This is a genomic window from Serinicoccus hydrothermalis, from assembly GCF_001685415.1.
Classification (GTDB): Bacteria; Actinomycetota; Actinomycetes; order Actinomycetales; family Dermatophilaceae; genus Ornithinicoccus; species Ornithinicoccus hydrothermalis.
Map to the genome: position 1 here is coordinate 1,419,105 of NZ_CP014989.1, position 56,086 is coordinate 1,475,190.

50 protein-coding genes and 1 tRNA gene (2 of these 51 only partly in view) are annotated in these 56,086 nt (G+C 73.5%); 24 read left to right on the plus strand and 27 right to left on the minus strand.

Features of this window, described 5'->3' with window-relative positions; translation table 11 throughout:
- The 3 genes in view from tsaE to SGUI_RS06520 are tightly spaced (each overlapping or abutting the next) and all read right to left on the minus strand, a layout consistent with a single transcriptional unit that may run on beyond the window.
- Positions 1-99: the 5' portion of a tRNA (adenosine(37)-N6)-threonylcarbamoyltransferase complex ATPase subunit type 1 TsaE gene (tsaE, locus tag SGUI_RS06510; protein WP_066637807.1), read on the minus strand. It extends 399 nt beyond the left edge of the window; 99 of the gene's 498 nt are visible here — the first part of the coding sequence; its start codon is at positions 97-99; its stop codon lies off the left edge, out of view.
- Positions 96-1,262, minus strand: a complete 1,167-nt coding sequence (gene alr / locus SGUI_RS06515) for an alanine racemase (protein ID WP_066637809.1) — start codon at positions 1,260-1,262, stop codon at positions 96-98. The genes tsaE and alr overlap by 4 nt, the downstream gene beginning before the upstream one ends.
- Complete coding sequence (locus tag SGUI_RS06520; protein WP_083190540.1) at positions 1,259-2,434, minus strand: 3-isopropylmalate dehydrogenase; 1,176 nt, start codon at positions 2,432-2,434, stop codon at positions 1,259-1,261. Before SGUI_RS06520 ends, alr begins: the two co-directional genes overlap by 4 nt.
- A 43-nt stretch (positions 2,435-2,477) precedes the next feature.
- Between SGUI_RS06520 and leuC the strand changes: the two genes are divergently transcribed.
- The 4 genes from leuC (at position 2,478) to leuA (ending at position 7,620) form a co-directional block, all read left to right on the plus strand.
- A complete protein-coding gene (gene leuC, locus SGUI_RS06525; RefSeq protein ID WP_066637813.1) occupies positions 2,478-3,914 on the plus strand; it encodes a 3-isopropylmalate dehydratase large subunit in 1,437 nt (478 codons plus the stop codon).
- Positions 3,914-4,513, plus strand: coding sequence for a 3-isopropylmalate dehydratase small subunit (gene leuD, locus SGUI_RS06530; protein ID WP_066637815.1), 600 nt, complete (start codon positions 3,914-3,916; stop codon positions 4,511-4,513). The genes leuC and leuD overlap by 1 nt, the downstream gene beginning before the upstream one ends.
- 211 nt (positions 4,514-4,724) lie before the next feature.
- Complete coding sequence (locus tag SGUI_RS06535) at positions 4,725-5,741, plus strand: TerC/Alx family metal homeostasis membrane protein (protein WP_237141467.1); 1,017 nt, start codon at positions 4,725-4,727, stop codon at positions 5,739-5,741.
- 196 nt (positions 5,742-5,937) lie between these two features.
- Positions 5,938-7,620, plus strand: coding sequence for a 2-isopropylmalate synthase (gene leuA, locus SGUI_RS06540; RefSeq protein WP_066642942.1), 1,683 nt, complete (start codon positions 5,938-5,940; stop codon positions 7,618-7,620).
- Between the two features lie 158 nt (positions 7,621-7,778).
- On the opposite strand, the gene SGUI_RS06545 is transcribed toward leuA, so the two are convergent.
- The 3 genes from SGUI_RS06545 to SGUI_RS06555 are packed head-to-tail and all read right to left on the minus strand — an operon-like array spanning position 7,779 to position 9,010.
- Entirely contained in the window at positions 7,779-8,237 is a 459-nt protein-coding gene (locus SGUI_RS06545) for a VOC family protein (RefSeq protein WP_066637818.1), read from the minus strand.
- A gap of 9 nt (positions 8,238-8,246) precedes the next feature.
- Positions 8,247-8,528, minus strand: a complete 282-nt coding sequence (locus tag SGUI_RS06550; RefSeq protein ID WP_066637821.1) for a hypothetical protein — start codon at positions 8,526-8,528, stop codon at positions 8,247-8,249.
- The gene (locus tag SGUI_RS06555; RefSeq protein WP_237141468.1) at positions 8,525-9,010 is read right to left on the minus strand and encodes a superoxide dismutase; all 486 of its coding nucleotides are present in this window, start codon (positions 9,008-9,010) and stop codon (positions 8,525-8,527) included. Before SGUI_RS06555 ends, SGUI_RS06550 begins: the two co-directional genes overlap by 4 nt.
- Before the next feature lie 7 nt (positions 9,011-9,017).
- Here SGUI_RS06555 and SGUI_RS06560 point away from each other — a divergent pair, with 7 nt between their 5' ends.
- Positions 9,018-9,455 (plus strand): Fur family transcriptional regulator, encoded by a 438-nt coding sequence (locus SGUI_RS06560; RefSeq protein WP_083190542.1) that lies wholly within the window; start codon positions 9,018-9,020, stop codon positions 9,453-9,455.
- Here the strand turns inward: SGUI_RS06560 and SGUI_RS06565 are convergent.
- The 3 genes from SGUI_RS06565 to glmS are packed head-to-tail and all read right to left on the minus strand — an operon-like array spanning position 9,452 to position 13,220.
- Positions 9,452-10,945, minus strand: coding sequence for a bifunctional ADP-dependent NAD(P)H-hydrate dehydratase/NAD(P)H-hydrate epimerase (locus SGUI_RS06565; protein ID WP_066637823.1), 1,494 nt, complete (start codon positions 10,943-10,945; stop codon positions 9,452-9,454). The two genes, SGUI_RS06560 and SGUI_RS06565, sit on opposite strands and share 4 nt — an antisense overlap.
- A gap of 1 nt (position 10,946) precedes the next feature.
- On the minus strand, positions 10,947-11,324 hold the full coding sequence (locus tag SGUI_RS06570) for a holo-ACP synthase (RefSeq protein WP_066637825.1): 378 nt from the start codon (positions 11,322-11,324) through the stop codon (positions 10,947-10,949).
- Positions 11,325-11,360: 36 nt separating this feature from the next.
- Positions 11,361-13,220, minus strand: a complete 1,860-nt coding sequence (gene glmS / locus SGUI_RS06575; protein WP_066637827.1) for a glutamine--fructose-6-phosphate transaminase (isomerizing) — start codon at positions 13,218-13,220, stop codon at positions 11,361-11,363.
- Between the two features lie 98 nt (positions 13,221-13,318).
- Between glmS and coaA the strand changes: the two genes are divergently transcribed.
- The 3 genes from coaA to SGUI_RS06590 all read left to right on the plus strand — a co-directional run bounded on the left by coaA (position 13,319) and on the right by SGUI_RS06590 (position 16,697).
- Complete coding sequence (coaA, locus tag SGUI_RS06580; protein WP_066642948.1) at positions 13,319-14,275, plus strand: type I pantothenate kinase; 957 nt, start codon at positions 13,319-13,321, stop codon at positions 14,273-14,275.
- 7 nt (positions 14,276-14,282) lie between these two features.
- A complete protein-coding gene (locus SGUI_RS06585) occupies positions 14,283-15,515 on the plus strand; it encodes an MFS transporter (RefSeq protein WP_066637829.1) in 1,233 nt (410 codons plus the stop codon).
- A 108-nt stretch (positions 15,516-15,623) separates the two neighbouring features.
- The gene (locus tag SGUI_RS06590) at positions 15,624-16,697 is read left to right on the plus strand and encodes a cell wall-binding repeat-containing protein (protein WP_066637830.1); all 1,074 of its coding nucleotides are present in this window, start codon (positions 15,624-15,626) and stop codon (positions 16,695-16,697) included.
- Positions 16,698-16,721: 24 nt separating this feature from the next.
- Here the strand turns inward: SGUI_RS06590 and SGUI_RS06595 are convergent, their stop codons facing one another.
- From SGUI_RS06595 to SGUI_RS06610, 4 genes are all read right to left on the minus strand, one after another.
- Positions 16,722-17,531 (minus strand): DUF1206 domain-containing protein, encoded by an 810-nt coding sequence (locus SGUI_RS06595; protein WP_237141469.1) that lies wholly within the window; start codon positions 17,529-17,531, stop codon positions 16,722-16,724.
- 71 nt (positions 17,532-17,602) lie between these two features.
- A complete protein-coding gene (locus tag SGUI_RS17640) occupies positions 17,603-18,544 on the minus strand; it encodes an aggregation-promoting factor C-terminal-like domain-containing protein (protein WP_191090956.1) in 942 nt (313 codons plus the stop codon).
- Positions 18,545-18,792: 248 nt separating this feature from the next.
- The gene (locus SGUI_RS06605) at positions 18,793-20,166 is read right to left on the minus strand and encodes a PhoH family protein (protein ID WP_237141470.1); all 1,374 of its coding nucleotides are present in this window, start codon (positions 20,164-20,166) and stop codon (positions 18,793-18,795) included.
- 218 nt (positions 20,167-20,384) lie between these two features.
- Positions 20,385-21,149 carry an isoprenyl transferase gene (locus tag SGUI_RS06610; protein ID WP_066637838.1) on the minus strand — a complete coding sequence of 255 codons (765 nt, stop codon included), beginning with the start codon at positions 21,147-21,149 and terminating at the stop codon, positions 20,385-20,387.
- Between the two features lie 120 nt (positions 21,150-21,269).
- On the opposite strand from SGUI_RS06610, the gene trhA reads away from it, so the two are divergent.
- Positions 21,270-21,974, plus strand: coding sequence for a PAQR family membrane homeostasis protein TrhA (gene trhA, locus SGUI_RS06615; RefSeq protein ID WP_066637841.1), 705 nt, complete (start codon positions 21,270-21,272; stop codon positions 21,972-21,974).
- A gap of 6 nt (positions 21,975-21,980) precedes the next feature.
- Here trhA and SGUI_RS06620 read toward each other — a convergent pair whose 3' ends face one another.
- Together SGUI_RS06620 and mca are read right to left on the minus strand one after the other, a co-directional pair.
- A complete protein-coding gene (locus SGUI_RS06620; RefSeq protein WP_066637843.1) occupies positions 21,981-22,202 on the minus strand; it encodes a hypothetical protein in 222 nt (73 codons plus the stop codon).
- Positions 22,199-23,260, minus strand: coding sequence for a mycothiol conjugate amidase Mca (gene mca, locus SGUI_RS06625; RefSeq protein WP_066637845.1), 1,062 nt, complete (start codon positions 23,258-23,260; stop codon positions 22,199-22,201). Before mca ends, SGUI_RS06620 begins: the two co-directional genes overlap by 4 nt.
- A 127-nt stretch (positions 23,261-23,387) precedes the next feature.
- On the opposite strand from mca, the gene SGUI_RS06630 reads away from it, so the two are divergent.
- Positions 23,388-23,849, plus strand: coding sequence for a DUF4307 domain-containing protein (locus SGUI_RS06630; protein ID WP_083190543.1), 462 nt, complete (start codon positions 23,388-23,390; stop codon positions 23,847-23,849).
- 34 nt (positions 23,850-23,883) lie between these two features.
- Here SGUI_RS06630 and greA read toward each other — a convergent pair whose 3' ends face one another.
- On the minus strand, positions 23,884-24,375 hold the full coding sequence (greA, locus tag SGUI_RS06635) for a transcription elongation factor GreA (protein ID WP_066637846.1): 492 nt from the start codon (positions 24,373-24,375) through the stop codon (positions 23,884-23,886).
- Between the two features lie 234 nt (positions 24,376-24,609).
- Between greA and msrA the strand changes: the two genes are divergently transcribed.
- The 3 genes from msrA (at position 24,610) to SGUI_RS06650 (ending at position 27,131) form a co-directional block, all read left to right on the plus strand.
- Positions 24,610-25,281, plus strand: coding sequence for a peptide-methionine (S)-S-oxide reductase MsrA (gene msrA / locus SGUI_RS06640; RefSeq protein WP_066637849.1), 672 nt, complete (start codon positions 24,610-24,612; stop codon positions 25,279-25,281).
- A gap of 90 nt (positions 25,282-25,371) precedes the next feature.
- Positions 25,372-26,229 (plus strand): CDP-alcohol phosphatidyltransferase family protein, encoded by an 858-nt coding sequence (locus tag SGUI_RS06645; RefSeq protein WP_066637852.1) that lies wholly within the window; start codon positions 25,372-25,374, stop codon positions 26,227-26,229.
- Entirely contained in the window at positions 26,226-27,131 is a 906-nt protein-coding gene (locus tag SGUI_RS06650; RefSeq protein ID WP_066637855.1) for a glycosyltransferase family 2 protein, read from the plus strand. The genes SGUI_RS06645 and SGUI_RS06650 overlap by 4 nt, the downstream gene beginning before the upstream one ends.
- Here SGUI_RS06650 and SGUI_RS06655 read toward each other — a convergent pair.
- Both SGUI_RS06655 and SGUI_RS06660 read right to left on the minus strand, forming a co-directional pair.
- Positions 27,128-29,560, minus strand: coding sequence for a glycosyltransferase family protein (locus SGUI_RS06655; RefSeq protein WP_157621760.1), 2,433 nt, complete (start codon positions 29,558-29,560; stop codon positions 27,128-27,130). The genes SGUI_RS06650 and SGUI_RS06655 overlap by 4 nt on opposite strands.
- Positions 29,547-31,283, minus strand: coding sequence for a glycosyltransferase (locus SGUI_RS06660; protein ID WP_066637868.1), 1,737 nt, complete (start codon positions 31,281-31,283; stop codon positions 29,547-29,549). Before SGUI_RS06660 ends, SGUI_RS06655 begins: the two co-directional genes overlap by 14 nt.
- Positions 31,284-31,333: 50 nt before the next feature.
- Between SGUI_RS06660 and SGUI_RS06665 the strand changes: the two genes are divergently transcribed.
- Entirely contained in the window at positions 31,334-32,410 is a 1,077-nt protein-coding gene (locus tag SGUI_RS06665) for an acyltransferase family protein (protein ID WP_191090957.1), read from the plus strand.
- Between the two features lie 20 nt (positions 32,411-32,430).
- Here SGUI_RS06665 and SGUI_RS06670 read toward each other — a convergent pair whose 3' ends face one another.
- Positions 32,431-34,122 carry a glycosyltransferase gene (locus SGUI_RS06670; protein ID WP_191090958.1) on the minus strand — a complete coding sequence of 564 codons (1,692 nt, stop codon included), beginning with the start codon at positions 34,120-34,122 and terminating at the stop codon, positions 32,431-32,433.
- Positions 34,123-34,167: 45 nt separating this feature from the next.
- Here SGUI_RS06670 and SGUI_RS06675 point away from each other — a divergent pair, with 45 nt between their 5' ends.
- Complete coding sequence (locus SGUI_RS06675; RefSeq protein WP_066637877.1) at positions 34,168-35,502, plus strand: Gfo/Idh/MocA family oxidoreductase; 1,335 nt, start codon at positions 34,168-34,170, stop codon at positions 35,500-35,502.
- Positions 35,502-38,201, plus strand: coding sequence for a CDP-glycerol glycerophosphotransferase family protein (locus SGUI_RS06680; RefSeq protein WP_066637880.1), 2,700 nt, complete (start codon positions 35,502-35,504; stop codon positions 38,199-38,201). Before SGUI_RS06675 ends, SGUI_RS06680 begins: the two co-directional genes overlap by 1 nt.
- Positions 38,202-38,229: 28 nt before the next feature.
- Here SGUI_RS06680 and SGUI_RS06685 read toward each other — a convergent pair whose 3' ends face one another.
- Both SGUI_RS06685 and SGUI_RS06690 read right to left on the minus strand, forming a co-directional pair.
- On the minus strand, positions 38,230-38,535 hold the full coding sequence (locus SGUI_RS06685; protein ID WP_066637883.1) for a hypothetical protein: 306 nt from the start codon (positions 38,533-38,535) through the stop codon (positions 38,230-38,232).
- 192 nt (positions 38,536-38,727) lie between these two features.
- A complete protein-coding gene (locus SGUI_RS06690; RefSeq protein WP_066637886.1) occupies positions 38,728-39,609 on the minus strand; it encodes a hypothetical protein in 882 nt (293 codons plus the stop codon).
- Between the two features lie 159 nt (positions 39,610-39,768).
- On the opposite strand from SGUI_RS06690, the gene SGUI_RS06695 reads away from it, so the two are divergent.
- From SGUI_RS06695 to SGUI_RS06715, 5 genes are all read left to right on the plus strand, one after another.
- Positions 39,769-40,791, plus strand: coding sequence for a 3-oxoacyl-ACP synthase III (locus SGUI_RS06695; protein WP_191090959.1), 1,023 nt, complete (start codon positions 39,769-39,771; stop codon positions 40,789-40,791).
- A 22-nt stretch (positions 40,792-40,813) separates the two neighbouring features.
- Complete coding sequence (locus SGUI_RS06700) at positions 40,814-43,537, plus strand: alpha/beta fold hydrolase (protein WP_066637890.1); 2,724 nt, start codon at positions 40,814-40,816, stop codon at positions 43,535-43,537.
- Positions 43,537-44,529 carry an NAD-dependent epimerase/dehydratase family protein gene (locus tag SGUI_RS06705; protein WP_066637892.1) on the plus strand — a complete coding sequence of 331 codons (993 nt, stop codon included), beginning with the start codon at positions 43,537-43,539 and terminating at the stop codon, positions 44,527-44,529. Before SGUI_RS06700 ends, SGUI_RS06705 begins: the two co-directional genes overlap by 1 nt.
- 163 nt (positions 44,530-44,692) lie before the next feature.
- On the plus strand, positions 44,693-45,916 hold the full coding sequence (locus SGUI_RS06710) for an acetyl-CoA C-acetyltransferase (protein WP_066637894.1): 1,224 nt from the start codon (positions 44,693-44,695) through the stop codon (positions 45,914-45,916).
- 195 nt (positions 45,917-46,111) lie between these two features.
- Complete coding sequence (locus tag SGUI_RS06715; RefSeq protein WP_066637897.1) at positions 46,112-47,092, plus strand: DUF808 domain-containing protein; 981 nt, start codon at positions 46,112-46,114, stop codon at positions 47,090-47,092.
- 35 nt (positions 47,093-47,127) lie between these two features.
- On the opposite strand, the gene SGUI_RS06720 is transcribed toward SGUI_RS06715, so the two are convergent.
- On the minus strand, positions 47,128-47,400 hold the full coding sequence (locus SGUI_RS06720; RefSeq protein ID WP_157621762.1) for a hypothetical protein: 273 nt from the start codon (positions 47,398-47,400) through the stop codon (positions 47,128-47,130).
- Positions 47,401-47,468: 68 nt separating this feature from the next.
- On the minus strand, positions 47,469-48,353 hold the full coding sequence (locus SGUI_RS06725; RefSeq protein WP_066637902.1) for a Bax inhibitor-1/YccA family protein: 885 nt from the start codon (positions 48,351-48,353) through the stop codon (positions 47,469-47,471).
- A gap of 169 nt (positions 48,354-48,522) precedes the next feature.
- Between SGUI_RS06725 and SGUI_RS06730 the strand changes: the two genes are divergently transcribed.
- The 3 genes from SGUI_RS06730 to SGUI_RS06740 all read left to right on the plus strand — a co-directional run bounded on the left by SGUI_RS06730 (position 48,523) and on the right by SGUI_RS06740 (position 52,006).
- Positions 48,523-51,012, plus strand: a complete 2,490-nt coding sequence (locus tag SGUI_RS06730) for a M14 family zinc carboxypeptidase (protein WP_066637909.1) — start codon at positions 48,523-48,525, stop codon at positions 51,010-51,012.
- A gap of 26 nt (positions 51,013-51,038) precedes the next feature.
- A tRNA-Leu gene (locus SGUI_RS06735) sits at positions 51,039-51,112 on the plus strand.
- A gap of 66 nt (positions 51,113-51,178) precedes the next feature.
- The gene (locus SGUI_RS06740) at positions 51,179-52,006 is read left to right on the plus strand and encodes a uracil-DNA glycosylase (RefSeq protein ID WP_066637913.1); all 828 of its coding nucleotides are present in this window, start codon (positions 51,179-51,181) and stop codon (positions 52,004-52,006) included.
- 448 nt (positions 52,007-52,454) lie between these two features.
- On the opposite strand, the gene SGUI_RS06745 is transcribed toward SGUI_RS06740, so the two are convergent.
- The 4 genes from SGUI_RS06745 to eno all read right to left on the minus strand — a co-directional run.
- Positions 52,455-53,414: a Ppx/GppA phosphatase family protein gene (locus SGUI_RS06745; protein WP_066637915.1), complete on the minus strand. Its 960-nt coding sequence runs from the start codon at positions 53,412-53,414 to the stop codon at positions 52,455-52,457.
- Positions 53,411-54,064, minus strand: a complete 654-nt coding sequence (locus SGUI_RS06750) for a DUF501 domain-containing protein (RefSeq protein ID WP_066637918.1) — start codon at positions 54,062-54,064, stop codon at positions 53,411-53,413. Before SGUI_RS06750 ends, SGUI_RS06745 begins: the two co-directional genes overlap by 4 nt.
- Before the next feature lie 24 nt (positions 54,065-54,088).
- Positions 54,089-54,628 carry an FtsB family cell division protein gene (locus tag SGUI_RS06755; RefSeq protein WP_066637921.1) on the minus strand — a complete coding sequence of 180 codons (540 nt, stop codon included), beginning with the start codon at positions 54,626-54,628 and terminating at the stop codon, positions 54,089-54,091.
- 231 nt (positions 54,629-54,859) lie between these two features.
- Positions 54,860-56,086: the 3' portion of a phosphopyruvate hydratase gene (eno, locus tag SGUI_RS06760; RefSeq protein ID WP_066637924.1), read on the minus strand. The gene runs 54 nt beyond the window's last position; 1,227 of the gene's 1,281 nt are visible here — the last part of the coding sequence; its start codon lies beyond the right edge, outside the window — the gene reads right to left on this strand; it ends in the stop codon at positions 54,860-54,862.

Below are 56,086 nucleotides of genomic sequence, written 5' to 3' on the forward strand. Positions count from 1 at the left end.
CAGGTCGCCCGCGCGGAGCACCGCGCCCAGCTCGCGCCCGAGGTCCCGGGTGTCCTGCGCCGTCGGCAGCGTCCACCGCCGTTCCTGCTCCGGGGTCATCCGGCGATCGCCCCGACGTGCTCCCGCGGCACCCGGGAACCCAGGCGGCTGACGATCTCGTAGCTGATGGTCCCCGCGGCGTCGGCCCACTCCTGCGCGGTGGGCTCCCCCTCGTCCCCCGGACCGAAGAGCACCACCTCCTCGCCGTCGTCGACGTCCAGGTCGCCGACGTCCACGACGAACTGGTCCATGCACACGCGGCCGGAGACGGAGAACCGTTGCCCGCGCACCTGGACCGGACCGGCGCCGGAGGCGTGACGGGGTATGCCGTCGGCATACCCGATCGGGACGTCGAGGACGGTGGTCTCGCGCGAGGGGGCGTAGGCGTGCCCGTAGGAGATCCCCTGGCCGGCGGGCAGCCGCTTGGCGAGCACGGAGCGCGCGACGACCCGCATCGCCGGCCGGAGCCCGAAGTCCTGCGCCGAGACCACCTCGGGCACCGGCGTCAGCCCGTAGACGGCGAGGCCGGGGCGCACCATGTCCCAGGCCGCTTCAGGGGTGGTCAGGGTCGCCGCGGAGTTGCTCAGGTGCCGGACCTCGAGGCGCAGCCCCGCCTCCTCCGCCACGGCGACGGCCCGGGCGAAGGTCTCCTGCTGCCCCCGGACGGTGGGGTGGGAGGGCGCGTCGGCGTGCGCGAAGTGGCTGAAGACCCCGCGCACGCGCAGCACGCCCTCGGCCTGCAGCGCGGCGGCGTGCGCCACGAGGTCGGACCAGTCCGTGTCCGGGCCCGACCGGAGCGGCAGGGCATACGCGCCGTTGCGCCCCAGGCCGGTGTCGGCCTTCAGCTGGACGACGGCCACCCGGTCCTGCTCCCGGGCCGCCGCCGCCAGGGCGTCCAGCGTCCAGCGGGCCGAGGCGGCGACCTCCACACCCTCGCGGACCAACGGCCCCAGGTCCCTCCCCGGCGCGGTGAGCCAGCACAGCAGCGGGGCGTCCACCCCCGCGGCGCGCAGCGCGAGCGCCTCCGTCGGCTGCGCCACCCCGAGCGCCACCGCGCCCCCGGCGAGCGCCGCCCGGGCGCTCGGGACCAGCCCGTGACCATAGGCGTCGGCCTTGACGACGGCCATGACCTCCGCCGAGCCAGCGCGCTCCCGCAGGACCCCCACGTTGTGCGCGATGGCGTCCAGGTCGACGGTCGCCCGGGCGGGGTAGAGGTCGTTCACGCAGTCCTCACCCGGGCCAGCTGGCCCATGAGGCTCCCCGGGACCGGGCTCGTGCTCCCCTCGGCGACCGCTGCGGCGATCCGCGCACCGAGCTCTCCGGTGCTCGCGCCCATCGCCTCCCCGGCCAGCGCCGGCAGCTGCCCCAGCACGGCGGCGGTGGCGCCCTCCACCGTGGCGGCCGCCTCGCCCTCGCCGAGCTCGCCCAGCAGGAGCGCGAGCGAGAGGCAGGCGCCCGCCGGGTTGGCCCAGCCCCGACCGGCGATGTCCGGCGCCGACCCGTGGATGGGCTCGAACATGCTCGTGCCGGTCCCCTCCAGGTTGAGGTTGCCGCTGGCGGCGACCCCCAGGCCGCCCTGCACGACCGCACCCAGGTCGGTGACGATGTCGCCGAAGAGGTTGTCGGTGACGACGACGTCGAAGCGCTCGGGGCTCACCGGCAGGTGCATGCACATCGCGTCGACGTGGACGTAGTCGGTCTCCACGTCGGGGAAGCGCTGCCCGACCTCCTCCATGACGTCGAGCCACAGCGACCCGGCCTCGACCAGCACGTTGGTCTTGTGGCACAGCGTGAGCCGCCCGCGCCGCACGGAGGCCAGCCGGTAGGCGAACTCGACGGCGCGCTCGACGGCATACCAGGTGTTGACCGACTCCTGCACCGCGGTGCGGGCCGGGGTGCCGCGGTGCACGGTGCTGCCCTGCGCGACGTAGGCGCCCTCGGTGTTCTCCCGCACGATGACCAGGTCGCAGCGCTGCGGCTCCAGACCGGCGATCGGGGTCGGGACGCCGGGGTAGAGCCGGACCGGGCGCAGGTTGACCGCCTGCCGCATGGCTCCGCGCAGCGCGAGGATGATGCCCCGCTCGAGGATGCCCGGACGCACCTTCGGGCTGCCGATCGCGCCGAAGAGGATGGCGTCGTGCTCGCGCAGCTGCGCGACGGTGTCCTCGGTGAGCAGCTCGCCGGTCTCGAGGTAGTGCTCGGCGCCCAGGGGGACGACGGTGCGCTCGGTCGTGAAACCGAAGCGCTGCTGCGCGGCGTCGAGGACCTCCAGAGCGGCGTCGGTCACCTCCGGGCCGACACCGTCTCCCGGCAGGACGGCGAGGGAATGGGAGCGGGTGGGCACAGACGACCTCCGTGACGTCACGTCAACGACTGGGATTACAGTTGGGGGCATTGTCTCTCACCCGCCGCCACGGCGACATGGAAGGGGTCGAACCGTGTCCGAACGAAGTGGACTGACCCTGGCCGAGAAGCTCTGGGCGCAGCACGTCGTGCGCTCCGTCGAGGGCGAGCCCGACCTGCTCTACATCGATCTGCACCTCGTGCACGAGGTCACCAGCCCGCAGGCCTTCGACGGTCTCCGCGAGCAGGGACGGCCGGTCCGCCGCCCCGACCTCACGCTCGCCACCGAGGACCACAACGTCCCGACGACGCTCGGCCCGGTGACCGACCTCACCTCCCGGACCCAGCTCGAGGCGCTCAAGGCCAACTGCGCGGAGTTCGGCATCGTGCACCACGAGCGGGGCCGCCTGGGCCAGGGCATCGTGCACGTCATCGGCCCCGAGCTGGGGCTGACCCAGCCCGGCATGACCATCGTCTGCGGCGACAGCCACACCTCGACGCACGGCGCCTTCGGCGCGCTCGCGTTCGGCATCGGCACCTCGGAGGTCGAGCACGTGCTCGCCACGCAGACGCTGCCGCTGCGCCCGTTCCGCACCATGGCGATCACCGTGGAGGGCACGCTGCCCGAGGGGGTGGGCGCCAAGGACATCATCCTGGCGGTCATCAACCGGATCGGCACCGGCGGCGGGCAGGGCTACGTGCTGGAGTACCGCGGCCCCGCCATCGAGGCGCTCTCGATGGAGGGCCGGATGACGATCTGCAACATGTCGATCGAGGCCGGGGCCCGCGCCGGCATGGTGGCGCCGGACCAGACGACCTTCGACTACGTCCAGGGCCGTCCGCACGCCCCGACCGGCGCGGACTGGGACGCCGCGGTGGAGGCGTGGCGCGAGCTGCGCACCGACGACGACGCCGTCTTCGACGCCGAGATCGTCATCGACGGCAGCAGCCTGACGCCCTACGTCACCTGGGGGACCAACCCGGCCCAGTCGGTGCAGCTCGGGCAGGCGGTCCCCGACCCGGCGGACGCCGGTGACGACGACGCCCAGGACGCCGCCCGGCGGGCCCTGGACTACATGGGCCTGGAGGCCGGCACGCCCATGCGGGAGATCGCGGTGGACGCGGTCTTCCTCGGCTCGTGCACCAACGGGCGGATCGAGGACCTGCGCCTCGCCGCCGACGTCCTCCGCGGGCGCGAGGTCGCCCCCGGCGTCCGGATGCTCGTCGTGCCGGGCTCGCACGCCGTGCGGCAGCAGGCCGAGGCCGAGGGCCTGGACCAGGTCTTCACCGGGGCCGGCGCCGAGTGGCGGCTCGCCGGGTGCTCGATGTGCCTGGGCATGAACCCCGACCAGCTCTCCCCCGAGGAGCGCTGCGCCTCGACCTCCAACCGCAACTTCGAGGGGCGGCAGGGAGCGCGCGGACGCACCCACCTGGTCTCCCCGGCGGTCGCCGCGGCCACCGCGGTCCGTGGCACCCTGTCGAGCCCGGCTGACCTCGCCCCCGCCGACGCGACCCAGGAGGTGCTGGTCTGATGGAGCCCTTCACCACGCATACCGGGATCGGCGTGCCGCTGCGGCGCTCCAACGTCGACACCGACCAGATCATCCCCGCCCAGTGGCTCAAGCGGGTCTCCCGCACGGGTTTCGAGGAAGGCCTCTTCTCCCGGTGGCGCGAGGACCCGGGCTTCGTGCTCAACACCGAGCCGTATGCCCGTGGCTCGGTGCTCGTCGCCGGCCCGGACTTCGGCACCGGGTCCAGCCGGGAGCACGCCGTGTGGGCGCTGCAGCAGTACGGCTTCCGGGTGGTGCTCTCCAGCAAGTTCGCCGACATCTTCCGCGGCAACTCCGGCAAGCAGGGCCTGCTCACGGCGCAGCTGGACCAGGGCGACGTCGAGCTCATCTGGAAGCAGCTCGAGGCCGAGCCCGGCACCGAGATCACCGTCGACCTGCCCGGCCGCGGCGTCGTGTGCGGCGACATCACCGCGACCTTCCAGGTGGACGACTACGTCGCGTGGCGCCTGGAGAACGGCCTCGACGACATCTCGCTCACCCTCCAGCACGACGAGGACATCAGCGCCTTCGAGCGGGACCGCCCGACGTGGAAGCCGGGCGTCACCTCGGCCGTCGGCTGAGCCGCCCTCGGCTGAGCCGTCGTCGACCACGCGCGGACCCGGCGCCGTTTTGACACCCCGCCGCCGACGTCCATACCCTTGTCGACATTGAGGGGAGTATTTCCCAAACGTCGCGTCGGTCACTACGCGGGACCCATGTCCCGCTCGGCGCGCGCCCTGGCGTCAGGGTGAAAGAGACCTCGATCCGCATGTCGTGATCGAGAGGACCCCTGTGTCGCCCTTGCCCCTTGCCCCCGCCGAAAGCACCTCGGCCACCAGCGTCGCCGACCCCCTGCTGTGGGTGCTGACGCTCGGCGGCGTGGTGCTCCTGCTGGCCTTCGACATGGTCCTCACCCGGCGGCCGCACGCGGTCTCGATGAAGGAGGCCCTCGCGTGGTCGGCGTTCTACATCGCGCTGCCGCTGCTGTTCGGGCTGTGGATCTGGCAGCAGTTCGGCAGCCAGACCGGGCTGGAGTACTACACCGGCTACCTCGTCGAGAAGTCGTTGTCGGTGGACAACCTCTTCGTCTTCATCCTCATCCTCACCGCCTTCGCCGTGCCCCGCGAGCTGCAGCAGCGGGTGCTGCTCATCGGGATCATCGGCGCGCTGGTGCTCCGCGGCGTCTTCATCGCCCTGGGCGCCGCGCTCATCGCCAACTTCGCGATCACCTTCCTCCTCTTCGGCCTCATCCTGCTGGCGACCGCGTGGAAGGTCCTCAAGGACGCCCGTGACGACAGCCACGTCGAGGTGGCCAACCTGCCGGCCGTGCGCCTCACCCGCCGCTTCTTCGCCGTCACCGACGACTACCGCGGCACCCGCTTCACGGTCCGGGAGGGCGGGCGCCGGGCACTCACCCCCTTCGCGCTGGTGGCCCTGGCGATCCTCGGGACCGACGTCGTCTTCGCCGTCGACTCCGTCCCCGCGGTCTACGGCATCACCGGCGACCCCTACCTCGTCTTCGTCACCAACGCCTTCGCGCTGCTGGGGCTGCGGGCCCTCTACTTCGTCCTCGAGGGCGCCCTGGGTCAGCTGCGCCACCTCGGCTACGGCCTGTCCCTCATCCTCGCCTTCATCGGGGTCAAGCTGGTGCTGCACTGGGCGCACGGCGTCTGGGAGGGCGTCCCCACCGTGCCCACGCTGGCCTCCTTGCTGGTGATCGTCGGCATCCTCGCGATGACCGTGCTCACCAGCCTGGTCGCCGAGCGACGCGACGCCCGGTCCCGGATTGACGCGGCGTCATCGTCATGAGCTAGAGTTCGGGGCGATGACGCACCTGCTCCTCCTCGGTTGCCGCAGCGAGACCTCCTAGGTCCGGCCCTCGCTGCGGAGTCGCTGCTGCCACGGACACCATCCCACCAGCCCCCAGCGAGGAGATCCTCTCGTGAGCGTCATCACCCCCCACGGCACCGCGGTGCACTACCCGAACCCCCAGCAGCCCAGCGGTATGCCGGTGGACCGCTACGCGCCCTTCCCCGCCGTCGACCTGCCGGACCGGACCTGGCCGGGCCGGACCATCACCGAGGCCCCCCGGTGGTGCGCGGTCGACCTGCGCGACGGCAACCAGGCCCTCATCGACCCCATGACCCCGGACCGCAAGCGGCGGATGTTCGAGCTGCTCGTGCGGATGGGCTACAAGGAGATCGAGGTCGGCTTCCCCGCCGCCAGCCAGACCGACTTCGACTTCGTCCGCATGCTCGTCGAGGAGGACCTCATCCCCGACGACGTCGTCATCCAGGTGCTGACCCAGGCGCGCGAGCACCTCATCGAGCGCACCTACGAGGCCATCTCGGGAGCGAAGCAGGCCATCGTCCACCTCTACAACTCGACCTCGACCCTGCAGCGGCGGGTCGTCTTCGGCGCGAGCGAGGACGAGATCGTCGACATCGCGGTCCGCGGCGCCCGCGCGTGCAAGAAGTACGAGGAGCAGCTGCCCCCCGGCACCGAGGTCTTCTACGAGTACTCCCCCGAGTCCTACACCGGCACCGAGCTGGAGTTCGCCGCCCGCATCTGCAACGCGGTGATGGAGGTCTTCGTCCCCACCCCGGAGGCGCCGGTCATCATCAACCTGCCGGCCACGGTGGAGATGGCCACGCCCAACGTGTATGCCGACTCGATCGAGTGGATGGGCCGTCACCTGAACCACCGGGAGCACGTCATCCTGTCGCTGCACCCGCACAACGACCGCGGCACCGGGGTGGCCGCGGCCGAGCTGGGCTACCTCGCCGGGGCGGACCGGATCGAGGGCTGCCTCTTCGGCAACGGCGAGCGCACCGGCAACGTCTGCCTGGTGACCCTGGGCATGAACCTCTTCAGCCAGGGCGTCGACCCGATGATCGACTTCTCCGACATCGACGACATCCGGCGCACCGTCGAGCACTGCAACCAGCTCCCGGTGCCCGAGCGGCACCCCTACGGCGGCGACCTCGTCTTCACCGCCTTCTCCGGCAGCCACCAGGACGCCATCAAGAAGGGGCTGGAGGCGCTGGAGCGGGACGCCTCCGCCGCGGGTTCGGCGGTGGACGACGTCCGGTGGGAGGTGCCCTACCTGCCGGTCGACCCCAAGGACATCGGCCGTACCTACGAGGCCGTCATCCGGGTCAACAGCCAGTCCGGCAAGGGCGGCGTGGCCTACGTCATGAAGACCGAGCGCAAGCTCGACCTGCCCCGTCGCCTGCAGATCGAGTTCAGCCAGGCGGTGCAGCGGCATACCGACACCGCGGGCGGGGAGATGACCCCCACCCAGATCTGGGAGTCGTTCCAGCACGAGTACCTCGAGCAGGGCGGCCCGGTCGTCCTGCAGGACTTCACCAGCTCGCACGTCGAGGGTGACGTCGACGACGTCCGGATGGAGGCCAACCTCACCGTCGACGGCCAGGAGCGGCGGATCACCGGCCGCGGCAACGGCCCGATCTCGGCCTTCGTCGACGGGCTCAACGGGCTCGGCATCGACATCCGGGTGCTGGACTATGCCGAGCACGCCCTCTCCGCGGGCCAGGACGCCCTCGCCGCCGCCTACGTCGAGTGCGCCGTCGGGGGTCAGGTCAGGTGGGGCGTGGGGATCAACTCCTCGACGGTCCGTGCCTCCCTGCACGCCGTCTGCAGCGCCCTCAACCGCCCGCAGACCTGACCCGCTCGAATTCGACCTCTGGTTTGCGCGCCATGGCGCACAAACCAGAGGTCGAATTCCGGTGGTGGCGCCGGATCGCCCCGCCGCGTCCGTCCAGCCTTGTCCGTCCAGCCGGGTCCGTCCAGCCGTGTCAGCTCAGCCGGGTCAGCTCAGCCGCGTCAGCCCCGGCCGTCGCCGAGGACGGTCCGGCCGTCCTCGGTGACCGTCCAGAAGGGGTTGTGCGCGATCTCCCAGACGTGCCCGTCCGGGTCGGTGAAGACGCCCGAGTAGCCGCCCCAAAAGCGGGTGCTGGGGGCGCGCAGCACCTCGGCGCCCGCCGCCTCGGCGTCCTTCATCTGGTCGTCGACGTCCGCGGTCGTGGGCAGGTTGACCCCGAGCACCTTGCCTCCCCAGGCGTCGCCGCTCCCGGGGGTGTCGTCGGTGTCGGAGTCGATGTCGATCCCCGAGTCGACGGCGAGCGCGGCCCGCTCCCAGAGGGCGACGACCATGCCGCCGGCCTGGAAGAAGGCGATGTGCTCGGGCGAGGGCCCGGGCGTCCAGCCCAGGGCCTGGTAGAACGATCGGGCACGCTCGAGGTCGCTCACACCCAGGGTCACGAGGGACAGACGCTGATCCATACGGTCAACCTAGCAAGCAGGTCGGCCCGACCCTCCTCCGGCAACCGCGCTCTCCAGGTCGACCGTGAGGCGACGGACGCACTGCTGGTAGTCCTCCCCGGTCAGGTGGCTGAGCAGCCCGACGTCGACGTCGGCCAGCAGCATCGCGCCGCCGGCGAGGGCCTTCGCGTCGGTCTCCCGGAGCAGCAGGGCGAGATCCTCCTCGGCCTCCTGCCCGCGGCGGCGTGCCGCCAGCAGTCCCGCCACCTGCTGCGCGTCGTGGACCAGGGGAAGGAGGTCGCGCTCGGTCATGGCGTGATGAGGCCCGCCGTGCTCGTGCGCGCCGCGTCGAACCTGCGCTGCACGTCGGCCCAGTCCACGACGTTCCACCAGGCCTGCACGTAGTCCGCCTTGACGTTGCGGTACTGCAGGTAGAAGGCGTGCTCCCACATGTCGAGCATGAGCAGCGGGACCATGCCCATCGCCAGGTTGCCCTGCTGGTCGTAGAGCTGGACCAGGACCAACCGCTGGCCGAGGCTGTCCCACGCCAGGATGGACCACCCCGAGCCCTGGATGGACGTCGCCGTCGCGGTGAACTGCCCGCGGAAGGCGTCGAAGGAGCCGAAGGCGTCGTCGATGGCGGCGGCGATCTCGCCCTCGGGCTTGTCGCCGCCGTCCGGCGAGAGGTTCTGCCAGAAGACCGAGTGGTTGACGTGCCCGCCGAGGTCGAAGGCGAGGTTCTTGGCGAGCAGGCCGAATGACTCGCATCTGGCGACCGGAGGCGTCGGGCACACTGGGGGTATGCGCGAGGAGGAGCTGGTGGACCGGGCCCGCACCATGGTGCGCGGCGGCGGCGGCCGCCTCACCCGGCCGCGCGAGCAGATCCTGCGCACCCTGGCCCGGCTCGGCGGTCACCCGACGGCCGGTCAGATCCATGCGGCGCTGGGCGAGGAGGACGCACCGCACCTCTCGACGACGTACCGGACCCTGGAGAGCCTGTGCGCCGTCGGCGTGCTGAGCCACGTCCACGTCGACCACGGCGAGCCCACCTTCCACTTCTCGGCGGCGGTGTCCGGTCGCCCGCACGTCCATGCGGCGTGCTCCGGCTGCGGCAGCGTCGTCGACCTGCCGACCGAGGTCGTGGCGCCGGTCGCGGACTACCTGCGCGACAACGGCTACGAGCCGCACCTCGGGCATACCGCGCTGTCGGTCACCTGCCCGGAGTGCGCGCGGGACTAGCCGGTCAGCAGCGCGGCGACGGCGGGCCCGACCGCACGGGCGACCGAGAGGGCGCGGACCGGGCCACCGGGGTTGGCCCGGTGCGCCGCGAAGCCGTGCACGAGAGCGGCGAGCGCCCCGGCGTCCCGCGGCTCCACCCCCGCCGCCATGAGGGCCCCGCACAGCCCGGCGAGGACGTCGCCCGAGCCCGCGGTCGCCAGCCAGTGCGGTCCGTCCGCCTGGGTGCGCACCGGCACCCGGGGGTCGGGGTCGGCGATGACGGTCACGGCTCCCTTGAGCAGCACGACGGCACCGGTCGAGCGCGCGGCGCGCCGGGCGTGCCGGACCGGGTCGGCCTCGACGTCCTCGCGCGAGACCTCCTCCTCGCGCAGCTCGCTGAGCAGGCTGGCGAGCTCGCCGGCGTGCGGGGTCAGCAGCGTCGGCGCCTCGCAGCGCAGGTGCCCGGTGCGCTGCCAGTGGCCGAGCAGCTGCAGCGCGCCGGCGTCGACCACGAGCGGGACCTCGCTGGCCAGCGCCTGGCGGAACCACTGGATCTGCCGCCGGTCGGAGGTCTCCCCGTCGGTGACCGGCACGCCCGAGCCCATGACCATCGCCTGGATCCGGCCACGGCCGGGGACCACCTCGGGGCAGGCGGCCAGGACGAGGCCCTCCGGACGCTCCGGCCCGAGGTAGCGCACCATCCCCACCCCGGCCTCGAGCGCCGAGGTCGTGCAGAGCACCGCGGCCCCGGGGAACTCCTCGCTGCCGGCGATGACGCCGAGCACCCCGCGCCGGTACTTGTCGTCGCCCGCCGCGGGGACCGGCCACAGGCCCGCGACGTCTGCGTGCTCCACCCGCTCGACCACCGGCGCGACCCCCACCTCGAGCCCGATGTCGACCAGCGTCACCTCGCCGACCACCGGCGCTGTCGCCGGCAGCAGGTGGACCGGCTTGCGCACCCCGAAGGTCACCGTCTCGTCGGCGACCACGCAGTGCTCCGGGGCGGCGACCCCGTCGGGGTCGGCGCCGCTGGGCAGGTCGACGGCGATGACGTATGCCGTCCCCGGCACCGTCTCGGCGGCGGCCCGCATCATGCCGCTCAGCCCCGGACGCCCCCCGATGCCGAGCATGCCGTCGACGACGACCTCCGCAGCGTCGATCAGATCGCGCACCGCCGCCGGCAGCTCCTCGCCGTCGGGGTCCGTCCCGTGGACGGTCACCCCGGCCGAGCGCGCCGCCTCCTCGCCGCCGGCGTGCAGCTGCGGCGCGAGCGCCACGACCTCCACGTCGTGCTCCCCGGCGAGCACCGCGCCCGCGTGCAGGGCGTCCCCGCCGTTGCTGCCCGGCCCGGCCAGGACCACGACGCGACGGACCTGCCGCTGCCGCGCGCGCTCCGCCACCACGTCGGCGAGCCCCCGCGAGGCGCGGCGCATCAGCTCGCCGTCGGGCGTCTCCTCCAGCAGCCGGGCCTCGGCCTCGCGGACGTCGGACACGGCATACGCCTGGAGCATGTCAGCCTCCTGTGGGGGTCGGGACGGGGTCGGCCTCGGCGATGACCACGGCCGAGGCGACGCCGGCGTCGTGCGAGAGGGAGACGTGCAGCCGGGCGACCCCCAGCTGGTCCGCGCGGGCCCGGACCGTCCCCTGCATGCGCAGGTGCGGCCGGCCGGCCTCGTCGCGCTCGACCCAGGCATCGGTCCAGCGCAGCCCGACGGGGGCACCGAGGGCCTTGGCCAGCGCCTCCTTGGCGGCGAAGCGGGCCGCCATCGACTCCGGCCGCAGGCCCAGCTCCTCGGCCGTGAAGAGCCGCTCACCGAGGCGGGCGTTGGCCTCCATCCGGGCCGCGAAGCGCGCGATGTCCACGACGTCGATCCCGACGCCGACGATCACCGGTCACCGCCGGTCCGCACGCCCACGGCCCGCTGCCTACTCGACGGTGACCGACTTGGCCAGGTTGCGCGGCTGGTCGACGTCGAGCCCCTTGGCGGTCGACAGGTGCAGGGCGAAGACCTGCAGCGGGACGACCGTGAGCAGCGGGGCCAGCAGCGGCGAGGTCCGGGGCACCCGGATCACCTCGTCGGCGAAGGGCACGACGTCCTCGTCGCCCTCCTCGGCGATGACCAGGGTGCGGGCGCCACGCGCCCGGATCTCCTGGATGTTGGAGACGACCTTGCCGTGCAGCCCGTGCTCGCTGTCCGGCGAGGGGACGACGACGAAGACCGGCTGGCCGGGCTCGATGAGGGCGATCGGCCCGTGCTTGAGCTCGCCGGCGGCGAAGCCCTCGGCGTGGATGTAGGCGAGCTCCTTGAGCTTGAGCGCGCCCTCCATGGCGATGGGGTAGCCGACGTGGCGGCCGAGGAAGAGCACCGAGCGGGAGTCGGCCATGAAGTAGGCGATCTCCTCGACCCGGTCCATGGTGCCCAGCAGCTGCTCGATCTTGTCCGGTATGCCCTGCAGCTCGGCCATGATCTCGGCGGCGCTGCGGCCGTAGGACTCGCCCCGCAGCGAGGTGAGGAAGAGCCCGAGCACGTAGGAGGCGGTGATCTGCGCCAGGAAGGCCTTCGTCGAGGCGACGGCGATCTCCGGCCCGGCGTGGGTGTAGAGGACGGCGTCGGACTCCCGCGGGATCGTCGACCCGTGGGTGTTGCAGATCGAGACCGTCTTGGCGCCCAGCTCCTTGGCGTGACGCACCGCCATGAGGGTGTCCATGGTCTCCCCGGACTGCGAGATGGAGACCACGAGCGTGCGGCCGTCGATGACCGGGTCGCGGTAGCGGAACTCGTGGGCGAGCTCGACCTCGACCGGCAGGCGCGTCCACCGCTCGATGGCGTACTTCGCGACCATGCCGGCGTAGGACGCCGTGCCGCAGGCCACGATGACGATCTTGTCCACCGCCCGCAGCTCCTCGACGGGGATGTGCAGCTCGTCCAGGACGAGGTTGCCCTCGGCGTCGGTCCGCCCGAGGAGGGTGTCGGCGACGGCGTGCGGCTGCTCGTGGATCTCCTTCTCCATGAAGGTGTCGTAGCCGCCCTTCTCCGCGGCGGCGGCGTCCCAGGTGACCTCGTAGGCCTTGCCCTCGCTGGGCGAGCCGTCGAAGTTGATCACCGAGCAGGAGTCCGGGGTGATGGTGACGATCTGGTCCTGGCCCAGCTCCAGCGCCTGCCGGGTATGCCCGATGAAGGCCGCGACGTCCGAGCCCAGGTAGTTCTCGCCCTCCCCGAGCCCGACGACCAGCGGGCTGTTGCGGCGGGCCCCGACGACGACGTCCGGCTGGTCGGCGTGGACCGCGAGCAGGGTGAAGGCACCCTCCAGCGTGCCGACGACCTCGCGCATCGCCTCGGTGAGGTCCCCGGAGCCGGCGAAGGCGCGCTCGAGCAGGTGGGCCACGACCTCGGTGTCGGTCTCGGAGCTGAACTCGACCCCGTCGGCCAGCAGCGACTGCTTGAGCGCGTGGAAGTTCTCGATGATGCCGTTGTGGACGAGCGCGAGCTTGCCGCCGGAGCCACCCCGGTGCGGATGGGCGTTGGCGTCGGTCGGACCGCCGTGGGTGGCCCACCGGGTGTGCCCGATCGCGGTGGCCGTCTCCGGGAGCGGGGCCTCGCTCAGGGCCTGGCTGAGGTTGGTCAGCTTGCCGGCCCGCTTGCGGGTCCCGACCCCGCCCTGCTCGACCACGGCCACCCCGGCCGAGTCGTAGCCGCGGTACTCCAGCCGTCCCAGCCCCTCCATGACGACGTCGAGGGCCTTCTCGCTGGTCCGAGGACCGACATATCCGACGATTCCGCACATGGGCGCAAGCCTACGTGGCCCGCACCCCGGGGACGGCATCCGCCGCGGGTCGGCAGGTCCGGCGCACCGCGGCCGGGTTCGTTGGCACAATGCGGGCCATGGGTTCCCAGGGCAGCTCCGGCATACCGTCCCCCTATGTCGAGCTGGACCGCGACGACTGGGCGCGGCTGCGCGAGGAGCACCCGATGCAGCTGGACGCCGCCGACGTCGAGCGGCTGCGCGGCCTCGGGGAGCGGCTCGACCTCGCCGAGGTGGAGCAGGTCTACCTGCCCATCAGCCGCCTGCTGTCCTTCTACGAGCACGCGACCGGCCGCCTGCACCAGGTGACGAGCGACTTCCTGGACGAGGGGCACGAGCGGACCCCCTTCGTCATCGGCGTCGCGGGCTCGGTGGCCGTGGGCAAGTCGACGACGGCCCGCATCCTGCAGGAGCTCATCTCGCGTTGGGAGTCCTCGCCGCAGGTGGACCTCGTCACCACCGACGGCTTCCTCTTCCCCAACGAGGTCCTGGCCCGGCGCAACCTCATGCCGCGCAAGGGCTTCCCGGAGTCCTACGATCGGCGGGCCCTGCTGCGCTTCGTCAGTGAGGTCAAGGCCGGCAAGGCGGAGGTCCGGGCACCGGTCTACAGCCACCTCGTCTACGACATCGTGCCGGACGAGGAGATCGTCGTGCGCCGGCCGGACGTGCTCATCGTCGAGGGTCTCAACGTCCTGCAGCCGCCGCGCGGGCACGAGGGCGGCCGCGCCGGGCTCGCGGTCAGCGACTTCTTCGACTTCTCGGTCTACGTCGACGCGCACGTCGGCGACATCAAGCGGTGGTACGTCGACCGCTTCCTGGAGCTGCGGCGGACGGCCTTCGCCGACCCGGACTCGCACTTCCACCGGTATGCCTCGCTCACCGACGACGCCGCCGTGGACATCGCGGAGAACATCTGGGACACCATCAACGCCCCCAACCTCGTCGACAACATCCTCCCGACCCGCAGCCGGGCCACTCTCGTGCTGCTCAAGGGTGCCGACCACAGCGTCGACCGCGTCCGCCTGCGCCGCCTCTGAGCCTGTCATGGCCCTCCCCAGGAGCTTCCGGCCCTTCTGGGTGGCCAGCACCCTCGGTTGGGTCGCGCTGTCGACGACCACCCTCGGCATCGACGTCCTGGTCATCTCCTCGCTGGGGGCGGACGAGGTCGAGGTGGGCGTGGTGCGGGCCGCCCAGTTCCTGCCCTACCTGCTCGTCGGCCTGCTCGCCGGTGCCCTGGTGGACCGGTGGCGCCGCCGCCCGACGCTCGTCGTCACCCACCTCGGGCGAGGACTGGTCCTGCTGCTCCTCGCCGCCCTGTGGTGGGTGGACGCCCTCACGGTCGGAGGTGTCGTCGCCCTCCTCCTCGTCGGCGGGACCTTCGCGGTCTTCGCCGCGGCCGCCGAGCAGTCGATCCTGCCGGACCTGGTCCCGCGGTCCTCGCTGGTCGACGCGAACGCCCGGCTCGGCCAGTCGGCGACGGTCGCCCAGACGGCGGGGCCGCCCGTCGGAGGAGCACTGGTCGCCGCGGCCGGCGTGTCGTCCGCGCTGGTCCTGGGAGCGGTGGCGAGGGTCGTCGCGGCGCTGCTCCTCAGCCGTCTCCCGGTCCACGAGGCACCGGTCGCGCCGGCCGCGCGCCGCGCGATCGGTGGCGAGATCGTCTCGGGTCTGCGGTTCATCTACGGGCACCGGACGCTGGCCCCCCTCGCGGTCTCGACGCACGTCTGGTTCCTGGCCAACAGCCTCGCCCTGACCGTCCTCGGTCTCTTCGTCCTGCGTGACCTCGACCTCTCGGCGGCGGGCTACGGGCTGGTGCTGGCCGCGGCCGGTGTCGGTGGCTTCGTCGGTGCGCTGCTCGCCCCCGCGGTCGGCCGCCTCCGCGGCGAGGGCGACGTCATGATCGCGTCGCGGTTGCTGTGCGCCCTCGCCTGGGCGGCCGTCGCCCTCACCCCGGACGTCGGGCCCGCCGCGACGGTCGCCGTGCTCTGCGCCACCCAGCTGCTCTACGGCTTCGCCCTGGGCGTCGAGGACCCCAACGAGATGGGCTACTGGCAGGCGCGGACACCCCGGGCCCTGCTCGGGCGGGTCAACGCCTCGCGCCGCTCGGCGAACCGGTCCGTCGCGGTGGTCGGGGCGCTGGCGGGCGGGGTGCTGGCGTCGGTCCTGGACCTGCGTGTGGCGCTGGGCGTCGTCGCCCTCGTCTTCCTCGCGGCGACGCTCGTCCTGGCCCTCTCCCCCGTCCGTGGCGCCCGGGTCGGCGACCCGGACCCGGGCCTCTGACGTCCCACCCCGCGACGGCTCCGAGGTATGCCGTCGGCGGGCGGGCCGCTCGACGAGCGGGCGAGGCCCCGCCCCGCTAGGGTCCGAGCACCCCGAGAGAGGACCCTCATGCTCCGTGCACCCCGCCGCGCCCTGTCCGCCCTGGTCGTCCTCGTGCTGCTGGGCGCGACCCCGGCCCTCGCCGCCGAGGAGGCCCCCGAGGCGGCCGTCGAGGTCGACCGGGTCTCCGGCCACGACCGTTATGCGACCGCGGCGCGCGTCGCCGAGCAGTTCGACCAGGTCTCCGACACCGTCTTCCTGGCCAACGGGGAGGACTGGGCGCAGGGTGCCGACGCCGTCGCGGCGGGCGCCGCCGCCGGGAGCGGCGTCTTCCCCGACCTGGTCGAGGGAGATCCCGGCGAGCCGTCCCCGGTGCTCCTCACCCGGGCGACGGGGCTTCCCGCCGCCACCCGGGCCGCCCTGGAGGAGCGCGCACCGTCCCAGGCGGTGGTCCTGGGAGGGCCGGGGGTGATCCTGCCGGCGGTCGACCAGGAGCTGCTGGAGATGGGCATCACCCCGGTGCGGGCCTTCGGGCGCAGCCGCTACGGCACGGCGGCGGTGCTGTCGACGGCCTTCGGGCCCGGTGTCGAGCAGGTTTACGTCGCCTCCGGCGAGGCGACCTTCGAGGATCCGCCCTACCCGCCGATGATGCCCGACGCGCTCGCCGCCTCCGCGCGGGCCGGCGCCGAGGACGCCCCGGTCCTGCTCACCCGCCGCGACACGCTGCCGCCGGAGACCCGCGCAGCTCTCGAGGCCCTCGAGCCGGCCGCCATCACCATCGTGGGCGGCGAGAACGGCGTGTCCCTGCGGGTGGCCCTCGAGCTCGCCGAGATCGCCCCCACGACGAGGGTCAAGGGCACCACCCGCTACGAGACGGCGGCCGCGCTCTTCGAGGGGTACGACCCCGGCGGCCGGACCTATGTGGCCTCGGGAGAGTTCTTCGCCGACTCCCTCGCGGTGTCCGCCCTCGCAGCCGCCGAGGGGTCCTCGCTGCTGCTCGTGAGGAAGCCGTTCCTGACGTCGGCCACCGAGCGGGCGCTGCTCTCGCTGGACCCGACCGCCGTGCGGGTGATCGGTGGCCCGGGCGTGATCCTGGAGGCCGTCCTCGACGACATCAGGCGGCTGCTCGACGGGGACAGGTGAGGCTGTCCGCAGGTATGCCGGGCTTCAGTCCATCCGGGCATACCGGGCGCGGGCGAAGCTGTAGAGGCCGTAGAGCCCCAGCCCGACCGCCACGACGAGCAGCAGGACGGTGCCGAAGGGCTGGCCCGCGAGGGTCTTGAGGGCGCCGTCCATGCCCTGCGCCTCGTCCGGGTCGGCCTGCCAGGCCGCGAGACCGAAGAGGCCCCCGACGACGACCAGCGCCACCCCCTTGGCGGCATAGCCGACCATGCCGGCGAGGGTGATCCCGGTGCCGAGGGTCCCACCGCCGGTGGCGGAGAGGTCCTCGAGGAACTTCTTCGTGAGCCCCTTGTAGACGTGGTAGACGCCGACCGCGACGACGCCGATGCCCACCGCGCCGACGAGAAGGCGGCCTCCCGGCACCTCCATGAGCCGCTGGGTCAGGTCGGTGCTCGACTCCTCGCCCCCGGTGCTGCCGCCGCCGGTCGCGAAGCGGACCGAGATCACGCCGAGCGCGGCATACAGGATCCCCTTGCCGGCCGCCTTGACCCGGTCACCGGCCTCGCCACCGCCGAAGACCCCGTCGAGCAGCTGGAAGACGGCGAGCGCGAGGAAACCCACCACGCAGGCCCACAGCAGGACCGGGCCGCCGGGCGCCTCGCGGACGGTCGCGATGGCGCCGCTGGTGTCCGCCTCACCGCCGCCGCCGAGCGCGACGCGACCGGCGATCCAGCCCAGCACCAGGTGGATGAGGCCGCTCGCGGCGAAGCCGACGCGGGCGAGCGTCTCCAGCCACGGCTTGTCGGCCAGACGTCGTGCCCGGCGCGCACCCGCGTCCACCATGTCCTCGCTCACGCCGGAGAGCATGACAAACCCCCGGTCGCGGCGCGACCGGGGGCGGCGTCAGGTATGCCGGGAGGTGCGGCTCAGTACCAGTTCACGGCCTGGGAGTGGGCCCACGCGGCGCACGGCGAGCCGTAGCGGCCGGAGATGTAGCCCAGGCCCCACTCGATCTGGGTGGCCGGGTTGGTCTGCCAGTCGGCGCCGGCCGAGGCCATCTTGCTGCCGGGCAGCGACTGCGGGATGCCGTAGGCGCCCGAGCTGGCGTTCATCGCCGTGTGGTTCCAGCCCGACTCCTTCTGCCACAGCGAGTCCAGGCAGCTCCACTGGTCCATCCCCCAGCCGTAGCTGCCGAGCATGGACTGGGCGATCCCGCGGGCGTCACCGCTGTAGACCGGGGCGGGCTCCGGCTCGGGCTGCGGCTGCGCGGCGGGCTCCGGCTCGGGCTGGGCGGCGGCCCGCTGCTGGTCGCGGGAGGCGGCCTGCTCCTGCTCGGCGGCGCGCTCCGCGGCGGCGGCCTCGGCCGCCTCGGCCTCGCGAGCGGCCTGCTCGGCGGCCTCCGCCTGACGGGCGGCCTCGGCGGCCTCGGCCTCACGGGCGGCCTTCTCGGCGGCCTCGCGGGCGGCCTTCTCGGCCTCGGCCCGGCGCTCCTCGGCGTTGGCCTTCTTCACGGCGTCGGCGGCGTCGCGGACCGTGGACAGGCTCTCGTCGCGGATGCCGGTCGAGACACCGAGGGCGGAGGCCTGGTCCTCGCGCACCTCGCGCATCTGCGCGAACATGCCGGTGGACTCCTCCGCGGCCGCGTCGCTGAGCGCGGCGACCGCGTCGGCGGCGACGGTCGGGGAGAACTGGCCGACCGAGGCGCGCAGGGCCTCGTTGGAGGCGTCCGCCTGGGACGTGCCGCCTCCGGCGGTGGCGGCGTAGGTCGCCAGGCCCAGCGAGCCGGCCGCGATGGAGGCAGTCACCGCGATCGCGGCAGGGCTCATCCGGCGGCCGCGGGTGTGGCGGGCCTTCTGGTCATCGGTCATGGGGGCAGGGCTCATCGGCAGGTCTTCCTCACTCGGATGGCTCGCCGCAGGTGCTCAAGGATGCCGGGCCCTCGTCGGGACATTCGCAGGGGACGTTCGGGCCGCGCGGCGTTACCAAAATGTGATGTAACCCCACCACCGTGCCGGGCAGGACGGGTCCGCGTCAAACCCTACGGGGCAGACGTGGCGAAGGTCACACCGACGTGGGACGCGTGTGACTCCTGGGACCTTACCGCAGGTCACTCTCGTCACAGCAGCGCGTCTGTCCCCTCCAGCATCTCGGTCACCAGGGCAGCGATCGGGCTGCGCTCGCTCCGGTGCAGCGTCACGTGCGCGAAGAGCGGGTGACCCTTGAGCGCCTCGATCACCGCGGCGACGCCGTCGTGGCGCCCGACGCGCAGGTTGTCCCGCTGCGCCACGTCGTGCGTGAGCACCACTCGGGAGCTCTGCCCGATGCGGGACAGCACCGTGAGCAGCACGTTGCGCTCCAGGCTCTGCGCCTCGTCCACGATGACGAAGGCGTCGTGCAGCGAGCGACCGCGGATGTGCGTGAGGGGCAGCACCTCGAGCATGTCCCGGTCCAGGATCTCCTCGACGACCTCCTTGGACACCACGGCGCCCAGGGTGTCGAAGACGGCCTGCGCCCACGGCCCCATCTTGTCGTTCTCGCTGCCCGGCAGGTAGCCCAGCTCCTGGCCGCCCACGGCATACAGCGGGCGAAAGACGATGACCTTGCGGTGCTGCCGGCGCTCCATCACCGCCTCCAGGCCGGCGCACAGGGCCAGCGCGCTCTTGCCCGTCCCGGCGCGCCCGCCGAGGCTGATGATGCCGACGTCCGGGTCCAGCAGCAGGTCCAGGGCGATGCGCTGCTCCGCCGAGCGGCCGTGCAGGCCGAAGGCGTCCCGGTCGCCGCGCACCAGCCGCACGGTGCGGTCCGGGGCGACCCGCCCCAGCGCGCTCCCCGAGGCGCCGAGGATGGTCAGCCCGGTGTGGGTGCGCAGCTCGGCCGCCCCCGGGTGCTCCAACCGGCCGGTGTCGTAGAGCTGGCGCATCTGCTCGTCGTCGACCTCGATCTCGGCCATGCCGGTCCAGCCGCTGTCGGGGGCCAGCTCGGCGCGGTACTCCTGCGCGTCCAGACCGACCGCCGAGGCCTTGACCCGCATCGGCAGGTCCTTGCTCACCACCGTGACGTCGTGACCCTCCGCGGCCAGGTTGGCCGCCACCGCGAGGATCCTGGTGTCGTTGTCGCCGAGCCGGAAGCCCGCCGGCAGCGCGGCGGGGTCGGTGTGGTTGAGCTCGACCCGCAGGTCGCCGCCCGCCTCCCCCACCGGCACGGGCTCGCTGAGGGTGCCGTGCTTCACCCGCAGGTCGTCCAGCATCCGCAGCGCCTGCCGGGCGAAGTAGCCCAGCTCGGGGTGGTGCCGCTTGCCCTCCAGCTCGGTGATGACGACGACCGGGAGGACCACCTCGTGCTCGGCGAAGCGCAGCAGCGCACGGGGGTCGGACAGCAGCACCGAGGTGTCCAGCACGTAGGTCTTGCGGCCGGTCTCCGGCAGCGCGTCGAAGGGGGTGACGTCCTCGTCCAGCAGGTCGGTGGTCGACAGGGGGCGGTTCATGCTCATGCTGACTCCCAGGGGGACGCGCACCGGTGGGCTGCGCGTCGCAGGCGGTGGGTGGTCCGGGACCGGGTCACGCCACGACGTGGACCGGTACCGGCCCTCCGCCAGAGCCAGAGCTCCATGTGGTGGGCCTCCCGAGAGGCGGGACGGGGCTGCCCCGCGTCTGCCTCGACGGTATGCCGGGGGCCGGGTCCCGCAGCGGCGGCGGGGCGGCGTGTCGCTCAGCTGCCGAAGCGGCGCTCCCGCTCGGCGTAGGCGCGCAGGGCGCGCAGGAAGTCCACCTTGCGGAAGTCCGGCCAGAAGGCCTCGCAGAAGTAGAACTCGCTGTGCGCGCTCTGCCAGAGCAGGAAGCCCCCGAGCCGCTGCTCGCCCGAGGTGCGGATGACGAGGTCGGGGTCGGGCAGGCCCCGGGTGTAGAGGTGCTCGGCGATGTCCTCCACGGTCACGGTGCTCGCCACCTCCTCCAGGGTGGCGCCCGAGGCGGCGGCGCCGCGCAGCAGCGAGCGCACGGCGTCGGCGATCTCGCGCCGCCCGCCGTAGCCGATCGCCACGTTGACGACCATGGCGTCGACCTCGTCGGTGAGGGCGGCGGCCTCGGTGAGCCGGGCGGCGGTGGCCTCGGGGAGCAGGTCCAGCGCACCGACGACCCGGACCCGCCACCGCCCGGTAGCGGCGAGCTGCTGCACCACCCCCTCGATGATCTCCAGCAGCGGCTCCAGCTCGCCGGCGGACCGGTTGAGGTTGTCGGTCGACAGCAGCCAGAGGGTCACGACCTCGACCCGCGCCTCCTCGCACCAGCCGAGGAAGGGGGCGATGTTGTCCGCACCCGCGCGGTGGCCGTCCGCGGTCTGGGCCCCCCGCCGGCGGGCCCAGCGGCGGTTGCCGTCGAGCATGACCCCGATGTGCCGCGGGAGCCGCTCGGTGGGCAGGTGCCGGCGCAACGATGAGTTGTAGGCCCGGTAGACCAGATCCCTCGGCGTCGGCATGGCCTCAACCTACCGGCCGCCCCTGCGTGGGGGCTGCGACCCCGGCCGGGCCCGCCGAGGACGGGTCCGCAGCCTACCTACGGTTTCGTAACCTACGGTTGCGTAGGTTAGCCTGCAGGTATGCCTGGCAGCACCGGAACGAGCGACGCGACCACCTCCCTGGGCTCCCTCGTCGACCACGTGAAGCCGCACCTGAGGGGCTGGCTCCACCTCGGGATGGTGCCGGTGGCGGTGGCCTGCGGGGCCGTCCTCGTCGCCCTCGCGCAGACCCGCGCGGCCGCCCTCGCCTCCCTGGTCTTCGCCATCACCGCGGTCCTGCTCTTCGGCACCTCGGCGCTCTACCACCGCGGCCGGTGGAGCCCCCGGGTCGCCCGGGTGCTCAAGCGCTGGGACCACGCCAACATCTTCCTCATCATCGCCGGCACCTACACCCCCTTCGCGGTCCTGCTGCTGCCGCCCGGGCAGACCCGTCTGCTGCTGTGGGTGGTGTGGTCCGGGGCCCTCGCCGGGGTGCTCTTCCGGGTCTTCTGGGTGGGGGCACCGCGGTGGCTCTACACCGGCGTCTACATCGCCCTGGGCTGGGTCGCGGTCTTCTTCCTCGTGCCCATGTGGCGCAGCGGCGGCCCGGTGATCGTGGGGCTCATCGGCCTCGGGGGCCTGTGCTACACCCTGGGCGCAGTCGTCTACGGGCTCCGTCGCCCCGACCCGTCGCCCCGCTGGTTCGGCTTCCACGAGGTCTTCCACGCCTTCACCGTCGCGGCCTTCGCCTCGCACTGGCTGGCGGCCTACCTCGCCCTCTCGCTGGACACGGTCCCCGCCGCCTGAGGCCGTTCAGGCCAACGGGTCGTCCTCGTCCTTCACCGTCGGGTCCTGCGACGTCGCCGAGGCGTCCTCCGACCTGCGCTCCTCGCGCAGCCGGGCCTCCTCCGCCAGCCGCATGCGCCGCAGCCGGCGCGTGAGGTCGCGCCCGAGGAACCACACGGCCAGGGCGAGCCCGAAGAGGACCAGGAAACCTCCCAGCCCCGCGGTGATCTCCACGCCGGTCGAGTTCACTCCTCGTGCCCCTCGTCCCGCCGCACGTCGTCGGTCCCGTCGCCGTCGGCGTCGTCACCCTCCTGCGCACCCTCCGGGGGTGCGTCCTCCAGCGGGGGCAGCGGCGCCTCCCCGACGTAGGCGAGCACCAGGGCTCCCTCCTCGTCCCGCTCGGGGACCTGCCGGCAGCGGTCCTCCAGGCTCCCGTCGAGCTCGCGGACCCCGGCGAAGAGGTCCTCCTCGGGCAGCGTGACGGGCACGAGGGACCGGGCCAGCTCCCAGTCCTCGGTCGGCCAGACGCGCTGCTGGATCTCCAGCGGGACGCGGAACCACGCCCCGTCCGGGTCGACCTGGGTCGCGTGCGCCCGCAGCGCGTCGTCGCGCACGGTGAAGTGGTCCCCGCAGGGCACCCGCGTCGTCATCACCCGGCGCGGGCGCCGGTGCAGGTGCTTGCGCCAGTCGGCGAAGGGCGGCTCGTGCCCGGCGGCCTCCATGGCCTCGTCGAGACGGATCATGCGCTGCGGGTCCCAGCCGCTGTAGTAGACCTTGAGCGGCTGCCAGGGCTCACCGGCGTGGGGGTATGCCTCCGGGTCGCCCGCGGCCTCGAAGGCCGCCATCGTCACGGTGTGCGTCATGACGTGGTCCGGGTGGGGGTAGCCGCCGTTCTCGTCGTAGGTCGTGAGCACGTGCGGGCGGAACTCGCGGATCACCCGCACCAGCGCCTCGGTCGTCACGTCCAGGGGCTCCAGCGCGAAGCACCCCTCAGGGAGGGGCGGGAGCGGGTCGCCCTCGGGCAGCCCGCTGTCGACGAAGCCCAACCAGGTGTGGCTGATCCCGAGGATCTGCGCGGCGCGGGCCATCTCGTCCCGCCGCACCTGGGCGATGTCCCGCACGATGTGCGGGTCGTCCTTGAGCTTCTCGTTGAGCACGTCCCCGCGCTCGCCGCCGGTGCACGACACGACCCGCACGTCGACCCCGTGGTCGACGTAGTGGGCGGTCGTGGCGGCGCCCTTGCTCGACTCGTCGTCGGGGTGGGCGTGCACCGCCAGGAGGCGCAGTCCGCGACCCGAGGTGGCCATCGGCATTCCTTCCGCGTCGGATCCGGCGCGGGTCGGCGTCACGGCCGACCGGACCGTGCCGGACAATGATGGTGGTGCCGCTCCGGGCACCGCACCATCCTCTCACCCCGTCGGAAGGCAGCCGCACATGACCGCCCGCAGCGCCGATCCCGCCGATCCCGGCCCCGGGCAGGAGGAGCCGGACTGGGACGAGGTGGAGGAGCAGGCCGAGGCCGAGGAGCGCCGGCGGCACGGCGACCGCCGGTGGTGGGTCGTCGGCGTGGTCGCCGTCCTCGTCATGAGCGTCTTGGCCGTGGTCTGGGGACTGTCGGCCACCGTGGGGCGGGTGCACTGGGTCGACACCGGCTTCGAGGTCGTCTCCGACAGCCAGGTGGACGTCCGCTTCGACCTGCGCCGGGACCCCTCACGCGAGGCGGTCTGCCGGCTCGAGGCCCAGTCCGAGTCGCACGTCGTCGTCGGCCGGACCGAGGTGCGGGTCCCGCCCTCGGACTCCTCGCCGAGCCGGCACGTGGAGAGCCTCACCACCGCCTCGCCGGCCGTCACCGGCTACGTCGAGGAGTGCTGGTACGCCGACGGGGCGCCCCGCTGACGGCGGGACGCCCCGTGGTGGGTGGCGCGAGGGCTCACGGCTGGTAGGGCGCGGCCTCCACGATCTTGACCTCCACGGTGTTGCCGTTCGGCGCCTCGTAGCTGACCGTCTCCCCGCTCCGGGCGCCCAGCAGGGCGGCACCGAGGGGCGACTGCTCGCTGTAGACGTCGAGGTCGCTGTCGTCGTCGATGATCTCGCGGGAGCCGAGCAGGAAGGTCTCGGTGTCGCCGAACATCTCCACCGTCACGACGGTGCCCGGCTGGACGACGTCCTTCTCGGTGGGGGCGGAGCCCACGACCGCGCTCTGGAGCAGGTGCTCGAGCTGGCGGATGCGGGCCTCCATCTTGCCCTGCTCCTCCTTGGCGGCGTGGTAGCCGCCGTTCTCCTTGAGGTCGCCCTCCTCGCGGGCCGCCTCGATGCGCTTGCTGATCTCCGAGCGCCCCTCCTCCTTGAGCTGGGTCAGCTCGGCCTGGAGGCGGTCGTAGGCCTCCTGGGTCAGGTAACTGGCTGCTGCGGTCTCGGTCACTGCTTCTCCTCGGTAGGCGTTCGCGTGGCCTGCGGCGTGGTGCCGCGGCCGGCGATCGTGCGCCGGGGGCCGCCCTCAGGCGGCTCTGCCCCAAACACAAGGTCCGGGCCAACGACTGGGCCCGGACCGTGGATCTGCCCACCATTCTAGCCGCACCGGGTCCCCGAGTCGACCTCGCCGCCGTGGTGTCGGTACGCCCGGCTGCACCCCAGGTTCGGGTGTGACACTGGGGACATGCGACACGACTCCACCCTTCCCGGCCGGCCCACCCCCCTGCCCGACATCCCCGAGCGCCACGTGGTGCTCGGCACCTCGATGCACGAGCCCTGGCCCGAGGGCACCGAGGTGATGACGGTCGCGATGGGGTGCTTCTGGGGCGCCGAGCGCATCTTCTGGCAGCTGCCCGGCGTGGTGACGACCGCGGTCGGCTACCAGGGCGGGAGCACCCCTAACCCCACCTACCGCGAGGTCTGCACCGGGCGTACCGGGCATACCGAGTCGGTGCTGGTCGCCTACGACCGCCGCCGGACCGACCCGGAGACGCTGCTCAAGGCGTTCTGGGAGAACCACGACCCGACGACGGCGAACCGCCAGGGCAACGACATCGGCACGCAGTACCGCTCGGCGATCTACTGGACGACGCCGGAGCAGGAGCGCGCCGCCCGCGCGACGGCGGACGCCTTCGGCGCGGTGCTGCGGGACGCCGGGCACGGCCCGATCACCACCGAGCTGCTGCCCGCCTCCGAGGCCGGGCCGTTCTACTACGCCGAGGACGTGCACCAGCAGTACCTCCACAAGAACCCCGGCGGCTACTGCAACCACGGCCCCAACGGCTACACCTGCCCGGTCGGCCTGGTCCCGCAGGACCAGCTCCCGGCGCAGACCAGCATCGCCCCTCCCGAGTGATCGGGCGCCGACCGCGCAGCAGGCTCCGCGGGTCGTTCACCCCTTAGACTCCTGCTGGTCGGATCCGTGACCCGTGACGAGAGGTGGTCCATGGCTGACCCGTCGGCTGCCAGTCCACCCGACGCCCGGCCGCCCCGGCCCTCGCTGGCCCAGGTGCGTGCCGTGGCCCAGCCGCCCGAGGTCCTGGCGCGCGGCAACGCCGAGCACTGGACCGGGGACCTCTACCTCCGACGCCTCTCCCCGCACCTCACCCGGGCCCTCATCCCCACGCCGGTGACCGCCAACGGGGTGACCTGGCTGATGATGGTGGCCGGCTGGGCCGCCGCGGGCGCGCTGCTCGTCCCCGGGCTGTGGGGCGCGGTGCTGGGGGCTCTGCTGGCGCAGCTCCAGATGCTGCTCGACTGCTCCGACGGCGAGATCGCCCGGTGGAAGGGCCTCTCCGGCGCGGTGGGGGTCTTCCTCGACAAGGTCGGTCACTACACCGTCGAGGCGGCGATCGCGCTCGCGCTCGGGGTGCGAGCGGCCGGGGTGGTCGGCGGACGGGAGAGCGACCCTGCCACGGCCTGGCGGTATGCCTTCCTCGGGGCGCTCCTGGCCGCCGGGATCCTGCTCAACAAGTCCCTCAACGAGATGGTGCACGCCTCGCGTGCGGCGGCGGGCCTGGGCCGGCTGCCGGACACCGCGCAGGCCCGCGCCGTCCCGGCGGGCAGCGTGCTCGGGGTGCTGCGCCGCGCGGCGCGGCTCGTGCCCTTCCACCGGATGTTCCACTCGATCGAGATGACCCTGCTCACGCTCGCGGTCGCCGTCGTCGGCGCGCTGGCCGGCGCCGACCTCGCGGCGGCCCGCTGGCAGGTGCTCGTCATGGCCGCGGTGATCCTGCCGGTCACCGCGGGCCACCTCGCCGCCATCCTCGCCTCGTCGCGGCTGCGCGGGGAGGCGGCGCGATGACGACGGGTCTGCCGGCCACCAGGCCCAGCTTCGGCGTCGTCGTGCTCACCCAGGGGCGCCGGCCCGAGGAGCTGGCCCGCGGCCTGGAGTCGCTGCAGCGTCAGCAAGGGGTCGACCTGGACGTCGTGGTGGTCGGCAACGCCTGGAACCCCACCGGGCTGCCGGAGGAGGTCAAGACCCTCGCGCTGCCGACCAACATCGGGATCCCCGCCGGGCGCAACGCCGGGGTGCCGCACGTCGACGGGGAGTTCCTCTTCTTCCTCGACGACGACGCCTGGCTGCTCGAGGACGACGTGCTCCTGCGGACGGCGCAGTACCTGCGCCAGCACCCCGACGTCGGCCTGGTGCAGCCGCTCATCGAGGACCCCGAGGTCGGGGACGACGCGCACCCGGGCCGGTGGATCCCCCGGCTCGGCGCGCGGCAGCGGCATACCGAGGCCGACGTCTTCAGCGTCGTGGAGATGACCGTCGCCATGCGGCGCGAGGCCTTCGAGGCGACCGGTGGGTGGCCGGGCATCTTCTTCTACGCGCACGAGGGCATCGAGCTGGCGTGGCGGGTGTGGGCGGCCGGGTTCCGGGTCCGCTACGTCCCGTCCCTGCGCACCGGCCACCCGGTGGTCGACCCCCGACGGCACTCGGACTACTTCTTCAAGAACGCCCGCAACCGGGTCTGGCTGGCGCGCCGCAACCTGCCCCGCCCGCTCGCGCTGGCCTACGTCGGCAGCTGGACCGGCATCCAGGTCGTGCGCTGGTCGGTGCACCGCGAGGGGCTCGGGTCCTGGTGCTCGGGCTGGGTCCACGGATGGCGCAGCGACCCCTTCGAGCCCGGCGAGGACCGCTCCCGGCTGCGCTGGCGGGACGTCGCGCGGATGGCCCGCCACGGGCGCTTCCTCGTCATCTAGCCCCGCTGCTGCGCCCGCCACTCGTCGCGGCCGGGTGTCGTCAGCCGGGACCACGGGCGTGCGCCGACCCGGTAGGTGAGCAGCTGCGCGTCCGGCTGCGGCGTCTGCAGGTGGGGCATGGTCGCCCACGACTCCGGCAGCAGGGTCCACCGGTCGCCGAGCACGATGTTGAGCGCCTCCCGGAAGGTCGCGCCGTAGCGCAGCATGAGCGGGACGACCTCCTCCGCACCGGCGGCCCGCAGCAGCGCCGGGTCGGCGACGAGGACGACCGGGTCGAAGGGGGCGCCGAGCACGTCGATCCGGCGGCTCCCCGCGACGAGCAGGTCGAGCGCGCCCGCCGCGTCGTCACCCTGCCGTGAGCTCAGCGAGCGCACGAGACCGACGGCCAGCCGCCGGGAGCCGCGTGGTTCGCGGGGCGCGGCGACCGGCCGGCCGTCCAGGTCGTGCTCCAGCAGCGGCCGCAGGTCGTCCGGCAGCAGCACCCCGGCCGGGAGCACGAGGACCCGGCCCGGCCCACCCACGCCGAGCACCGCGTGCGCGAGCAGCAGCTCGCGTACGGCCGCGCCGTCCGGGCGCGGTTCGAGCCGGTCCAGCGGCACGGTCTGCCGGTTGACCAGGGTGACCGGGAGACCCACGTCCGGCAGGTCGCCCAGGCGGAGGGTCTCCTCGCCGCTCACCACGACGGCGGTCCCCGGGGGGACGCGCCCCGCGAGCGCGCCGAGCAGCCCCGGCAGGTGCGGCGCCTCGCCCGGCCCCAGGTCCACGACCACCACGTGCTGCGCCCCCTCGGCCTGCGGCGGCACCGGGGCGGTGGCGGGCAGGTCGGCCTCACGGGCGTCGAGCACCCGCTCGGCCCGCGCCACGTCGGCGGCGCAGACCTCGCGCCACCGGGCATACACCCGGTCCTCGTCCTCCCCGGCGAGGACCAGCCGCAGCACGGCGTCCAGCTTGTCGAGGATCCCGTGCCGGATCGCCTCGAAGGCGTCGTCGTCGATGTCGATGAGCCCGCCGAAGCGGACGTCGGAGCGGTTCTTCGGGACGAACTCCACCTCGCAGCCGACCGAGCGGGACGGCAGGTTGGCGTGCAGCCGGGAGGTCCGCACCGCGCGGTAGCGGGTCGCGTAGTCCTGCACCCAGTCGCGCGCCAGCCGCAGGTTGTCCGCGAAGGAGAGGCTGCGCAGCCCGGTGATCGACTGCTCCACCACCTCGGCGTCCGCCGGTCCTCCGGGGAAGTCGATGTAGGCCGTCTCGGTGCGCGCGGCGGGGTCCCCGGGCGGGACCACCGTGTCCACGGTGGTCGTCATGCACCCGGAGAAGAAGGCCGGCACGTCCAGCGCACGCAGGAGGGCCACGGTCTGCCAGTCCCGGCAGCCCACCGGGCCGTAGCGGCGCAGGTAGGCCACGGCCTCGGGGGTCAGCATGTCCGGCTTGTTGACGTGGAAGGAGATGAAGATCGGCCGGACCGCGTCCGCGAAGGGGAAGAGGTAGTCCTGCGCGGTCACCGGGTGGAGGTACCACCCGAAGGTGGGCACCCAGGTGGGGTTCGGCAGCTCCTGCAGCGGCATGCCGTCGCGCTGCACCTCGACGAGCTGGACCGTGGCCGTGGGCGAGTCCGGCAGCCGGCGCTCCTCCCGGACGCCGTCGGCGAGGTCGGTCACCAGCCCGACGAGGTCGGGGTCGGTGCCCACGTAGGTGAGGTTGCGGTGCCGGACGAGGTGCCCGATCGAGGCGAGCGTCTGGATCCAGTCGCCCACGTTGCGCGAGCCCGGGCCGGGGGCGAGGTAGTTCATCACCCCGATGCGGGCGTCGGCCTCGAGCGCGGGGACGGGCTGCCGGTAGTCACCGCCGGGCATCCACCGGACCAGCTCGGCGAGCTCGTGCCGCCGGCTGGCCGCCACGCGCGTGGCGCGCCCGGAGGTGGCGGCGGCGCAGACCTCCCGCACCGCGTCCCAGTCCTGCGCCTGGAAGGCGGCCCGCGCCACGAGCAGCAGCTGGGTCCCCGTCCACCCCAGGTGCAGGTCCTGGGCCAGGACCTCGCGCAGCACGCGGGCCGCCTGCTCCGGCGCGTGCTGGTATGCCGGGACGAACCAGTCGTCGGCAGCGAGCGCCACGAGCGCGGGCCGGGTGACCTCGGCCAGGTCGCGCCACGCGAGGGGCGAGGTGGACGTGCTGCGACGGCACAGGCCGAGCACCAGGTCGCCGAGCTGACGGGTCGCCGGGTCCTGGCGCAGGGCATACCCGGTCGACACCGCCTCGCCGGCCTTGCCGGTGCGGATGAGCTCGCGCACCGTGAGGACGACCGACGCGCTCTGCTGCTCGTCCTCCCGCTGCGGGGCGACCTCCTCGGTCCGGGGACCCCGGACCCGCCTGGCGGCCAGCCGTCCGCGGATCCTCCGCACCGTGCTCGCGGCAGCGCTACGCAGACTCATCAGAGGTCTTCTCCTCGGTCGGGGACGGTCCGTCGGACATCTCGTGGAACAGGTCGAACCAGCGCGCCACGAAGGCCTCCTGCCCGAAGCGCTGCCGCACGACGGCGCAGCCTTCGCGCAGCCGCGCCGCGAGCTGGTCGTCCTGGAGCACCCGCAGAGTAGCGGCGGCGAGGGCCTTGACGTCGCCGGGGGGCACGACGAAGCCGTTGACGCCCTCCTCGATCATGTCCGAGGGGCCGTAGCGGATGTCGTAGGCCACCGCCGGGCAGCCCTGCGTCATGGCCTCCACCAGCACCATGGGCGCCCCCTCGTACCTGCTGGTCAGCAGGCAGAGCGAGGCGCGGGCGAAGACGGCGTCGGGATCGGTGGTGAAGCCCTTGAGCTGCACCGAGTCCTGGAGCCCCAGCCGGGTGACGAGCGCGGCGAGCCCGGCGCGGTTCGGGCCCTCGCCGTAGATCTCCAGCCGCGCCCCGGGGCGCTCCTTCAGCACGCGGGCGAAGGCCTTGATCCCGTGGGAGGTCCGCTTGACGTCGGCGAGCCGGCCCACCATGACCACCAGGTCCGGGTCCCGCTCGACCGCGGGGTGCTGCCCGGACTCGGGGCCCGCGTGGGGGATGACGCGGAACTGCGGGTTCTCCCCGAGGGCCGCCTCGACCTCGGCACGCTGCCGCTCGGTGAGGAAGACGACCGGCGAGCGCCGGCCGAGCTCGGTGAGCACCGGGCGGAAGTTCGGCCGGACGGCCCCGAGGTCGTCACCCGGTGCGGCCAGGTGCGAGCTGTGCACGACGTAGCAGGTGGCGACGCCGGGCCGGTCGTAGCCGGCCATCTCCCGGTCCAGCGCCCGCGCCTCCACGACGACCACGGCGCGGCGACCCCCGATCACGGCGTCCAGCGCCCGGTGCACCACCTCGTCGAAGCCGGCGTGCGAGCTGCTCGGCTCCCCCTGCTCGTCGAAGACGGTCGTGCCCAGCTCGGTCGGCCGACCCTTGGCCACGCGGGGGCGCTCGAAGACCCGGGCGAACATCGGCCGCCCGTCGCGCCGCAGCGCCACGTGCTGCTGCCGGCCGCCGGGGACGTCGTCGCCGAAGATCGTGCGCACCAGCCGGCCGTCCGGGGCGAACTCGTCGCGGCGCAGGCGCTCGCCGACCGGGCCCAGGGTGTCCTCGTGCTGCAACCGGCCCCCGCTGTAGCGCCGGCGGGCGACGAGCCGGCCCTCCTCGTAGCGGCAGCGGTCGTCGCGGCCTCCCCCGACCGTGCTCCAGCCCCGGTCCCCCAGGTCCTCGGGCGCCTCCAGCGCGCGCGGGTCCGGGGGTCCCTCGAGCGTCGGGTCCGGGAAGGCGTCGGTGACGCTCACGACGCGCACCCCCGGCAGCAGGTGGCCCCGCCGCTCCATGTTCGCCACCGCCCGGGACAGCTGCGGGGAGTGGTTGCGGACCAGGATCACCGACTCGATGCCGCCGGCCTCCGCGAGGCTGCGGCAGCGGGCGAGGATCGAGGCCGTCCGGCCGCCGTAGTCCACCGGCACGCCCTCCACGACGACGACGTGCAGGACGTCCGGAGGGGGCACGAGCTCGGGGACCGGGTCGTGCCGGACGGGGACCACCTCGTCCGGCTCCGGCTCGGTGGTGGGCGCGGAGGGGGTCTTCCCCTGCGCACGGCGGGCCAAGGTCGAGCCGACGACCCGCCTCGCGCGGCGCGCGATCCGCGACAGCCTGTCTACCATGGCGCACGATCTTGCCATTCCGCCTGCCCTTCTCCTCCGAGGACGTACCGGTGCCCGCCGCGCAGCTCCCCCACTCCCCGTCGCGACCACGCCTGGCCGCGCTCGACGGCCTGCGTCTCGTGGCGGCCGTCGCCGTCCTCGCCTACCACTACACCTCGATCGACCAGGAGTTCTGGGGCAACGCCGCCGGCGAGGAGTTCCCCACCCCCAGCATCTTCACCCGCTACGGGTACCTGGGTGTGGAGCTCTTCTTCGTCATCTCCGGCTTCGTCATCCTCATGACCGCCTACGGCCGCGGGCTGCCCGGCTTCGTCGCCTCACGCCTCTCCCGCCTCTACCCCGCCTACTGGGCCGCGGTCGTGCTCACCGTCCTGCTCCAGGCCTTCTGGGACGGGGGCCGGCAGGTGGAGCCGGTGGAGGCGCTGGTCAACCTCACCATGATGCAGGAGGCTTGGGACATCACCAGCGTCCAGGGCGCCTTCTGGACCCTGTGGGTCGAGCTGAAGTTCTACCTGCTCATCGGCGTGCTCCTGGCCCTCGGCGGCATCACCCGTCGACGGGCCATCGCCCTCGCGATGCTGTGGCCGGTCCTCGCCGAGCTGGCGCGGGCGACGGACGCCGACCTCCTCGCCTCCCTGCTCATCCCGAGCTGGGCGCCCTACTTCGCGGGCGGGATGCTGCTCTACCTCCTGCACCGGGAGGGGCCGGACCTGCTCGTCGGGCTCGGGCTTGGCCTCAACGTGGTCCTGTGCATCCGCCAGGCCACGATCTTCGCGGAGGAGCGGGCCCTCGTGCACAGCGAGGTCGCGATCTCCACGCCCGTCGTCACGGTGCTCGTACTCGTGATGTTCGCCGCGGTGTATGCCTGCTCCTCCGGGCCGCTCGCACGGCTCGAGTGGCGGTGGCTCACCCTCGCCGGTGCGCTCACCTACCCGCTCTACCTCGTGCACGGACAGTTCGGCTTCTTCGTCATCGAGAGCCTCAGCGGCACCATGAGCAGCTACCTGGTGCTGGTCCTGGCGGCGGCCGTGTCGTTCCTGCTCGCCTGGCTCATCCACCGGTTCGTGGAGCGGCCCGTGCACGAGCCGTTGCGCCGTCGCCTCCGCGACGCCCTCGAGCGGGACTGAGACACCCCCGCCCCGCGGGGTCAGCCGCGGCCGGTCGGCAGGTCGGCCGCCAGGGTCCGGAAGAGCTCGAACCAGCGGGCGGCGAAGGCCTCCTGCCCGAAGCGCTCGTCGACCCCCTCGCACCCGGCACGCAGCGACCGCGCCAGCGCCGGGTCGTCGAGCACCTGCACGGTGCGCCGGGCCAGGTCCTCGATGTCGCCCTCGGGCACGAGGAAGCCGTTGACGCCGTCGTCGACGATGTCGGCCGGCCCGTAGCGGATGTCGTAGCTGACGATCGGGCACTCCTGGCGCAACGCCTCGACGAAGACCATGGGGGCACCCTCGAACCGGCTGGACTGCAGGCACAGGGTCGCCCGGCGGTACTGCCGGCCCGGCTCCGTGGTGAAGCCCTCGAGCGTGACCGACCCCCCGATCCCGAGGTCGTCGATGAGCTGCTGCAGCTCGCCGCGCCGCATCCCCTCGCCGTAGATCTCGAGGCGGGCGTCGGGGCACGTCTCCAGCACCGTGGCGAAGGCCCGGATGCCGTGGTCGGTCCGCTTCTGCGGTGCCAGGCGGCCCATCATGATGACCAGGCCGGGCTCCCGCTCGACCTCGGTGTGCGAGGTCGTCGCCGGCGCGGCGTGCGGGATCACCCAGAACGAGTCCCGCCGCCCCAGCAGGGCCTCGGCGTCGGCGCGCTGGCTGTCGGTGAGGAAGACCATGGCGGCGCCGGTGTCGAGCCGCCGGAACAGCCGGCGGAAGGAGGGCCGGACGTCGTCCACCTCGCTGTCGGGGTGCGCCAGGTGGGAGTTGTGGGCGACGTAGCAGGTGCGGACGTGGTCACGGCGGTAGGTCAGGGCGTCCGGGTCCGCCTGCCGGGCCTCGACGACCAGGATGGTGGGGCGGCTCTGCGTCAGGGCGTCCAGGGCGCGGTGCACCACCGGCGCCAGCGAGCCCGGTTGCGTCGACTCGACCTCGCCCTGCTCGTCGAAGAAGGTCACCGACCGCTCGCGGGGCCGCTCCCCGTGGCCCGTCGGCGAGGAGTGGGTCAGGGCATACATGGGCCGCCCGTTGCGCCGGTAGTAGACGTGCTCCCGCGGGTGGTGCGACCCGACGTCCCAGGTGAGCGAGCGCCGGTGGCGACCCTCGGGGTCGTACTCCTCGCGGCCCACCCGGGCACCGTCGGCGTCGAACGTGTCCTCCAGCTCGAGGGCGCCGCCGCGGTAGCGGCGTCGCACGCTGCCCTCGGTGGTGTCTCGCACCCACCACCTGCCCTTCCTGCCCCAGCCCGCGGCCTCGAGCTCGGTCTCGGCCTCCGGCGTCGCCGCCGGCGCGACCGCCTCGGTCGCGTCCGGGTAGGCGTCCATGAGCCAGCGGACCTCGACCCCCTCGCTCAGCTGTCCACGTCGGCGCATCCCCTCCACGGCGCGAGGCAGGGTGTGGGCGTGGTTGCGCACCAGGACGACCGAGCGGATCCCGCCCTGCTCGTAGAGGGTGCGGCACTTGGCCAGGATCGACGCGGTGCGCCCGCCGAACTCCATGGGTATGCCCTCGACGAGCACCACGTGCAGGACGTCCGGCGGCGGCGCCAGCTCCGGGACCGGGTCGCGGCGTGGGGCCGGGGACCGCAGCTTCCCGACGACCCGCTGGTCCGCCCGGGACACCTGCTGGCGCCCCAGCCGCCGCAGCCGGTCGGCCACCCGGCGCGGCGTGGATCTCAGTCTTCCTGCCATCACCATGCATACTCGCATGAGTCCATCACGAGGAGGAACCGCCCAGTGCGTGTCATCACCTACGGCACCTACGACCTGTTCCACGAGGGCCACCGCCGGCTCCTGGAGCGCGCCAAGGCGCTCGGGGACTACCTCATCGTGGGGGTGACGACGGAGAACTACGACGACGCCCGCGGCAAGCTCAACGTGCAGCAGAGCCTCATGACCCGGATCAAGAACGTCGAGGACAGCGGCCTGGCGGACAAGATCGTCATCGAGGAGTACGAGGGCCAGAAGGTCCAGGACATCCAGAAGCACCAGGTCGACGTCTTCGCGATCGGCTCGGACTGGCTGGGACGCTTCGACTACCTCAAGGACTACTGCGACGTCGTCTACCTCGAGCGGACCAAGGGGGTCTCCAGCACCCAGCTGCGCAACGAGGCGGGGGTCATCAAGCTGGGCGTCGTGGGGGCCGGGCGGATCGCGCACCGCTTCGTCCAGGAGGCCCGTTTCGTCAGCGGCATCAGCGTCGAGGCCGTGCACAACCGCACGCACAGCACCGCCGAGGCCTTCGCCGCCGAGCACGAGCTGAGCCGCGCGGTGGAGGACTACGACGAGCTGCTCGCCTCGGTGGACGCGGTCTACGTCGCCACCCCGCACGACACGCACGCCGACTTCGCGCGGCGGGCGATGGACGCCGGGGTGCACGTCCTGTGCGAGAAGCCGATGACGCTCACCCGGGCCGAGACCGAGGAGCTCTTCGCCCTGGCCCAAGAGCGCGGGGTCGTCCTCATGGAGGCGATCAAGACCGCCTTCGCACCAGGCTTCCAGCGCATGGTGGCGCTGGCGCGCAGCGGGGCGATCGGCCAGGTCCGCTCGGTCGACGCGACCTTCACCAAGCTGGTCGACGAGGGCCGCGAGCTCCAGCCGCCCGCCGGTGGCAGCATCTCCGAGCTGGCCAGCTACCCCCTCGTCGCCGTGGTCAAGCTGCTCGGCACCGAGGTCGTCGACGTCCGGACCACCTCGCTGCAGCCGGAGGAGTCCCCGGTCGAGGTCTACTCCAAGATCGACGTCACCTTCACCCACGGCGAGGCCACCTCCCGCACCGGGCTCGGGGTCAAGGCCGAGGGCGACCTCGTGGTCGCGGGCAGCGGCGGCTACCTCTACGTCCCGGCGCCGTGGTGGAAGACGGAGTACTTCGAGGCGCGCTTCGAGGACAGCCGGGACAACAAGAAGTACTACTACAAGTTCGACGGCGACGGGCTGCGCTACGAGCTGGCCGAGTTCGCCTGGCTGATCCGCAACGAGACCTTCGAGTCCTACAAGCTGCGTGCGGCGGAGTCGGTCGCGATCGCGGACGTCATCGAGCGCGCGCGCACCGACGCCCGGGTGCTCACCTGATGACGGTGCCCCCGGTCCGGCCCGAGCAGGAGCAGCCCGCGCCCACCCCGCTCGCGCGGGCCCGGAGCGCGGCCTCCCGGGCGAGGGCGGAGACCGAGCGGCGCGCGCGGCGTCTGCTGCGCCGGCAGCTGACCCGGGCGCGCTCCTCGGACAGCGAGCTGCTGCAGCGTGCCTACGTCCTGGGCCGGCAGGGCGCCCGCCGCGCCATCAACTCCGTCACCCACCGCCAGGTGGGCTGGGTCGCGACGCTGTGGGGCGCGCGCTGGCTGGAGGGCACCACCTACGAGATCCGCGGCTGGGCCTACGAGCGCGGCTACGGGCATACCTCTCCGCCGCGGATCGAGGTGGTCCTGGCCCGGCCGGGCGGCCGGGTGCCCGTGGAGGCGGAGGTGACCCCCGTGGTGGAGATGGAGGTCAACGCCCACGCGACCAAGGGCGAGTTCGACTACGCGAACACCGCCTTCGTCGCCCGGGTCGACCTCGCCCCGGTGCTCGCGGACGACGACCCCCGCCCGTGGGAGGTGCTCCTGCGGGTGACCGGGGCGGACGGCCGTGCCGCGACGGGCACCCTGAAGTACCGCCACCGCGACAGCTCGGCCCGGATGCTGGGGGCCCGCACCTTCTCGGGCGGCGTCCAGCTGGTGCCGCGGTGGGTCCGCCGCCACGGTCTGTTCTTCGACCGGGTGGTGCCTGCCACGCTCGCCCGCGACGTCGCCGTCGAGGGACGTCACGTGCGCGCCGAGGTGGAGCTGCGCGGCATCACCGCGCAACGGGTCGAGCTCATCTCCCGGTATGCCCGGCGCCCGGTGGAGGTCCAGGACGGGGGGCAGCGCGACGGCGTGCTCCGGGTCGTCGCCGAGATCCCCGAGACCTGGGTCGTCCTGCCGGAGGAGACCGACCTGCTCGCCCCGGAGACCGAGGAGGTGGCGCTCGACACGCAGGACGCGACCCCGGAGACCGCCGCGGAGGAGGCCGGCTCGGAGCAGTCCGACGACGGCGCACCCGTGGCGCAGGACGACGCGCGCGAGGGCCAGCGCCGGGTGGCGCAGACCTACCAGCTCGTCGTCGTCGACCAGGACGGGACCGAGCACGTCGTCGCCACCGCGCTGGACCAGTCCGGGCCGGTGCAGGCCCCGGGCTCGGGGCTGCTGGCGTATGCCGGCTCCGGCGGGGCGCTCTACGTCGCCGACCCGCTGTCCCACCTCGTCGTCACCGGCACAGAGGTCGAGCCCGGGGAGGCGCCGCGGCTGCGGCTGCGCGGCACCTGGGGCGGCGAGCTGGAGCACCTGGAGCTCGCCTTCGCCGGTCGGCGGCAGGTGGTGCCGGCCTCGGCGGACCTGCGCCCGGACGGCACCTGGACCGCCGAGGTGGACCTGCTGCAGCCGCTGTGGGGCGGGCCGGCCCGGCTGCCGCGCACCGGCAGCTACACGCTGCGCGGCCGCGACGCCGCGGGCGGGTCGGTGCGGGTCATGGCGGCACCGGAGCTGGTCGCGCGCACCCCGGAGAAGCTGCCGGTCGAGCAGGCCCGGCTGCGGTGGGAGATCGGCAAGGGACGCTCGCTGCGCCTGCGGGTCGGGCTGACCCGCGCGCCGGACGAGCTGGGCTCGTTCCACCAGCGGCGCATGGACGCGGCCTACCTCGCCGGCCCGCACGAGCCGCAGCGCTCGGTCTACCTCGAGTCGTTCTACGGCCGGCTGGCCACGTGCAACCCGCACGCCCTCGACGCGGTCATCGCCCGCGAGCACCCGGACTGGGTGCGCTACTGGGGGGTGACCGACCTCTCCGTCCCCGTGCCCGAGGGCGCCGTGTCGGTGGTCGAGGGCACGCAGGCGTGGTTCGACGCCCGGGCGCGCTCCCGCTTCGTCATCGCCAACGACTGGCTGCGCCGCCGGTTCACCCCGCAGCCCTTCCAGACCGTCCTGCAGACCTGGCACGGGTCGATGTTCAAGCGCATCGGGCTGGACCGTCCGAACGTCGGGGCCTCGACCCGGGAGGCGCTGGCGCTCGAGCGGGACAAGTGGGACGTCCTGCTGAGCCAGAACCACCACAGCACCGAGATCTTCCGCAGCGCCTACGCGTGGGAGGGCGTCTTCTACGAGGAGGGTTATCCCCGCAACGACGCCCTGGTCGAGGGCTCGGGGGAGCAGGTCCGCGAGCGCCTCGGGATCCGCCCGGACCAGAAGGCCGTGCTCTACGCCCCCACCTGGCGCGACAACGCCGCGGGGATGGTCGTCTTCCTCGACCTGGAGCGGCTCACCGCCGACCTCGGTGACGACTACGTCGTCCTGCTGCGCGGCCACTCCCGCACCGTCGGGCACGGGCGCAGCGTGGACCTGCCGGGCGTGGTCGACGTCACGACCTACCCGAGCATCACCGAGCTGTTCCTCGCCGCGGACGCGATGATCACCGACTACTCCTCGGTGATGTTCGACTACTCCGTCACCCGCCGGCCGATGATCTTCTACGTGCCGGACCTCGACGAGTACCGCGACGACGTCCGCGGGGTCTACTTCGACCTCGGCGAGGAGGCTCCCGGGCCCGTCGTCGCCACCCAGGACGAGGTGGTCGCGGCGATCCGCGAGATGGACGACACGCAGCGGTATGCCGAGCGCTACGCCCGGTGGGTCGAGCGGTTCAACCACCTCGACGACGGCCACAGCGCCGAGCGGGTGGTCCGCCGCCTCTTCGACGGGGCCTGAGCCCGAGCTCCCCGCTCGGAGGCGGGGCTCAGAAGAGGGCGGCGACCAGGCCGACGACCGAGCGGCGACGGCCGGTCGGGAGCACCACCGGCTCCTGGGCGCGGGTGGGCCGGGGTGCCGCCACGGCACGCCGCGAGAGCTCGTCGACGGCTCGTGCGACGGCGCCCTGGTCCGCGCTCTGCGGCAGCACCGACTCCGTCGGCCGGGCCTCGGGAGCGGGCCTGCCCGGCTCGACGAGCAGCAGGCACGGGACCGCCCGCTGCGCGCACCAGTCCCGGTCCTGCTGCTGGGCGGGCCAGCGGACGACCCGCACGGGGGTCCAGCCTGACGCCATGTCGGTCTCCTCACCTCGGCTCGACGACACGGCCAGTCTGCCCTGCCCGACAGCCCTCGGAGAGCCGGATCGGGCCGCCCCGGCGAGGGTTCACGAGGCGTTCACGCAGCGGTCGCCCCGGGGTCGGCCGCAGGTCGCAGGAGGGCCGCGACCGGCACCCGGTCGCGGCCCTCCTGAGCGGACGAGGCGGGGTCAGCCGTCGCTGCCCGGCTGGCCGCCGAGCTCGCTCATCTCCATGACCTGGTCCTCCGCGGGAGCCTGGATCTCCTGCGGCTCGCCCCAGTTGTCCGTCGTCATCTCCATGGACACGCCCTCGAGGTCGAAGGTCAGCTGGCGCATGAGGTTGTCGTCGTCGAGCCAGACCTCGTAGACGACGGTGTCCGGCATACCCGGCGCGGCCGTGGTGGCGGCCTCCCCGCCGGCGGCCGCGGCCGCCTCCGGGTCGAGCGTCACCTGGTAGTGCCGCATCTCGGTGCCGTCGACGTCCTCCTCGCCGACGAGGACCACGCTCTGGGCGCCCTGCTCCCACGCCTCCCACTGGGTGGAGACGTCGAGGTCCTCCATCGCGCCGGCCTGGCCGAGCAGGTCCTCCCCGCCCCGGACGTACATGCCCTCCGGCGTGACGCCGGGCATGGCGAGGTAGACCTCGCCACCGGTGGTGATCATCTCCATGTCGCCGACCTGGGGCATGGTCATGGTGATCTGCATGAGCGGCTGCTCGCCGGACAGGTCGACAGCCCCCTCGGCGTCCATGGCCTGGCCCGAGGCGTCCATGCTCATGGTGAGGGTGTAGCTGGACAGCGTCTCCTCGCCGGGCTCCTGCATCATGGCGAGGAAGTCCTCGACCGGGATCTCCTCGCCGTCGGCGGCGGCCGCCTCGCTCGTGTCGTCGGCCCCGGCGGCGTCCTCCTCGCTCGTCTCGGGGGCGCTGCTCTCCTGCGCGTCCTCGGTGCTGGAGGCCTCGCCGGACCCGCCCTCGGGGTCGGTGCTCTCCCCGCCGCCGCAGGCGGCCAGCCCCAGGCTCAGGACTCCGGCGCTGACGATCGCGCCCAGCCGCTTCCGCGTGCTGCTCATGTCGGTCTCGCTCTCCCTGCTACCCCCGCTCCGCGGAGGGGTGGTGGATGGTGGTTCCATCGTGGCACAGCGGGGACTTCGGTTCTTCCCCGGCGGCGGTGCTGTGGTCGAATGGGGACTCTGTCCGTCTTCCCTTCGCCAGAACGCAGGAACCACCACGTGACCGGCAACGCCACCTTCCGGCACAGCGACACCGCCGTGCTGTCCGTCACCGCCGTCGACGCGCCGATCGTCAAGACCTCGGCCGAGTTCGACGAGGTCATCGGAGACTCCTACGGCCGCAACGGCCTGCGCCCCGGGATGCTGGCCAAGCTGGCCGGGATCTCCGAGCGCCGGTGGTGGCACGAGGACCAGAGCTTCGTCGACGGCGCGGTCCAGGCCGCCCAGGAGGCGCTGGCCCAGGCGGGGGTCGACGCCGATCGGGTGGGTCTGCTCATCAACACCTCGGTGAGCCGCGAGCACCTCGAGCCCTCGATCGCGGTCTCGGTGCACCACGCGCTGGGCCTGCCCTCGGCCTGCCTGAACTTCGACCTCACCAACGCCTGCCTCGGCTTCGTCAACGGTATGCAGCTGGCGGCGACGATGATCGACGGCGGACAGATCGACTACGCCCTCGTGGTGTGCGGCGAGGGCTCCCGGGTCCCGCAGGAGCGGACGCTGGAGCGGCTGTCCGGCCCGGACGCGACCGCGCAGGACATCGTCAGCCAGTTCGCGACCCTCACCCTGGGTTCGGGGGCGGCCGCCATGCTGCTCGGTCGCGCCAGCGAGCACCCGGAGGGGCACCGGGTCGTCGGCGGGGTCACCCGAGCCGCCACCGAGCACCACGAGCTGTGCGTCGGCGACTTCACCGAGATGCGGACCGACGCCCAGGGTCTCCTGGTCGCGGGGATGGGGCTGGCCGGCGCGCTGTGGCGCGACGCCGCGCAGGAGTTCGACTGGCAGGAGATGGACCGCTACATCGTCCACCAGGTCTCGCAGGTGCATACCACCAAGACGGCCGAGGCCCTCGGCATCGACCTGGAGCGGATCCCGCTCACCTTCCCCACCTACGGCAACGTCGGACCCGCCGCGGTCGCGATCACGCTGGCCAAGGAGGCCGACAGCCTGGAGCGCGGGGACCGGGTGCTCATGATGGGCATCGGGTCCGGGCTCAATATGACCTGCGTCGAGATCGACTGGTGACCCGAGCCGAGCGACGCTGAGCGTGGACCTCCCGCAGCCCTCCCCCCGCCACCGGATCCAGGACCCCGCGCGCCGCGCCGCGCACGACCGGGTCGGACTGCCGTCGGCACCGCTGCCCGGGCTGGACCCCGACTGGTCCCGCGTGGTGGTCGCGGCGGACGCCGAGGGCCGGACCCGGCGCTGGCACGTGCTCGACAACGGGCCCGCGCTGGAGGCCGCCGGAGCCGAGATCGAGGGCACCGTGCTCGCCGTCCACGGCAACCCGACCTGGTCCTACCTGTGGCGCCGGGTGCTCGCGCAGGCACCGCTGGGGTGGCGCGTCGTCGCCGTCGACCAGCTGGGGATGGGCTGGTCCGAGCGGCCCGGCACCCCGCGCACGCTGCCGCAGCGGGTCGCCGACCTCGGTGGGCTCACCGACGCGCTCGGCCTCACCCGTCCCGTGGTGACCCTGGCCCACGACTGGGGCGGGCCGATCAGCCTGGGGTGGGCGCTGGCGCACCGCGACGAGCTGGCGGGGGTGGTGCTGACCAACACCGCCGTGCACCAGCCGGTCGAGCACGCGGCACCCGCGGTCATCCGGCTCGCCCGTGCGCCCGCGCTGCTCGCGCAGGTGTGCCGCACGACACCGGCCTTCGTCCGGGCGACCACGGCCCTGTCGCGCCCGGCCCTCCCCCGCGACGTGCGGGACGCCTTCGCCGCGCCCTACGCGAGCGCCGCGCGCCGGGACGCCGTCGCCGACTTCGTCCGCGACATCCCCTTCGAGCCCGACCACCCCAGCCGCGCCACCCTCGACGAGATCGCCGCCGGCACCGCGACGCTCGACGTCCCGGCGCTGCTCGTGTGGGGCCCGCGCGACCCGGTCTTCTCCCAGCGCTACCTGGAGGACCTCGTGCGCCGGCTGCCGCACGCCGACGTGCAGGTCTACCCCGGCGCCTCCCACCTCGTCCTCGAGGACCGGCCCGAGGGGGTGGGGGTCGTCTGGGACTGGGTGCGGCGGACCGTCGGCGGAGAGGGTGAGCCCAGGGGGGCCGAGGCCGGCCCGCGGACCACGGCTGCCGCACAGGTGCCGGTCCGGGTCGACACCGGCCGGCCGGACGAGGTCGCGATCGTCGAGCTCGGCGGGGCCGCTCGCAGCGTGACCTTCGGCGAGCTGGACGCCCGGGTGGACGCCGTCGCGCGCGGCCTGGCGGGCAGAGGGGTGCGCACCGGCGACCGGGTCGCCGTCCTCGTGCCCCCCGGCGTCGACCTCACCACCGTCGTGTATGCCGTGTGGCGGCTCGGCGCGGTCGTGGTCGTGGCCGACGCGGGGCTGGGGCTGGCCCGGCTCGGCGCCGCGTTGGCCGGGGCGGGGCCGGCGCACGTCGTCGGCATCGGGCGCGCGCTGGCCCTGGCGGCGGTGACCCGGGTGCCCGGGTCGCGGATCCGCACCGACGGCGGCGGCCTGGACGCGCTGGCGGACGAGGGCGCCCGGCTGGACGACCCGCTGCCCGAGGACCTCGACGACGGCGCCGACGGTGCGATCCTCTTCACCTCCGGCGCCACCGGACCGCCGAAGGGGGTCGTCTACACCCGTCGCGGCCTCGGCGCCCAGGTCGCCCTGCTGCGCGACACCTTCGGCTTCGGGCCGGGCGAGCGCTTCGTCGCCGCCTTCGCCCCCTTCGCGCTCTACGGTCCCGCGCTGGGGCTGCCCAGCGCCGTGCCGGACATGGACGTCACGGCCCCGCACACGCTCACGGCGACCGGGCTGGCCGACGCCGTGGCCGCGGTGGACGCCACCATGGTCTTCGCCGCGCCGGCCGCGCTGCGCAACGTCGTCGCGACCGCGGGGGCGTTGGACGCCGAGCAGCGTGCGGTGCTGGGCCGGGTGCGCCTCGTGCTCTCCGCAGGGGCGCCGGTGCCGCCGGAGCTGCTCCGCGAGGTCCGGCAGGTGCTGCCGGCGGCGCAGACGCAGACCCCCTACGGCATGACCGAGGCGCTGCCGGTGGCGACCCACGACCCCACGACGCTGTCCCCGGAGGACCTGGCGGGCGGCTCCGGCGTCTGCGTCGGGCGACCGGTGCCGGGGGTGGAGGTCGCCATCGCCGCGCTCGGTCCGGACGGCATACCCGCGGAGGACCTCGCGACCGGCGACGGGACCGGTGCGGACGTCGTCGGGGAGATCGTCGTGCGGGGCCCGCACGTCAAGGACCGCTACGACCGCCGCTGGGCGGCCCAGGAGCACAGCGACCGGCCCGCGGGGTGGCACCGCACCGGGGACGTCGGTCACCTGGACGGCTCCGGCCGGCTCTGGGTCGAGGGGCGGCTGGCCCACGTCGTCACCACGGCCGAAGGCCCGGTGACGCCCTACCCGGTCGAGGACCGGGTGCGCGACCTCCCGGGCGTGGCCGATGTGGCCGTCGTCGGGGTCGGCCCGGCGGGGGCGCAGCTCGTCGTCCTCGTCCTGGTGCGCGGCGAGCGCGGCGGCCCGGTCGCGCGGGCCACGGGTGCTGCCCACGGCTCCGGGGCCCTGGCGCCGCCCGAGCTGGCGGCCCGGGCGCGGGCCGCCGCGGGGGTGCCGGTGGCCGCCGTGCTGGTCCGCGACTGGCTCCCGGTCGACGTGCGGCACGCCAGCAAGGTGGACCGGAGCGTCCTCGCCGGGTGGGCCGACGGCGTGCTCCACGGCCGCCCGCTGCGCGACCGCCTGCGCTCGGCCGTCGGTATGCCCGGACAGGCCCCGCGCCGCGCGCCGCACCGCAGGAGCCGCTGATGGTCGGGGCGGAGGAGCGCATGAGCGGACGGGTGCTCGTCACCGGCGCCAGCGGCATGCTCGGCGGCGCGGTGGCCGACCTGCTCGCGACGCGCGGGTGGGACGTCACCGTCATGCAGCGTCGCACCGCCGGCGGCCGGCACCGGGAGGTGCTCGGCGACGTCCGGGACGCCGAGGCCGTCGCCCGCGCGGTGGACGGGCAGGACGCCGTCGTGCACCTCGCCGCCAAGGTCGACGTCGTCGGCCCGTGGCGCGACTTCGTCGACATCAACGTGCGCGGCACGCGCCGGGTCATCGAGGCCCTGCGCGCCCAGGGTGGCGGCCGGCTGGTGCAGGTCAGCTCGCCGTCGGTCGCGCACACCGGCAGCTCGCTGGCCGGGGCGGGCGCCGGGCCCGCGAGCCCCATGCACGCCCGGGGTCACTACGCCCGGACCAAGGCGGCCGCCGAGCTCTTCGCGCTGGCGGCCGACACCCCCGACCTGCCCGTGACCGCCCTCCGGCCGCACCTCGTGTGGGGCCCGGGCGACACCCAGCTCGTCGGGCGTATCGCGCAGCGCGCCCGGCAGGGGCGGCTGGCGCTGGTCGGACCGGGCACCACGCTGGTGGACACGACCTACGTCGACAACGCCGCCGCCGCGATCGTCGCGGCCCTGGAGCGGAGCGAGGTCGCCCACGGGCAGGCCCTCGTCGTGACCAACGGCGAGCCACGCCCCATCGGTGAGCTCATCGGCGACATCTGCCGGGCGGTCGGTGCCCCCGCCCCCCGGCTGCACCTGCCGACACCGCTCGCCTGGGGGCTCGGTGCCGCCGTCGAGGGGGTGACGGCGCTCTCGGCACGGGTCCCCGGCATACCGACCGTCACGCAGCCGCCCCTGACCCGCTTCCTCGCCGAGCAGCTGTCGACGGCGCACTGGTTCGACCAGCGGCGTACCCGCGAGGTCCTCGACTGGCGCCCGGCGGTGAGCCTCGACGAGGGCCTCGACCGTCTCTGAACTGCGCGCGACTGCAGTGGTCATGTCGCGTCATCAGCAGTTCTCGCGGCACGACCGGTGCACTCGCGCAGCTTCAGGAACGGCACGGCCCAGACCTCGAACCGGCGGCGCTGCAGGCTCACCTAGACTCACGGCATACCGCTCGCGTCAAGGAGGACCACCCATGCCCGAGGCCGTCATCGTCGCTGCCGCCCGTACCCCCATCGGCCGCGCGTTCAAGGGGTCGCTGACCACCGCGCGCCCGGACGATCTCGCCGCCGGCGTCATCCGCGCGGCGCTGGACCAGGTCCCCGCCCTGGACCCGACGACGGTCGAGGACCTCTACCTCGGGTGCGCCGAGCCGTGGGGCGAGCACGGCTTCAACATGGCGCGCGTGGTGAGCGTGCTGCTGGGCCTGGACTCGGTGCCCGGCTCCACGGTCAACCGCTTCTGCGCCAGCTCGGTGCAGACCACGCGGCAGGCGCTGCACGCGATCAGGGCGGGTGAGGGCGATGTCTTCATCAGCGCCGGCGTCGAGTGCGTGTCGCGGTATGCCGACTTCTCCGGCGCCGGCGGCGGCAAGGAGTCCTGGCGCAACCCGCTCTTCGCCGACGCGGTGGCCCGGACGGAGGCGATGGCCGCGAGCAACGAGACCTGGACCGACCCGCGGGAGCAGGGCGGGCTGCCCGACGTCTACATCGCCATGGGGCAGACCGCGGAGAACGTCGCCACCTCGCTGGGCATCTCCCGCGAGCGCCAGGACGAGTGGGGCGTCCGCAGCCAGAACCGCGCCGAGAAGGCGATCACGGACGGCATCTTCGCCCGGGAGATCGCCCCGGTGACGCTCGCCGACGGCACCGTCGTCAGCACCGACGACGGCCCGCGGCCGGGCGTGACCCTGGAGAAGGTCAGCCAGCTGCAGCCGGTCTTCCGCGAGGACGGCACGGTCACCGCGGGGAACTGCTGCCCGCTCAACGACGGCGCCGCGGCCCTGGTCGTCATGAGCGACACCCGGGCGAGGGAGCTCGGGTTGACGCCGCTGGCGCGCATCGTGTCCACCGGCGTCTCCGCGCTCTCCCCCGAGATCATGGGCCTGGGCCCGATCGAGGCGAGCAAGCAGGCCCTGGCCCGCGCCGGGATGAGCATCGGCGACATGGACCTCTACGAGATCAACGAGGCCTTCGCCGTGCAGGTCCTCGGCTCCGCCGACGCGCTCGGCATGGACGAGGACAAGCTCAACGTCCACGGCGGCGCGATCGCCCTGGGCCACCCCTTTGGCTGCACCGGCGCCCGCATCTCCACCACGCTCATCAACGCGCTCCAGACCCACGACGGCCAGTTCGGCCTCGAGACGATGTGCGTCGGCGGCGGCCAGGGCATGGCGATGGTCCTCGAGCGCCTCTCCTGACCGGCCGCACGGTCTGCGTCGACCGGCCGCACGGTCTGCGTCGACCGGCCGCACGGTCTGCGTCGACCGGCCGCACGGTCTGCGTCGACCGGCCGCACGGCTTGCGCCGACCGGCCGCACGGCTTGTATGCGGCATACCTCCCGGGCGGCAGGTAGCCTGACGCAGTCCGTTCCGCCCACCCAGTGAGGTGACCCATGGCCGGTGGTCTGGCTGCCCTGCTCGACGACATCGCCGCGATCGCCCGCGTCGCCGCCGCGTCGGTCGACGACGTCAGCGCCGCCGCCGGGCGCGCCGGGGCGAAGGCCGCCGGGGTCATCGTCGACGACGCCGCGGTGACACCGCGCTACGTCACCGGCGTCGACCCCAGCCGCGAGCTGCCGATGATCAGGACGATCGCCATCGGCTCGGTGCGCAACAAGCTGCTCTTCATCGTGCCGGCGGCCCTCCTGCTCAGCGTGTTCATCCCGTGGCTGCTGACCCCGATCCTCATGCTGGGCGGCCTCTACCTGTCCTACGAGGGGGCGCACAAGGTCCTCGAGTGGTTCGGCGTGGGGCACGACTCCGCGCACGACGAGCCGGCGGTGGAGCAGGGGCCGGAGGCGGAGAAGAAGGTGACCTCGGGCGCGATCCGCACCGACTTCATCCTGTCCGCCGAGATCATGGTCATCGCGCTCAACGAGGTCTCCGAAGAGCCGCTGGTCACCCGGGCGGTCGTCCTCGTCGTCGTGGCGCTGGCCATCACCGCGCTGATCTACGGCGCGGTCGCGCTCATCGTCAAGATGGACGACATCGGGCTGAGCCTGTCCCAGCGTGACTCCGAGGGCGTGCAGAAGTTCGGCCGCGGGCTGGTCAAGGCCATGCCCGTCGTGCTGAAGACGCTGTCCATCGTCGGGGTGATCGCCATGCTCTGGGTCGGCGGGCACATCCTGCTCGTCGGCATCGACGACCTGGGCTTCCACCCGATCTACGACTTCGTGCACCACGCCGAGGAGGTCGTCGCCGGGCTGGTCCCCGCGATCGCCGGGGCGCTGAGCTGGCTCACCAACACCTTCTTCTCGGCGGTCCTCGGCCTCGTCGTCGGCCTGGTCGTCGTCGGCGTCGTGTCGGTCCTGCCCTTCGGCAAGGGGCACGCGAGCAAGAGCGAGTCCGAGCAGAGCGACGCCGGCGCGCACTGAGCAGCCCTGACGCGGCCCAGGAGAGGGCCGCAGGCTCAGGGCAGGGACCGCCGCAGCGCGGTGACCCGCCCGAGCAGGTCCTCCTCAGCCAGCCCCGCCTCCCGCCGGTCGAAGAACATGACCCGCAGCTGGTCCATGACGACCCCCGGCCCGTGGTCGGGGACGACCTGGCGACCCAGCCCGGTCGCGTCGGCGGTCTCGTCCGCGATGTCCTGCACCAGCTCCCGCACCGCGGGGTATGCCGCGAGCGCCCGCTCCAGCGGCAGCTGCTCCCAGCGGCGGACCACCCGCTCGACCTCGGTGTCCACAGCAGACGGCCCGCCGGCAGCAGAGCTGCCGGCGGGCCGCATACCTGTCACGGGGTGACCAGGGTCGATCAGTCGCTGCTCTGCAGGATCGCGAAGAGCCGCAGGAACTCGATGTAGAGCCACACCAGGCTGGCGACCAGGCCGTGGCCCAGGAGCCAGGAGTACTTCTCCGGGGCGCCACCGCTCACCGCGCGGTCCACCGAGTCGAAGTCGACGGCGAGGGAGTAGGAGGCCAGCCCCACGCCGAGCAGCGAGACGAGGATGCCGAGCGGGCCGCTGTAGATGCCCCAGCCCTCACCGAAGCCCATGAACGAGGCGGCGAGGTTGACGAGCAGGAAGACGAGGTAGCCCATGGCGAACATCCCGAAGATGCGCCGGCTCTTGCTCGTCACCTTGATGAAGCCGGCCTTCCAGCCGATGAACATGCCGGCGAAGGTCGCGACCGTCGCGATGACGGCGGTCGTCACCACGCCCTCGTACATGTCGATGAAGGTCACGCTGACCGCGCCGATGAACAACCCCTGGAGCACGGCGTGCACGAGGATGAGCCCGACGTTGACCTTCTTGCTGAAGCCGATGGCGAAGCTCAGCGCGAGCGAGCCGAACATGCCCAGCAGCCAGATCGGGGTGGTGACGTCGGGCTGCGCGCCGACGAACATCCAGGTCGCCGCGGCGACCACGACGACGATGCCGAAGAGCATGAGGCTCTTGACGATGACGTCGTCGAGGGTGAGGCGACCGGTCTGCGCCGGGCCGGCCGGCGTCTGGTCGTACATGTCCTGCAGCTGCTGGTCGGACATGGTCTCGCTGGGGCCGGGCTGGTACTGCGGGATTGGCGACCCGCCCTGCGCCTGCGCGTAGTTCTGCTGGCTGCCGGAGGGCTGGCCGAAACCGGCATACCCGCCCTGGGCGGCCTCCTTGTCGATGCGGTTGAAGACCGGGTTGACGGCCATGGAACCTCCCAGTGGTGCGGCACCGCGGTCGAGCGACCGCGATGTCAGGTGTCACCAGCATAAACGTGCAGGCCGACAGAAGGATTCCGGTCGTCGTGAGGCCTGCGTCACGATCTGGCCCCTGTCACCGCCGGGGGCTATCCTGGCGTCCCCCGTCCCGAGGAGAGGTATGCCGCGCCGCCCCGGCACCCGTGCGCTCACCGGCACCCTGACCCTGGCCCTGACCGCCGGCCTCGTTGGTGTGCCCGCGACCTCGGGCGCCGCCCCCTCCCCCGACGTCACCGCCACTCCCCTCGCAGCCCACCCCGGCGACGGTGGGGCCTACCCCCGGCAGGAGCCCCTGCCCGAGCCGCCGGTCGACGAGGACGACGCCGCGATCAAGCTCGGGCTCACGGCATACCACGACGTCTCGCGGCGGCTCAACGCCGCGATGGAGGGCTCGGACCGGGTCTCCGCCGAGGTCATCGGGACGACCGCCGGCGACCGCGACCTCGTGCTCGTCACGCTCACCGCGCCGGAGAGCCGGGGCCAGGCACGGCAGCAGCAGCGGCTGCGCGACCTCATCACCGAGGACCCGGCCCGGGCCGCGCGGGACCGGCAGGTGCAGCGGCGCTACAAGCTCCCGGTCTTCGTCAACGCCAACATCCACGGCAACGAGTTCGAGGGCACCGACGCGGCCCTGCGGCTCGTGGAGGACTACGCGACCAGCGAGGACCCCGAGGTGGAAGAGCTCCTCGAGCGCTCGCGCATCCACCTCGTCGTGACGATGAACCCCGACGGCCGGCACGACAACACCCGCCGCAACAGCGCCGGCTTCGACCTCAACCGCGACTTCGTCACCGCCACCCAGCCGGAGACGGTCGCGGTCCGCGACGCGCTCGTCGCGACCCAGCCGGCGCTCATGCTCGACCTGCACGGCTACGTCAACGGGACCCTGGTGGAGCCGACGACGCCGCCGCACGGGGAGAACTACGAGTACGACCTCTTCATCAAGCACGCCTACCCCAACGGCCTCGCGATGGAGGAGGCCATCAACGGCCTCGGCTACGACGAGAGCGACGGGGTCGAGCCGGTGCAGGTACCGCTGCGCGACTGGGACGAGGGCTGGGACGACTGGCCGCCGATCTTCACCCCGCAGTACGCCGCGCTCCACGGCGCCGTCGCGCACACCGTCGAGATCCCGCTGCGCGTCAACAACTCCTCCTACGACCTCCCGGTGGAGGAGCTGCGCCGTCGCTCGGCGATCAACACCGACATCGCGCACGCCGCGGTCACCGCGACGCTCCGGTATGCCGCGTCCCACCGCGAGGACCTCCTCGCCGACCAGATCGAGATCTTCCGCCGCGGCGAGGCCGGTGAGCCCCAGACCCCGGTCGAGGAGGGGCTCTTCGGCGGCGTCATCGGGCCCGAGGACGTCTACACCACGACCTACCCGCGCGCCTACGTCATCCCGGTCGGGGACCAGCAGCGCTCCGCGCCGGCGACCGCCCGGCTCGTGGAGCACCTCGTCGCCAACGACGTCGAGGTGACCCGGCTGACCCGCCGCGCCACGCTGTCCGGCCGCACCTACCCGGCCGGGAGCTTCGTCGTCGACATGCACCAGGCCAAGCGGGGCATGGCCAACACCCTGCTCGGCCGCGGCACCGACATCTCCGACCGGGTGGACGCGATGTACGACATCTCCGGCTGGAGCCACGCGCTGCTCTGGGGTGCCGACGTCGTCACCGTGCCCGAGGACGACCCGCTGCGGATCCGGGGCCGGGTCGTCGACGAGGCCGACCTCGACACCTCGCTCCCCCGCAGCCGCACCGGGTGGACGCTGCCGATGGCCGACCCCGCCGACGTGCAGGCCGTGAGCCTGCTGCTGGAGCAGGGCATACCGCTGGAGCTGCTCGACGACGGCCGGGTGCTCGTGCCGCGGGGCTATCCCTGGGCGGCGGGCAACGTGGTCCGGCGGTTCGGCGTCGAGCTCGACCCCGCTCCGCGGCGCGCGTCCGGGGAGCCGCTGGAGACCACGGCCCGCCTGGTCGGCGTGGCCGGGAGCGCCGAGGAGCGCTGGGCCTTCGGCGAGATGGGCCTCGTGGCGCGCGAGGTGAGCGTCGACGCGCTCAACGACGGCATGGACCTGTCCGACCTCGACGCGCTCTACGTCTCGGCCGGGCTGGCCTGGGACGACCTGGACGACGACGCCCGCGCCGAGCTGCAGGACTTCGTGGCCGACGGGGGCGGTCTCGTCGGCCGCGGGGTCGCCGGCACCAGCTTGGCCACCGAGCTCGGCGTCATCGAGGCGACGCCCGTCCGCGGCCGCGGCGACGCCAACGGCGTGGTGCGGGTGGACAACGCCGAGGGCAGCCCCGTCAGCTCGGGGGCCACACCGGACACCTTCGTCTACTCCCCGGTCTGGTTCACCGACCTCGGGGAGGACGTCCGGGTGGACCAGCGCCTCGCCGAGCACCCGCTGGTGAGCGGCCACTGGCGCGCCACGCCCGCCGGGGAGGGCGGCCCGGACGCCGGCGCGGGACAGCCCCTCGTCGTCAGCGCCGAGGGCGAGGGCTCGCGCGCGGTGCTCTTCGGCAGCGAACCGCTCTTCCGGGCCCACCCCAAGGGCCAGTACGCCCTCGTGGCGCGCGCCTTACTCTGGACCGGCGCCGACGACTGAGCGGCCCGGACCGGCCGCACCAGCCCGCCCCCGTAGCCCAATCGGCAGAGGCAGCCCACTTAAAATGGGCGCAGTGCGGGTTCGAGTCCCGCCGGGGGCACTCATCGCAGCAGGCCGTGCCGACGGCATACAGTCCTGCGGGCGCCGGCGCGTCACACTGGGGGGTATGCGCGTGCACACCGACCCGCACCCCGTCACCGGGGAGCCCTTCCACTCCCCGGCGCCGCCCGGGACGGGCTGGCCGCAGGACCCCGCGCCGGCGGGCACCCGCACCGCCCGCTCGGAGGCCGGGGTCCGGCGGCTGGCCGCCGGGGCCCGCGACCTGGCGACGCTCGACGCCCGGGTGAGCGTGTGCGCGGCCTGCCCACGGCTGGTGCGCTGGCGCGAGGATGTCGCCCGCACCCGGCGGGCCGCCTACGCGGACCAGCCCTACTGGGGACGGCCCGCCGCCGGGTTCGGCGACCCGCACCCGCAGATCCTGATCGTGGGCCTCGCCCCCGCCGCGCACGGCGCCAACCGGACCGGCCGGATCTTCACCGGCGACCGGTCCGGCGACTGGATCTACGCGGCGCTCCACCGGGCGGGCTACGCGAGCCAGGCCTCCTCGACGCACGCCGGCGACGGCCTCACACTGCACACCGTCCGGATCACCGCCGCCGTGCACTGCGCCCCGCCGGACAACGCGCCGACGCCGGCCGAGCGGCATACCTGCGGGATGTGGCTGCAGCGCGAGCTCACCCTGGCCGAGCCGACCCTGCGCTCGGTCCTCGCCCTGGGAGGCATCGGGTGGGACGCCTTCCTCGCCGCGGCCCGCGACCTCGGCTGGCAGGTGCCGCGCCCCAAGCCGCGCTTCGGCCACGGCGCGCAGGCGCTGCTGACGACCGGCGCGGGCCGCCAGGTGCGGCTGCTGGGCAGCTACCACGTCAGCCAGCAGAACACCTTCACCGGCCGCCTCACCGAGCCCATGCTCGACGAGGTGATCGCGCGCCTCTAGCGGCACGGATCCGCGGGCACATGGATGAGGGGCCCTCAGCAGTATGAGTGCCGAGGACCCCTCGGACGAGCCGCCACGAGGACGGACGTCCTGAGTCAGGACCGGACGTCACCGAGGTGAGCGACCAGGTCCGACAGATGACCGGGGAGGTGTGACGTTCCCGGTCGACCCGAGCACCGAAGGCGGTCCCGCCGGCCCCGTCACCGGGCCGGACGTGGTGGCGAGGCCACCAGATCCCCGGGGCGAGGCCCCGAGGTGGACCGCTCCTGCGAGCGGATCCCGCTGCCCTCGCGGGCGGCGTAGGTAGATGTCTACGCCCTCGCCGGGGGCCGCGCAAGGGGTCGGACGAAGTCCGTCGGCGTGTCCCGCACGGTCGGCGTGTCCTCCCCAGGACGCGGGGGTTTGTGCACAGCTTGTCCCCCGGGTCGTCCACACCGGCTGTGGACGATCAGGCCTGGGAGAGGGCGATCCCGTCGAGGATGTCGGTCTCGGAGGCACGCACCGTCGTCAGCCCGGAGTCGTGCGCCACCCGCTGGACCACGGTGCGCCACACGAGGGCGCCGGCGCCGATGACGTCGACCCGCCCCTCGTGCATGAAGGGCAGCTCGCGCCGCCGCGAGCGCGGGCTCAGGAGCAGGTCGGTGCAGGCGTCGACCACCCGCTCGACCGGAAGCTCGGCGCCGTGGATCTCCTCGCGCCGGTATGCCGGGAGGTCCAACGCGTGCGCCGTCACCGTCGTCACCGAGCCGGCCAGCCCGACCAGGGTGCCGACACCGGTGAGGTCGACCGTGGCGGCGACGTCGTCGACGGCCCGGACGATGTCGGACAGCGCCCCCCACACCTGGTCCTCGCTCGGCGGGTCGTCCGCGAGGTGCCGCTCGGTCATCCGGACGCAGCCGATGTCCACCGAGCGCGCGGCGGCGACGCCGGTGCCCGCGTCGTCACCGAGCACGAACTCGGTGGACCCGCCACCGATGTCGACGACGAGGTAGGGCCCCGGGGCGCCCTCCTCGCGCAGCGGGCCGGTGGCACCGGCGAAGGAGAGCGCCGCCTCCTCGTCCCCGCTCACCACCTCGGGGGTGACGTCGAAGCCGGCGAAGGCCTGCTGGACACCGGCGACGAAGTCCCCGGCGTTCGAGGCGTCGCGGGAGGCGGACGTCGCGACGAAGCGGACCCGCTCGCAGCCCGCCTCGCGGCACTGGGCGGCATACCCCTCGGCGGCGGCGAGGGTGCGCTGCATCGCGGCGTCGCTGATCCTGCCGGTGGCGTCGATGCCCTGGCCGAGCCGGACGATCTGCATCTCCCGGGCGACCTCGCGCAGCACCGGCCCGTCGGGGCCCGTCTCGAGGTCGGCGACGAGCAACCGGATCGAGTTGGTGCCGCAGTCGACGGCACCCACGCGCGTCATGCGGCGGACCCGTCCTCGCGCCCGCGGGGCGCGGCGTCCTCGGCCTCGCCACCACCCTCGGCCCGGCCCTCCTCGGGCTCGGGCAGCGGGTGGTGCTTGGGGCAGCTGTCGCACCGCTCGTCCTCGGTGGCGGAGACGCCGGTGCAGCAGCCACCCTCCCACCAGGTCGGCAGCGCGGCGATGGCCTCGTCGCCCAGCGGGTTCACCCCGGGCCCGGCCGCGAGGCTGTGCGCCACGAGCACGTGCAGGCACTTGACCCGGTTGGGCATACCGCCGGCGCTGATGCCCGCGATCTCGGGCACGTGGGCCAGCTCCTCGCGGCGACGCAGGTAGTCGTCGTGCGCCTGGGCATACTCCCAGCGCAGGCTCTGGTCCTCCGCCAGCCGCCGCGACATGTCCTTCATCAGGCCCTCGCTCTCGAGGGTCGAGATGGCTCCGGTGAGCCGGGGGCAGGTGGCGTAGAAGCTGGTCGGAAAGGGGGTGCCGTCCGGCAGCCGGGGCTCGGTGCGGATGACGGTCGGGCAGCCGCAGGGGCACCGGTGCACGATGGCCACGACCCCGCGGGGTTCACGTCCGAGCTGGCGCCGGATGACCTCGAGATCCTCCTCGGAGGGGGTCTCGTCCAGCGTGGTGCGGTCGAGTTCGCTCATGTCCTTCTCTGGCGGAGCCGCTGCTCACGGCTCCGTGGTTTCGGGGAGCCCCTCGTTCGCGATCTTCACGGATTCCCACACCTGGCCGTACCACGGGCTGTCGGCAATCACGTCGTCGCTCACCGGGGCCATTCCTGGCAGCGTCTCAGTGTAGTCGCTCCCGGTGTCGTCGATGACCGTGAAGGCGGTCTCGCCCTCCTTGACGAAACGCAGCCGCTCACGGGCCTGCTGCTCGACGTAGTCGTCGTCCTCCCAGCGCTCCAGCTCGGTCTCCAGGCCGGCGATCTCGTCCTGCTCGTCCGCGATCTCCTGCTTGAGGGCGCTGATGTCCGCGCGCTGGCGCAGGAAGCCGGACAGCGCCGGGGCCACGACGAGGGCCATGACGACGAGGAGCACCCCGAGGGTGATGAGCCGGCGCACGTGCACCGGCGCCTGCCGCCCGGAGGGCAGGCTCGCCGCCCGCGAGCGGCCACCGGGGCGCGAGGAGGTGCGCCGGGCCGGGGCCGTGGGCCTGCTGCCGGCGCGCGAGGTGCGCCGGTCGCGCGGACCGCGGGCCGTGCTCATGGGTGCTCCTCGGGCGTGCGGGTGGGAGGGGTGTGACGGATGTGGCCAGGGTATGCCGGGGGCCACCCCGCGCGGCGGACGCCGCGCCGGGTGGGGTCCGGAACACCGCCGCGCCACCTCGCTCGCCCCGCGCTTCGTGCCTCTCCCCCCGCGTGCAGACGGGGGAACCGGGAGGAAGCGCGGGGCGGGCCGGTATGCGCGGGGCTCAGAGGTCCGGTGCGAGCCGCAGGCTCAGCCGCGGAAGCGCGGGAAGGCGCCGGCGCCGGCATACACCGCCGCGTCGTCGAGCTCCTCCTCGATGCGCAGCAGCTGGTTGTACTTCGCGACGCGCTCCGAGCGCGCCGGGGCACCGGTCTTGATCTGGCCGCAGTTGGTGGCGACCGCGAGGTCGGCGATGGTGACGTCCTCGGTCTCGCCGGAGCGGTGGCTCATCATGCAGCGGAAGCCGTTGCTCTGGGCCAGGGTGACGGCGTCCAGGGTCTCGGTGAGCGAGCCGATCTGGTTGACCTTGACGAGCAGCGCGTTGCCGGCGCCCTCGGTGATGCCGCGCTGCAGCCGCTCGGGGTTGGTGACGAAGAGGTCGTCGCCGACGAGCTGGACCTTCTCGCCGAGCTGGGCGGTCATCTGCTTCCAGCCCTCCCAGTCGTCCTCGTCCAGCGGGTCCTCGATGGACACGAGCGGGTAGGCGTCGACGAGGTCGGCGTAGTACTTCACCATGTCGGCGGCCTTGCGCTTCTTGCCCTCGAAGGTGTATTTCCCCTTCTCGCAGAACTCGCTCGCGGCCACGTCCAGCGCGAGCGCGATGTCGGACCCGGGGGTGTAGCCGGCCTTCTTGATCGCCTCGACGATGAGGTCGAGCGCGGCGCGGTTGGACTCCAGGTCGGGTGCGAAGCCACCCTCGTCGCCCAGCCCGGTGCTGAGCTTGCGCGCCTTGAGGACCGCCTTGAGCGAGTGGTAGACCTCGGTGCCCCAGCGCAGCGCCTCGCGGAAGCTCGGCGCGCCGATCGGCGCGATCATGAACTCCTGGATGTCGACGTTGGAGTCGGCGTGCGAGCCGCCGTTGAGGATGTTCATCATCGGCACCGGCAGGAGGTGCGCGTTGGGCCCGCCGACGTAGCGGAAGAGCGGCAGCCCGGCGGAGTCCGCGGCCGCCTTGGCGACGGCGAGCGAGACGCCGAGGATGGCGTTGGCGCCGATCTCGCCCTTGTTGTCGGTGCCGTCGGCGGCCAGCATCTCGGTGTCGACGAGCCGCTGCTCGGAGGCGTCGAAGCCCAGCAGCCGCGGCTCGAGGTCGTCCATGACGGCGGCGACGGCGTTCTCGACGCCCTTGCCGAGGTAGCGGCTGGCATCACCGTCGCGCCGCTCCACCGCCTCGAAGGCACCGGTCGAGGCACCGGAGGGGACGGCGGCACGGGCGACGGTGCCGTCGTCCAGGCCGACCTCCACCTCGACGGTGGG

Bases quoted from the DNA above. Each gene is read 5' to 3' on its own strand.
- SGUI_RS06650 (WP_066637855.1), top strand. From the start codon at position 26,226: ATGACGACGGGTCTGCCGGCCACCAGGCCCAGCTTCGGCGTCGTCGTG.
- SGUI_RS06590 (WP_066637830.1), top strand. From the start codon at position 15,624: ATGCTCCGTGCACCCCGCCGCGCCCTGTCCGCCCTGGTCGTCCTCGTG.
- SGUI_RS06605 (WP_237141470.1), bottom strand. From the start codon at position 20,166: ATGAGCATGAACCGCCCCCTGTCGACCACCGACCTGCTGGACGAGGAC.
- SGUI_RS06690 (WP_066637886.1), bottom strand. From the start codon at position 39,609: ATGAGCAGCACGCGGAAGCGGCTGGGCGCGATCGTCAGCGCCGGAGTC.
- mca (WP_066637845.1), bottom strand. From the start codon at position 23,260: ATGGCCACCTCGGGTCGCGGACTGCGCCTCCTGGCGGTGCACGCCCAC.
- SGUI_RS06725 (WP_066637902.1), bottom strand. From the start codon at position 48,353: ATGGCCGTCAACCCGGTCTTCAACCGCATCGACAAGGAGGCCGCCCAG.
- SGUI_RS06740 (WP_066637913.1), top strand. From the start codon at position 51,179: ATGCGCGTGCACACCGACCCGCACCCCGTCACCGGGGAGCCCTTCCAC.
- SGUI_RS06660 (WP_066637868.1), bottom strand. From the start codon at position 31,283: ATGGTAGACAGGCTGTCGCGGATCGCGCGCCGCGCGAGGCGGGTCGTC.
- SGUI_RS06550 (WP_066637821.1), bottom strand. From the start codon at position 8,528: ATGACCGAGCGCGACCTCCTTCCCCTGGTCCACGACGCGCAGCAGGTG.
- SGUI_RS06750 (WP_066637918.1), bottom strand. From the start codon at position 54,064: ATGAGCGAACTCGACCGCACCACGCTGGACGAGACCCCCTCCGAGGAG.
- SGUI_RS06560 (WP_083190542.1), top strand. From the start codon at position 9,018: ATGCGCGAGGAGGAGCTGGTGGACCGGGCCCGCACCATGGTGCGCGGC.
- SGUI_RS06715 (WP_066637897.1), top strand. From the start codon at position 46,112: ATGGCCGGTGGTCTGGCTGCCCTGCTCGACGACATCGCCGCGATCGCC.
- SGUI_RS06710 (WP_066637894.1), top strand. From the start codon at position 44,693: ATGCCCGAGGCCGTCATCGTCGCTGCCGCCCGTACCCCCATCGGCCGC.
- SGUI_RS06585 (WP_066637829.1), top strand. From the start codon at position 14,283: ATGGCCCTCCCCAGGAGCTTCCGGCCCTTCTGGGTGGCCAGCACCCTC.
- coaA (WP_066642948.1), top strand. From the start codon at position 13,319: ATGGGTTCCCAGGGCAGCTCCGGCATACCGTCCCCCTATGTCGAGCTG.
- SGUI_RS06610 (WP_066637838.1), bottom strand. From the start codon at position 21,149: ATGCCGACGCCGAGGGATCTGGTCTACCGGGCCTACAACTCATCGTTG.
- SGUI_RS06565 (WP_066637823.1), bottom strand. From the start codon at position 10,945: ATGCTCCAGGCGTATGCCGTGTCCGACGTCCGCGAGGCCGAGGCCCGG.
- SGUI_RS17640 (WP_191090956.1), bottom strand. From the start codon at position 18,544: ATGACCGATGACCAGAAGGCCCGCCACACCCGCGGCCGCCGGATGAGC.
- SGUI_RS06730 (WP_066637909.1), top strand. From the start codon at position 48,523: ATGCCGCGCCGCCCCGGCACCCGTGCGCTCACCGGCACCCTGACCCTG.
- SGUI_RS06705 (WP_066637892.1), top strand. From the start codon at position 43,537: ATGGTCGGGGCGGAGGAGCGCATGAGCGGACGGGTGCTCGTCACCGGC.
- leuD (WP_066637815.1), top strand. From the start codon at position 3,914: ATGGAGCCCTTCACCACGCATACCGGGATCGGCGTGCCGCTGCGGCGC.
- SGUI_RS06745 (WP_066637915.1), bottom strand. From the start codon at position 53,414: ATGACGCGCGTGGGTGCCGTCGACTGCGGCACCAACTCGATCCGGTTG.
- glmS (WP_066637827.1), bottom strand. From the start codon at position 13,220: ATGTGCGGAATCGTCGGATATGTCGGTCCTCGGACCAGCGAGAAGGCC.
- SGUI_RS06755 (WP_066637921.1), bottom strand. From the start codon at position 54,628: ATGAGCACGGCCCGCGGTCCGCGCGACCGGCGCACCTCGCGCGCCGGC.
- trhA (WP_066637841.1), top strand. From the start codon at position 21,270: ATGCCTGGCAGCACCGGAACGAGCGACGCGACCACCTCCCTGGGCTCC.
- SGUI_RS06685 (WP_066637883.1), bottom strand. From the start codon at position 38,535: ATGGCGTCAGGCTGGACCCCCGTGCGGGTCGTCCGCTGGCCCGCCCAG.
- SGUI_RS06545 (WP_066637818.1), bottom strand. From the start codon at position 8,237: ATGGATCAGCGTCTGTCCCTCGTGACCCTGGGTGTGAGCGACCTCGAG.
- SGUI_RS06645 (WP_066637852.1), top strand. From the start codon at position 25,372: ATGGCTGACCCGTCGGCTGCCAGTCCACCCGACGCCCGGCCGCCCCGG.
- SGUI_RS06630 (WP_083190543.1), top strand. From the start codon at position 23,388: ATGACCGCCCGCAGCGCCGATCCCGCCGATCCCGGCCCCGGGCAGGAG.
- SGUI_RS06520 (WP_083190540.1), bottom strand. From the start codon at position 2,434: ATGCCCCCAACTGTAATCCCAGTCGTTGACGTGACGTCACGGAGGTCG.
- SGUI_RS06670 (WP_191090958.1), bottom strand. From the start codon at position 34,122: ATGGCAGGAAGACTGAGATCCACGCCGCGCCGGGTGGCCGACCGGCTG.
- msrA (WP_066637849.1), top strand. From the start codon at position 24,610: ATGCGACACGACTCCACCCTTCCCGGCCGGCCCACCCCCCTGCCCGAC.
- SGUI_RS06680 (WP_066637880.1), top strand. From the start codon at position 35,502: ATGACGGTGCCCCCGGTCCGGCCCGAGCAGGAGCAGCCCGCGCCCACC.
- leuA (WP_066642942.1), top strand. From the start codon at position 5,938: ATGCCGGTGGACCGCTACGCGCCCTTCCCCGCCGTCGACCTGCCGGAC.
- SGUI_RS06655 (WP_157621760.1), bottom strand. From the start codon at position 29,560: ATGAGTCTGCGTAGCGCTGCCGCGAGCACGGTGCGGAGGATCCGCGGA.